Origin of the sequence: Rathayibacter sp. AY1D2 (assembly GCF_002932695.1) — a bacterium.
GTDB lineage: Bacteria > Actinomycetota > Actinomycetes > Actinomycetales > Microbacteriaceae > Rathayibacter.
Genome location: NZ_PSVX01000029.1, coordinates 1 through 47,555, shown reverse-complemented (window position 1 = coordinate 47,555; position 47,555 = coordinate 1). Strand labels below are relative to the sequence as shown.

The following is a 47,555-nucleotide window of genomic DNA, read 5'->3' as shown; positions in this document are numbered from 1 at the left end:
TGGGTGGTGTCCGTCGAGTTCTGCACGACGGCGGTGACGAGGCGCGGCCACGACTCCGTGTCCTGCGGGAGCACCAGGCTCACCGGGGAGGCCGGGATCGTCTGCGGCGGGTCGATCGTCCCGCCCTTGGCGACGACGTCGTAGTTCGTGGTGCGCTCGGTGAGCGCCTCGCCCTGGAAGCGCTCGGCCAGGATCCCGGCGTCCCGGGCGGCGTCGGCGCGCGACGCGACATCGGCGACCTCGGCGACGACGGCCTCCGCCTGCTGCGTGGTGACCACGGGGGTCGGCTCGGCCGAGACCGGCTCTGCCCCCGCGGTCGCCGTGGCGGACGCGGTCGGCGCCTCGCTCGCGCCCGCGGCGAGATCCGGCCAGTAGTCGGAGCTGCAGCCGGAGAGGAGGACCGTCGTCCCGAGGACGACGGGCAGCACCAGGGCCGCCCGGCGGCGCGAGGGCGCCGGCGACGCCGTGGAGGCCTGGATCCCGGCACGCGGCCGGGGACGGCGGGCACCGCGGGGGATACGGCCCTGCGGTCCCTTCCGGCGCGGGCCGTGCTGGCGGCGCAGGTGGACGAAGGCCCAGATGTAGAGGACGAGGCCGAGGAGGAGGAACACGGCTCCTCCGAGCAGCAGCGGGCCGGCGAGGGGCGTCGCGGTGTCCACGGGCCAGCTGACGCGCACGGAGTCGGCTGCCGGCGCGGTGCCGTCGCTCGCGATGAGGATGGAGACGTCCTCCGGCACGTCGAGCGCCAGGGTCACGCTGCCGCTCCCCTCGAACTCCTCGAGCCAGAGGTCGGAGCCGCGAGGATCGACGACCGCCGCGTCGGCGGTCTCGACGTCGGAGGAGAGCTGGACGCGCTCGCCCGTCTCCTCCGCGGAGGTGAGGGTGTCGTCGGCGCGCTCGTAGCCGATGGCGTCGTAGCTCGAGCCGCCCACCCAGCCCAGCACGTCGGAGGTCCGGGCGTAGGCGACGACGAGGTCGCCGCTGCCCTCGACCGTGATCGTCTGGCGTCCCGGGTTGGCGCCCAGGGTGCTGCCGTCGATCACCGCGTAGGGAGCGGAGGAGTCGAGCGCGGTCTCGGCGGTGAGGGACTCCGGAGGAGCCCAGACCGTCCGCTGACCGATGCCGAGCACGATCATCGCGGCAGCGATGACGGTGGCGATGATGGCGAAGACGAACCGCACGAAAGAACTCCTCCTGCGTTGCCGGATCGGGGTGACGGCCGGGGCCGGCTCGGGGTACGCAGCCGGACCGGGGCGCGACGGCAACAGACAAAGACAGTCCACGATAGCCGATGCCCTCGCTCCGATGCCCGGGAGAAGCCGAGAGTGCGGCCCGGGCGGCGCGCGGTGCGGGTGTCGCCCCGGCCGCGGCCTCCCTGCTGAATACACTTTCCCAGTGCCGCGAGCCCCACCGCGGTCCTGCTCTGAAGGAGACGACGTGGCGAACGACGAGGCCGAATTCACCCAGGTGTTCCGTGGCTACGACCGGGACGAGGTCGACAAGGCCGTCCAGGGCCTGCGCCGCGAGCTCATCCACTCGAACACCCAGGCGGCCGAGAGCGGCCGCGAGGTGAAGCGCCTGTCCTCCCGGATCGAGGGCCTCGAGAAGGAGCTGCAGCAGGTCGGCACTCCCACCTACGCCGGCCTGGGCGCCAAGCTCGAGCACACCCTGCGCGTGGCCGAGGAGCAGTCCGAGCGGATCATCGCCCAGGCCGAGAACGACGCCTCCGCCCTCCGCCGCTCCACCCGCGACGACGGCGACCGCATCCTCCAGGAGGCGCGCGACGAGGCCGAGCGCCTGGTGACCGAGGCGCGCCGCCGTGCGGACCGGACCCGCGACGAGTCCGAGGCGCAGGCCGCGGCGACGCTCGGCAAGGCCGCCGACGACCGCGACGTGATGACCCAAGACGCCGTCCGCGAGGCCGCCGCGATCCGCGGCACCGTGGCGACCGAGGCCGCCGAGACCCGCGCCACCGCGAAGCGCGAGGCCGCCGCGATCCGCTCCGAGGCCGAGCGCGAGGCTGCGGAGATGCGCGCCGTCGCCGCCCGCGAGATCGAGGTCGCCCGCGCCGAGGCCGCCCGTCTCGCCCAGGCCAACGAGCTCCTGCGGGCCGAGGTCGCCTCCGAGGTCGACCGGCTCCGGGCGGCCGTCGAGGCCGAGGTCGCCCAGGCTCGCGCGGCGGTCGAGGCCGAGGTGCTCTCGACCCGCGCCGCGCTCGACGCCGAGGTCGCCGCCGCCCGCGCCGAGGGCGCCCGCGAGATCGCCGACCAGCGCACCCGGCTCACCCAGGAGCGCGCCGAGGCCGTCGCCGTGCTCGACGCCGAGCTGGCGGGCCTGCGTGCCGCGTCCGCCGACGAGGCCGCTGCGCTCTCGCGCGAGGTCGAGCAGGCCCGGATCGACCTGGTGGTCGAGCTCGCCGCGCGCCGCGAGGAGGCCGACCGCGACGACCTGCTCCGCCACCAGGAGGCCGTCGCGCAGACCCAGCGCTACCTCGACGAGTCGAACCTGCAGCTCGCCGACGCCATCCGACGCGCGAACGACAAGCGCCTCGAGGCGGACGCCCTCCGCAGCGACGCCCTCGACGACACGACGCGACTGCGCCGGAAGGCCCAGGACGACTCCGACGCCCTCCTCGACGACGCGCGCGACCAGGCGCAGAAGCTCGTCGCGGACGCGGAGCGCCGCAGCCGCGAGCTGATGGACACCGCCGAGCGGCGCCTCGACGAGATCCGCACCGAGCGCGACGCGATCGCCGGCTACGTGTCCGGACTGCGCGGGCTCATCGGGCACATCGACGGACTCGCGGACGACGGCGACGACTCCGACTCCGACGGCAGCGGCTCCGACGGCGGCTCGTCCGGCCGCTAGGCGGCCGCTAGGCGGCCGCCGCGCGGGTCGGCTCAGCCGAGCTCGCCCGCCCACTCCGTCGGCAGCGGGGACGAGGCGGGCGCGACCACGCGCACGATCTCGTCGAGGACCCGCCGGGTCTGCGCCTCGCCGACCCAGAGGTGCTTCCCGCCGTCCACGGCGACGAGGTCCAGCTGCGGCACGCTCGCGAAGCGCTCGGCGGCCGCCTCCGGCCGCAGGTAGTCGTCGAACTCCGGGACGAGCGCCACGAGAGGGCGGCCGTCCTCGCCCCAGGCGGCGACCTCCTCCGCGCTCGTGCGGTGCAGCGGCGGCGAGAGCAGGATCGCTCCCTCGACGGGGTGCTCCCTCCCCCACTTCAGCGCGAGCTCGGTGCCGAAGGACCAGCCGACCAGCCAGGGGTGCGGCAGTCCGCGGTCCGCGACGAGGGCCAGGGCTGCGGCGACGTCGGCGCGCTCCTCGGTGCCGTGTCCGAACGCGCCCTCGCTCGTGCCGCGCGGCGACGCGGTGCCGCGGGTGTTGAAGCGGAGGACCGCCAGGTCGGCGAGCGCGGGCAGCCGGGCGGCGGCCTTCCGCAGGATGTGCGAGTCCATGAAGCCGCCGTGGGTGGGCAGCGGATGCAGGGTGACCAGGATCGCGACCGGCTCGTGCTCCAGGGGCAGCGCGAGCTCCCCCACCAGGGTCAGGCCGTCGGAGGTGTGCAGCTCGACGTCCTCGCGGCGGGCGGGGAGGACGACGCCTCCGCGGATCTCGTGGGTCATCGTGCTCCTCGGATTCTCCAGCAGTGCGTGTGCCAGTGGCGGCGGCCGGCCAGGTCGGCCGCGTCGCCGAGGGCGCCGTCGGCCCGCCAGGTGACCAGGTGCGGCTGGCCGATGTCGATGGTGAGCCCGCAGCCCGGGCAGAGGTAGTTCTTCACGGCCCGCGCTGCCGAGACGGGCTGAACGTTCCACTCCCGGCCGGCGTGCGACTCTGTGCGCCGGAAGCCTGCGAGCATCTGCGAGAGGTCGCGCTGCTCGTCGTCGTCGTCACGGCGGCCGCCCCGGGGTCTGTTGCTGCGCGGCATCTCCCCAGTCTAGGAGGCCGCCGCTGGGCCCCTCCCGTCAGTGGGAGCTGTCGTCCATCTCGAGCCGGGTCTCCTCGGCGTCGAGCATCAGCTGCGCCCGCCGCAGCGTCCGCGAGGAGTAGACCCCGCGCCCCCGGGCGTCCAGCAGCGCCTCCCGCTCGGCGAGCAGGACCGCTCGGCGCAGCCGCAGGTACTGCGCGTGCGGGCCGAGGGGCGCATCCTCCGCGCGGCCGACCTGTTCCCACGCCACCTGCGAGCGGGTCAGAGTTTCGCGGCGCACGCGCTCGAGGACGCGCTCGCCCGCCTCGCCGTCGGGCAGCTCCGCCACCGCCTCGGGGAGGGCCTGGATGCCCGTGGCCGCGACCTCGTCGAGCAGCGTCGCGAGCTCGCGGCGGTCGGCCTCTCCGTCGGTGCCCTGGATGCCGGTGAGCCGGATCAGCGCCGGGAGCGTCGCACCCTGCAGGAGCAGCGTCACGACGGCGACGGTGAAGGCGATCAGGATCAGCTGGGAGCGGTAGGGAGTCTCGTCCGGCAGCGACTGGGCCGCGGCGAGCGTGACCACGCCGCGCATCCCGGACCAGGACAGGACGACTCCTCCGCGCCAGCCGAACGCCTCGCTCGTGGTCGCGGCCAGATCGGTCTCGCGCCGGAGGTAGAGCCGCTCCGCTCTCACCTGCCGCCGCCGGAAGCGCTCGTCGCTGGTGGCGCTGTTGCGCAGTCGCATCAGGCCCACCGCCAGCCGCCGGTTGATCCGCTCCGCCCGCCGACCGGAGCTGCGCAGCCACAGGAGCAGCGGCCACACGAAGAGGGCCCGCAGCACGATCAGGATGACCACGGTGGCCAGACCCAGCAGCACCGCGGTGCCCACTCCGAACTCGCCCGGGTCCACGACCCCGGAGACGATCGCCTTGATCTCGGCGCCCATGAGCAGGAAGACGCCGTTCTCGAGCAGGAACTGCGCCGTCCGCCAGTTCACCCGCTCGCTGATCCGCGACTGCGGCGAGAGGAAGCGCGCGCTGTTGTGCCCCGTGTAGATCCCGGTGACCACGACGGCGAGCACCCCGGACGCGCCCAGCTCCTCGGCCGGGATGTAGGCCAGGAACGGCACGGCGAAGGACACGGCGGTGTCGAGCACCGGGTCCCGCAGCTTCGAGCGCACGAAGACGGTGAGCACGCCCATGACCAGTCCGAGGACGATCGCCATCAGGACGGAGTAGACGAAGAGGACCCCCACCTCGCCCACGTCGATCGCGTCGGTCGTGACGGAGGCGCCGACCACGGCCGCCGCAGCCGTCGCGGCGCGCAGCAGCACCAGCGCCGACGCGTCGTTCACGAGGCTCTCGCCCTCGAGCACCGTCACCAGGCGGGGCGGGAGTCCGAGCTTCTTGCCGATCGAGGTCGCGGCCACCGCGTCGGTCGGGCTCACGACGGCGCCCAGAGCGATCGCCGCGGGCAGGCTCAGATCGGGGAACACGAGGTAGAGGAAGCCGCCGACCACGAGGGCGGTCACTACGACCAGGAGGACCGAGAGCCCGAAGATCGAGCGCAGGTTCCGCCGGAAGTCGGTGAGGGGCACCTGGATCGCGGCCGAGTACAGCAGCGGCGGCAGCACGCCCGCGAGGATCAGCTCAGGCTCGACCTCGATGTCCGGGACCCCGGGGAGATAGGACGCGCCGATCCCGATGACGACCAGGAGCAGCGGTGCGGCGATCCCGAGGCGGCTCGAGAACCGCGCGACGGTGACGACCGTGATGATCCCGACGACCCCGAGCAGCGCGTAATCCACGGCACCAGGGTAGCGAGAGCCTCAGCCCGCCGGACGCTGTGCCGAGCGGAGGAGAACGATCAGTACCAGCCGACCGACTCGGAGTGGGCCCAGGCGCCGCAGGGCGAGCCGTAGCGGCCGGAGATGTAGCCGAGGCCCCAGGTGATCTGGGTGCTCGCGTTGGTCGCCCAGTCGGAGCCGGCCGTCGCCATCTTGCTGCCGGGGAGTGCCTGCGGGATGCCGTAGGCACCGCTGGACTTGTTCTCGGCGTAGACGTTCCAGCCGGACTCGCGGTTCCAGAGGAGGACGAGGCAGTCGTACTCGCTGTCGGCCCAGCCGCGCTGCACGATCATGTCGTACGCGATGGCCTTCGCGGATCCGGGATCCGGAGCGGCGGCGCGCTGGACGGGAGCGGCGGTCTCCGCCTCGGCGGAGCCCGACTCCTCCTCGTCGGCGGTCGCGGAAGCGGTCTGAGTCTCGGTCGGAGTGGGCGTCGGGGTCGGAGTGGGCGTCGGCTTCGCCTCGGCGCCGAACGAGTCGCGCTGGACGGTCCGCTCGACGGCGTCCGCGACGACGAGCCGCTGCGCGGAGTCGCCGTTGAAGCGCGCCGGGGCCTGGTAGTAGGGGGAGGCGACCGCGCCGCTGGACGGATCGACGACGTTCACCATGGCGAACGCGATCGAGGCCGTGAAGGCCAGCACCGTCACCGGGATCCGAGCCCAGGAGCGCCGCACCGGGGTCTGGTGCGGGACCGCCGGGCGACCGCTGGTGCGGTTCGCGGGCGTGTGGGCGACGGAGGTCTGAGGATGCTGAGCCACGATTACGAAAGCATAACGGACGATGACCTGATCGGCCAGCAGATCCGGCTCCGGTCAGCGGACCGCCAGCATCACGTCGACGACCGTGTCGAGCAGCAGGTCGACCTGGGCCTCGGCGTACCCGCCGCGCTGCGGGGCGAAGGAGACGGTCCGCACGTCGTCCACGGTCAGCACCGATCCGTCGCGGAAGTAGCCGGAGATCCTGTCGGCGAAGGCGTCGACCTGGCGGATGTTGTAGCCCGTCGTGAGAGCGCCGGCCCGGGTGAACCGCTCGCGCGGAGCGCGGGCCAGCCGGTTCACGATCTCCTGGGCGGTCGACCGCGCGTCCGCGAGCCACGCCTCCTCGCCCCGGGCCGCGATCGCGTACTGGCGCTCCCGCAGGGCGAAGGCGTCCTCGAGGCGCTCGAGCGCCGCATCGACGTGGGGCGCGGAGTAGCCGCCCTTGCGCAGGGTGAACGCGGTGTGGCGCAGGTCGGCGGCGCGGAGGTCCGCCGGTCCCCCGGAGAGCTGCGAGTAGGCCTCGCGCGCCGACGCGAGGAAGGAGTCGACCTCGGCCGTGTCGTAGCCGGGACGGGACTCGCGGGCTCGGGGGAAGGGAGCGGTCATCCCGACATCATGCCAAGCCGCGCGCCGGGAGCGGAATCGGCACGCCCCGGCGAGGCGTGCGCTCAGTGGGCGAAGAGGAAGTACAGCACGTAGGCCGCTGCGGCCGACGGCAGGATCGAGTCCAGCCGGTCGAGGACTCCCCCGTGGCCGGGCAGCCAGGAGCTCATGTCCTTGATGCCGATGTCGCGCTTGATCAGCGACTCGGCGAGGTCGCCGAGCGTCGCGGTGAGCAGCACCACGGCCCCGAACACCGCACCGACCCACCAGGACTGGCCGAGCATCAGCAGGGCGAGCAGGACGCCGACGACGATCCCCGCTACGGCCGCACCGGCGAACCCCTCCCAGGTCTTCTTCGGGCTGATACGCGGTGCCATCGGGTGCTTGCCCCAGGTGAGTCCGCTCACGTAGGCGCCGGTGTCGACGACGATCACGAGCACCAGGAACGCGAACGCCCAGAGCTGGCCGCCGGGCTCGGCGACGAGACGGATCGCGAAGGCGCCGAGGAAGGTCGTGTAGCCCTGGACGAACGCGCCGAGGCCGATGTCGAGGGCGAGGTCCCTCCGGCTGGAGGCGGTGCGCCGGAAGAGCTGCTCCCCCAGCCGCCAGAGGCCGACGAGGACGGATCCGCCGAGGACCGTGGCCCACGCGGCGCCGAGGCCGCCGTAGTAGGCGGCCGGCACGGCGACGACCGCCACGATCCCGGTCGGGATGCGCGGGATGTCGCGACCGGCGTGGCGCAGGGCGTTCGAGAGCTCCAGCGCCGCGAGCAGCACCACCACCCCCGCGAGCACCATGAAGAGCTCCTTGACCAGGAGGAGGCTGACGACCATCGCACCGCCGCCGAGGAGTCCGATCGCGGTCGCCGACACGAGGTTCCGGCCCGAGCGCGCGGTCAGGCGGTCGTTCGTCGCCTCGAGCTGGGCGCGGGTCGCCTCGAGCTGGCGCTCGACGTCGGCCCGGCCCTGCTGGGCGCGCGCACGCAGCGCGTCGCGGGTGACCATCCGGGATCCCCGGGCACCCGGGACGTGCGGAGACGGTCTCTTCTCGCCGCCCTCGGGTCCTTCGGGGATCTCGGGCACCGCTACACCTCGAGCAGTTCGGATTCCTTGCGCTTGAGCGCCTCGTCGATCGCGTCGACGTGCTGCTTCGTGAGCGCCTCGAGCTCCTTCTCGCCGCGGGCGAGCTCGTCGTCGCCGATGTCGCCCTTCAGCGCGTCGAGGTCGTCCTTGCCCTTGCGGCGGATGTTGCGCACCGCGATCTTGGCGTCCTCGGCCTTGGTGCGGACGATCTTGACGAACTCCTTGCGGCGCTCGGCGGTGAGCTCCGGCAGGGTCACGCGGATGATCGTGCCGTCGTTGGTCGGGTTCGCGCCGAGGTTCGGCATGTCCCGGATGGCCTGCTCGATGTCGCGCAGCGAGCCCTTGTCGTAGGGCGTCAGGACGAGCGTGCGGGCCTCCTGGTTCTGCATCGAGGCGAGCTGCGACAGCGGCGTCGGGGTGCCGTAGTAGCTCACCAGCACCTTCTGGAACATGCCGGGGTTCGCGCGTCCGGTGCGGACCGTGGAGAAGTCCTCCTTGGCGACCTCGACGGCCTTGCCCATCTTGGTCTTCGCGTCGGCCAGTACATCCGAGATCACAGGGAGCTCCTTAAGAGAGGGAAGTGGTCAGTCTAGTTCGAGACGAGCGTGCCGAGCTCGGCGCCGCGGATGGCCTTCGCGACGTTGCCCGAGGGCTCCATGCCGAAGACCTGCATCGGCATGCCGTTGTCCATGCAGAGGCTGAACGCGGTGGAGTCGACCACCTTGAGGCCCCGCTGGAGCGCCTCCTGGTAGGTCAGCGCATCGAGCTTCTTCGCGTCGGGGTTCGTCCGCGGGTCGGCGTCGTACACGCCGTCCACACCGTTCTTGGCGACGAGGACCACGTCGGCGTGCGTCTCGAGCGCGCGCTGCGCGGCGACCGTGTCGGTCGAGAAGTACGGGAGTCCGGCGCCGGCGCCGAAGATGACGACGCGGCCCTTCTCCATGTGCCGGATCGCCCGGCGGGGGATGTAGGGCTCCGCGACCTGCGTCATCGCGATCGCGGACTGCACGCGCGTCTCGGCGCCCGCCTGCTCGAGGAAGTCCTGGAGGGCGAGGGCGTTCATCACCGTGCCCAGCATGCCCATGTAGTCGGCCCGGCCGCGGTCCATGCCGCGCTGCGAGAGCTCGGCTCCGCGGAAGAAGTTGCCGCCGCCGACGACCACCGAGATCTCCACCTCGGTCGCGGCATCGGCGATCTCGCGCGCCAGGGCGCTGATCACGTCCGGGTTCACGCCGAGCGTGCCGGCTCCGAACGCCTCCCCCGACAGCTTCAGAAGCACCCTGCGGCGCTTGCCCGTCGTCATCGCATCCGTCTCCGTCATGGACGTTTCCTCCCGTAGACCCGTACAAACCTATCCCGCGCGGAGCGGACCCCGCGACCACGCCCGGGGCCGCCCCGGGCAGAGCGAAGGGAGCCCGGGTCGACTGAACGACCCGGACTCCCTCCTGCAGTGCTGTTAGGCGCCGACCTTGAAGCGGGCGAAGCCCGACACGGTCAGGCCCGCGTCGCTCAGGACCTTGCTGACGGACAGCTTGTTGTCCTTCGCGTAGTCCTGGTCGAGCAGCGCGACCTGCTTGAAGTACGCGTTCACGCGTCCCTCGATGATCTTCGGCAGGGCGGCCTCGGGCTTGCCCTCGCCGCGCGAGATCTCCTCGACGATGCGGCGCTCGTTGTCGACCTCGGACTGCGGCACGTCCTCGCGCGAGAGGTAGGACGGGTTCGCGAACGAGATGTGCTGGGCGACGGAGCGCGCGGTCTCGGCGTCCTCGCCCGCGTAGCCGACGACCACGCCGACCTGCGGGGGCAGGTCCTTGTTCGTCTTGTGGAGGTAGATCGCGAAGTGCTCGCCCGAGACGGAGGCCACGCGGCGCAGCTCCACCTTCTCGCCGAGGATCGCGGCCTCGTCGTTGATGAGGTCGGCGACGGTCTTGCCGTCGGCGGGGGCCGCGAGGGCCTCCTCGACCGTGGTGGAGCCGGCGGCGACGACCGCGGCGAGCACGGCGTCGGCGAGGGCGATGAACTTCGTGCCCTTGGCGACGAAGTCGGTCTCGCACGCGAGCTCGATCATCGTGGCGACGCCGTCCTTCTCGGCGGCGGCGACGAGGCCCTCGCTCGTGGAGCGGTCGGCGCGCTTCGCATTGCCCTTGGCGCCCTTGAGGCGGAGGATCTCGACCGCCTTGTCCAGGTCGCCGTCGGCCTCGACGAGCGCGTTCTTCGTGTCGACCATGCCGGTACCGAGCTGCTCGCGCAGCGTCTTGACGTCAGCGAGGCTGAAATTTGCCATGTTCTCGGAACTCCTCTTGGTTCGGAAACCCTGTGGCGCCGTCACTCGCGGCGGGCTCACGGGAGGAGCCCAGCACGCCGAGGTGACGGCGGTTCTTACTCGTGGTGAACGTGCACCGACCGAGCGGGGGCCGGACGACCGCGGGTGCGGCGTCCGACCCCCGTCACGGAACGGGGTGTCAGGCGGTGGCGGTCTCGTCGGTCGGGGTCGCGGCGGCGTCGGCCTCGGGGGCCTTCTCCGCGGCGGGGGTCTCGGCCTCGACGACGGCCTCGTCGGCGGTCTCGGCCTCGGCGTCGGCGACCTTCTCGGTCTCCGCGCCGGCCTGCTCGTTCGGCTCCTGCACGTCGGCGGCGGGCGCACCGGTGGAGAGCAGCTCCTGCTCCCACTCGGCCAGCGGCTCGACGGCGGAGACGTTGCCCTCGGCCTCGGGCTTCTGGTGGCGCTGGATGAGGCCCTCGGCCGCGGCGTCGGCGACGATGCGGGTGAGCAGGCTCACCGAGCGGATCGCGTCGTCGTTGCCCGGGATCGGGTACTGGACCTCGTCCGGGTCGCAGTTCGTGTCGAGGATGCCGATGACCGGGATGCCCAGCTTCTTGGCCTCGTCGATCGCGAGGTGCTCCTTCTTGGTGTCGACGACCCAGAGGGCCGACGGCGTCTTCGAGAGGTTGCGGATGCCGCCGAGCGACTTGTGCAGCTTGTCGAGCTCGCGCTTCTTGATGAGGAGCTCCTTCTTGGTGAAGCCGCTCTTCGACGTGTCGTCGAAGTCGAGCTCCTCCAGCTCCTTCATGCGGGCGAGGCGCTTCGAGACCGTCTGGAAGTTGGTCAGGAGGCCGCCGAGCCAGCGCTGGTTCACGTAGGGCTGGCCGACGCGGGTCGCCTGCTCCGAGATCGCGTTCTGCGCCTGCTTCTTGGTGCCGACGAAGAGGATGGTGCCGCCGTGGGCGACCGTCTCCTTGACGAAGTCGTAGGTCTTGTCGATGTAGGCCAGCGACTGCTGGAGGTCGATGATGTAGCTGCCCGAGCGCTCGGTCAGGATGAAGCGCTTCATCTTCGGGTTCCAGCGACGGGTCTGGTGCCCGAAGTGGACGCCGCTGTCGAGCAGCTGGCGCATGGTGACGACTGCCATGAGTCGTTCTCCTTGTCTCGGGGCCCGGGCGCACGACGGCGCCGAACTCCCGTTCGGTTGTCTGCGACGGCCGGTCGGCACGTCGCCCTGGCGCCCGGCGCACTCCCGCCCCGGCCGCATGAGCGGAGAGGGACCGTGGGGAGCGGAGGCCGAATGGGCGCGCGTAGTCACCCCGACGAGCGAGGTGCTCCGTGGAGTCTAGCACCAGGACGGCCGCCTCCCCCGCTGCTGCGGGAGGGCGGCCGTCGGGGCGCGGGAGGCCGGTGCTACTTGCGCGCCGACTTCATCACGGTGCGGATGTGCAGGGTGTCCATCTCCTCCAGAGAGCGGCCCTTGGTCTCGGGCACGAACATGAAGACGAAGACGAACGAGATCGCCGCGAAGGCGGCGTAGAGGCCGTAGGCCAGGGTGAGCGACACGTCCTGCGAGAGGATCGGGAAGGTCACCGTGATGGCGAAGTTCGCGATCCACTGGGCCGAGGCCGCCAGGCCGAGCGCGGCCGCTCGGATCCGGTTCGGGAAGATCTCGCCGAGGAGGACCCATACCAGCGGGCCCCAGGTCGCACCGAAGAAGACGACGAACGCGTTCGCCGAGACGAGGGCGATCGGCCCCCAGGCGCCGGGCAGCGAGACGTCCTCTCCGCTGATCGTCGACTGGCTGAAGGCGATGGCCATCAGTGCGAGCGAGACGGCCATGCCGGCCGATCCGACCAGCAGCAGCGGCTTCCGGCCGACCTTGTCGACCAGGAAGATCGCCACGAAGGTGACGACGACGTTCACGACCGAGGTGAAGACCGAGATCGCGAAGGAGTTGGACTCGTCGAATCCGACCGCGCTCCAGAGCGAGGTGGAGTAGTAGAAGATCACGTTGATGCCCACGAACTGCTGGAACACCGACAGCAGGATGCCGACCCAGACCACCGGGAGCAGGCCGAGGGCGGGGCCACGGAGGCTGGAGCGCTTCGCGTTCTCGGAGTCCTCGTCGATCTTCTTCTGGATGTCCGCGAGCGCCTCGTCGACCTCGTCGCGCGGCGTGACCGTCGCGAGCACCGCGCGGGCGTCCTCGGAGCGGCCGCGGGTCGCGAGGTAGCGGGGCGACTCCGGCAGGGTCAGGGCCAGGAGGCCGTAGATCACGGCCGGCACGGCGCAGGCGATGAACATCCAGCGCCAGGCGGCGACGCCGAACCAGAAGGGCTCGGAGGCGCCGTCCGCGCCGTTCGCGATGAGGGTGTCCGAGAGCAGGGCGGCGAAGATGCCGAGCGTGATCGCCAGCTGCTGCAGCGACGCGAGAGCTCCGCGGATGGCCTTGGGCGCGATCTCCGAGATGTAGGTCGGAGCGATCACGGAGGCGATGCCGATGCCGAGGCCTCCGACCACGCGCCAGAGCACGAGGTCCCAGACCGCGAACGCCGCGCCGGCGCCGATCGAGGAGATGAAGAAGAGCCCGGCGCCGAGCAGCATGACCTTGATGCGGCCCCAGCGGTCGGCGAGGCGGCCCGCGAGGTACGCGCCGAGTGCGCAGCCGAGCAGCGCGGAGGCGACGGCGAAGCCGATCAGCGCGGCCGAGAGCTGGAACTCGCCCTGCACCGCCTCCACGGCACCGTTCACCACCGACGAGTCGAAGCCGAAGAGGAAGCCGCCGACCGCCGCCGCGATCGCGAGGCCGATCACCTTCCTCTTCAGCTTCGCCGCCGAGGGGTTCGGGATGTCCGCTCTCCCGCTGGTCGTGTCAGATCGTCCGCTGGTCATGGTCGTCTCCGATTCTCGCCGCCGGTGGGGGCGGGGTGCCGCTCCCGAGCCGGATCACCGGCACGTTACTCCTCGCCGCGGCACCACCGGGACGGGTTGCGCTCTCCCCCGGCCGATGTCCTCCCTCCACAGCCGGGCCCGTCGCGCTCTCCTCCCCTGATCCGCTCGGCCGACCACCGGTCCCGGACCGGCTCCAGGAGGGTGGCCGCATGCTCCGATCCCGACTCCTGCGCCCGGGCGTGTTCGCCCTCGCCGCTCTGCTCGTCGGGGCGCCTCTCGGCGCCTCGCCCTCCGGCACCTCGTCCCCCGGCCGGTCCGACCCGCGGTGGAATTCACCCGTCCCGGGGTTCTCCGTCGTGGAGCCGTGGGGCGCGCCGGCCCACCGCTACGCCCCCGGGCACCGCGGGATCGACCTCGCGGCAGCGGCCGGGCAGCCCGTGGTCGCCGTCGCGGCGGGCACCGTGTCGTTCTCGGGCAGGGTGGTCGACCGGTCCGTGGTGAGCATCGTGCACGCGGACGGTCTGGTCTCGACGGTCGAGCCGGTCGACGGATCGGTGACGGCGGGGCACGTCCTCACCGCGGGCCAGCCCGTCGGAGCAGTGGGTGCGGGCGGCCACTGCGACGGGAGGTGCGTGCACCTCGGCGTCCGCGAGGGTGGCGACTACGTCTCGCCGATGCGGTTCTTCGGCGGGATCCCCCGGGCGGTGCTTCTGCCGATGGACGACGTGGCGCAGGGTGTTGAGCGAGTGGCGCGGAAGGGTGCGTCCGGTGACTCGCGCGTCCGGTCAGGCGCGGGGGTGGGCGAGGCGGTAGGCGTCGCGGATCCGCTCGGTCGAGACGTGGGTGTAGATCTGCGTGGTGCCCAGGCTCGCGTGGCCGAGCAGCTCCTGGACGGCGCGGAGGTCGGCTCCGCCGTCGAGCAGATGGGTCGCCGCGGTGTGGCGGAGGGTGTGCGGACCGGACGGTCCGGAGCCCTGCCCGACGTCGAGGAGCCTCGCCACCACGCCGTAGACCGTGCGCGGGGTGAGGCGCGCGCCCCGCCGTCCCAGCAGCAGGGCCCCGCTCCCGTCGCCGGTGGCGAGAGAGGGTCGGGCGCGCTCCAGGTAGTCGACGAGCGCCTCCTTCGCGGGCACGCCGAACGGGACGACCCGCTGCTTGGCGCCCTTGCCGGTGACGAGCACGGTGAGCCTGCCGAGATCGACGTCGCCCAGGTCGACGGCGACCAGCTCGGAGACGCGGATGCCGGAGGCGTAGAGCAGCTCGACGATCGCGAGGTCCCGCAGCGCCACCGGGTCCTCGGTCGCGCCTCGCGCCGCGACCGTGTCGAGCACCTGTTCCGCCTGCGGGAGCGTGAGGACCCGCGGCAGTGTCCGTCCCGACTTGGGCGTCTTGAGGCGTGCGGCGACGTCGACGGGGAGCCGCTCGGTCCGATGCGCCCAGGAGGAGAAGGAGCGGACGGCCGCGGTGCGCCGGGCGAGGGTCGCGCGGGCGATCCCCGACTCCGACTCTCGCCAGAGCCAGTCGCGCAGCAGCTCGAGGTCGAGCTCGGCGGTGAGGAGCCGCCCCTTCTCCTCCGTGTGGGCGATCAGGCGCGCCAGGTCGGAGCGGTAGCCCTTCGCGGTGGCGGGCGAGAGGGACCGCTCGTCGAGGACGTAACGGAGGAAGTGCTCGACCGAGTCGGCGAGCGTCTCGCCGGTCATGATCCGTCCGGCATCCGCGACCAGAGGTCGATGCGCCCCTGCTCGTCGAGCCCCTCGAGCCGCTCGATCAGGTCGGTGCCGAACCGCGTCGCGATCGGGGCCGGTGCCGTCGGCACGAACGAGGCGGCCACCGTCTCCGGGTGGACGTGGACGAGCGAGAGGCTCTGCGCTCCGTCGACGCCGGCGAGCTCCCGCTCGGGCGCTCCGAGGTCCATCGTGTAGCTGGTGGCGCCGGCGACGAGCACGGGCACGCCCGCGAAGGTCGCAGCCGTGGGGTAGTGCAGGTGGCCGCCGAGGATCGCGCGGACGTCGGTTCCGCGCACCACCTCCTCGAGGCGGTCGATCCCCCGCAGCTCGAGCACGGTCATCGCGCCGAGCGGCGTGGGCAGCGGAGGGTGGTGCAGGGCGAGGATCGTCCCGAGCGGGGCCGGTGCGGCGAGCTCGTCCTTCAGCCAGGCCAGCTGGGCGTCGGTGAGGTCGCCGTGGTGGAAGCCGGGCACCGCGCTGTCGAGCGCGATGAGCCGGAGCCCGCCGAGGTCGACGACCTGGTCCACGGGTCCCGCGCCCGCCGGGTCCTGCTCGAGGAGCACCCGCCGGAAGGCTCCGCGCTCGTCGTGGTTGCCCATCACCCAGACGATCGGGCAGCCGAACCGCTCGCCCACGGGGTCGAGCTGCTCGCGCACGCGCCGGTAGGCGTCCTCCTCGCCGCGGTCCGCGACGTCCCCGGTCACCACGATCGCGTCCAGGCGTCCGCCGCGCTCGGCCAGCCGGCCGACCGCCTGCGCGAGGCGGGCGACCGTGTCGACCTTCCCGTAGAGCGGAGCGCCGTCGGCCAGCAGGTGCGTGTCGCTCAGATGCGCGATGACCCTGTCGGCGGCGCGGAAGTGCCCGAGCTGCGGGCGCTCTCCGCCGTGTCCTGCTGCCGTGGCGTCCATGCCGCTCCCCTCGCCGATGCCCCTTCAGCGTAGGGCGGACCGCCGACAGCGCCGCGGCGGCGGGGCCGCTCACCCGGGTGCCCGCTCCCAGTCCCCGTCCTCGGAACGGTGGACGCGTCCGTCTGCGAGGAGCGCACCCAGCGCCGACAGTGCCGAATCGAGCGAATCCCCGGAGAGCCGGGCGACGGTTGCGGCGTCACAGCCTCCTTCGGATTCGACGACGGCCAGGACTCGCGCCTCAGCCGCGGTCAGCGCTCGGCACGATCCGTCGGCGTCGCCGACGGCGAGCAGTTCGAGCACATCCGCCGGCGAGGTGACGCAGGTCGCCGCGTACTCGCGGAGGAGCCGGTGGCAGCCGGCGGAGGAGGCACTGGTGACCGGGCCCGGGACCGCACCGAGGGGGCGGCCCAGGGCAGCCGCGTGGCCGGCGGTGTTGAGGGATCCGGAGCGGGCGCCGGCCTCGACGACGACGGTGCCCACGGTGGAGGCGGCGATGAGGCGGTTGCGCTGCAGGAATCGCCAGCGGGTGGGCGTGGTGCCCGGCGGGACCTCCGTCGCGACGGCGCAGCCGGGGGTGGCGATGATGCGGTGGAGGAGGTCGGCGTGAGCCGTCGGGTAGAGGCGGTCCGCTCCCCCGGCGAGGAAGGCGACCGTCCGGCCTCCGGAGCCGAGGGCGGCGCGGTGGGCGACCGCGTCGATCCCGAAGGCACCGCCCGAGACGACGGAGACGCCTCGCGCCGCGACGCCCGCGGCGAGCTCGGCGGCCACGTGCTCGCCGTAACCGGTCGCAGCGCGGGCGCCGACGAGGGCGAGGCGGTGCGGCGGATCGAAGGCGGCGGGATCACCGCGCAGCCAGAGCAGGAGTGGCGCGTGCGGCCCGAGGTCGTCGAGCGACTCGGGCCACACGGGAGCCCCGGGCAGGAGCAGTCGGGCGCCGAGTCGCTCGGCGATCTCGAGACGTCGGAACAGGAGCCTGCGGTCCAGGCGCGGTCGCCAGCGCGCCAGCCCCGACTGGAGCGCGGCGACCTCGGAGTCGAGGGGCGCGAGCGCCCCGCCTCCTTCGTCGGAGGGAGCGCGATGCGGGGGCGCGAGGATCTCCTCCGCGGACGACGAGGACACGACGTGGGCGAAGGCCTCGGCCGCGCCGACCCTCTCGATGAGGAGGGCGGCGACGGAGTCGCCGGGCTCGGTCAGAGAGTTCCAGCCGCACCGGGCAGCAGCGTCGACGAGTGCGCTCCGAGCGCAGCCGGACTCACCCGAAGGCTCGCCGTCGGCCGCCGAGTCCGGATCGGCTGCGCCGCTCGGCAGCAGTCGGCGAACAGCGTCGAGCTCCGCTCCGTCGAAGAGCGCGTCGGGCCGGATCACGCGGCACCTCCTCGAAGGGCGAGCGCGCGCGCGAGGTGGGCTGCTGACGGCCGGTCGGCTGCGTCGAGGTCCGCGAGCGTCCAGGCCAGGCGCAGGACCCGGTCGTAGCCGCGCATGGTCACCAGACCTCGCTCCAGAGCCCGGTCGAGCGTGCGGGACTCGGCACTGGTCGGGCGCACCGCGTCCGAGCGCAGCCAGGCGCCGGAGACCTCCGAGTTGAGCGTCCACGGAGTTGAGGCGAGGCGAGCCGCTGCCAGGGACCGCGCCGCGGCGACACGGGCGCGAGCCTGCGCCGTCGACATTCCGGACGTGTCTCGACGTGCAGCCAGCTGAGCCGCGCTGATGCGGCGGACCGTCAGGCGGATGTCGACGCGGTCGAGCAGCGGTCCGCTGAGCCGCGCGAGGTAGCGGCGGCGGACCGAGGGAGCGCAGGTGCAGGTCTCTCCGGGGATGCCGAAGCGGCCGCACGGGCACGGGTTCGCCGCGAGGACGAGCTGCACCCGCGCGGGGAACTCGGCGACGGCGTTCGCGCGGTGGATGCGGATCACGCCGGATTCGAGCGGCTGGCGCAAGGCGTCGAGGGCGACGGACGAGAACTCGGGGGCCTCGTCGAGGAACAGCACGCCCCTGGTGGCGCGGGCGACCGCGCCGGGACGGATGCGGCCGCTGCCCCCGCCGACGATCGCTGCGGAGGAGGCCGAGTGGTGCGGACTCTCGAACGGCGGCCTGCGCACCAGCGCGCCACCGGTCGGCGCTCCGACGAGCGAGCGCATGCAGGTGGCCTCGAGCGCTGCATCGTCGTCGAGGTCGGGGAGGATGCCCGGCAAGCGCGAGGCGAGCATCGTCTTCCCGGCGCCGGGAGGCCCCAGCAGGAACACGTGGTGCCCGCCCGCCGCCGCGACGACCATCGCCTCGGCCGCCTCCTCGTTCCCCACCACGTCGGAGAGGTCGAAACGGGCCTCCGGCTCGGACACCGTCTCAGACGGCGGCGCGGCCTCGGGGAGCACCGGCACTTCCCACTCGGCTCCGTGCCAGACGGCGGCCGCCGCCAGCGAGGAGACCGCGATCACCTCGACGCCGTCGACCAGCTCCGCCTCGAGCCGGTCCTCGACGGGGACCATCACGCGGCGCCTGCCCTCGCGGGCGGCCGCGAGCACCGCGGGCAGCACGCCCGGGACGGAGCGCAGCCGGCCGTCCAGGCCGAGCTCCCCGATGTGGACGACCGCGGCGACCGACTCCGCATCGACCTCACGGAGCGACGCGAGCGCGGCCAGCCCGATGGCGAGATCGAAGGCGGAGCCGTGCTTGGGCATCGCGGCCGGCGAGAGGTTCACGGTGATCTTGTACTCGGCGATGGTGCTGCCGGAGTTGATCGCCGCCGAGCGCACCCGCTCCTTCGCCTGCGCGAGCGCGGCGTCGGGCAGGCCGATGATCACCATTCCCGGGGTGCCGTCGGCCGAGTGCGCCTCCACCCCGACCACGGCTCCCGCGAAGCCGACGAGACCGACCGCCGTGGTCCTTCCCAGGCCCATCAGGCCACCGCCCGCAGGTGCCGGATCTGCGACGGGACTCCCCCGGGAGCGACGATGCCGACCGCGTCGATCCGCAGATGCCGGGAGCGCTCGTGGTGCTCGTCGGCCCAGGCGTAGGCGAGTCGGCGCAGGCGCTGCGCCTTGGCCCGCGTGATGGCCTCGACCGGCAGTCCGAAGCGCGTCGATGAGCGCGTCTTCACCTCCACCACGACCAGTGCCGACCCGTCGCGGGCCACGATGTCGAGCTCGCCCTCGCGGACCCGCCAGTTGCGGTCGAGGATCTCGAATCCGTTGTCTCTCAGGTGCGCCGCCGCGATCTCCTCGCCGCGCCGCCCCAGTTCGTCCTTGTCCATGCGTCCTCCTGCCGGAAGCGTGCAGGACCAGGGAGGAGCGCTGGACGGCCGAGAGGGGGATCCGGGGAGAAGACGGCCGAGGAGGTGCGTGGGGAGGGACCTCGGTCCGGGGTCTGGATACGGCGCCGGGACCGCTACGCGACCAGCAGGAGGAATGCGCGCCGCGTGAAGACGAGACCCTCGGAGCCGCGCATCCGAGAGAGCTCCGGAGCGGGGTGGGGCTCCTGGCACCGGGTCTCGATGCGCCGTCGGAGGCGGCTACGCGACCAGCAAGGGGTCCGGAGCCTGCCGCGACAGCGTCCTACTCGTCGAGCGCGAGCTCCTTGGGGAGCTCGAACTCCTTGCGGGAGAGCTCCTCGACGTTGACGTCCTTGAAGGTCAGCACGCGCACCGACTTCACGAAGCGGTCGGAGCGGTAGACGTCCCAGACCCACACGTCGCGCATGGTGAGCTCGAAGTAGAAGTCCTGCTCGGTGTCGCGGCGAACCAGGTCGACCTCGTTCGCCAGGTAGAACCGGCGCTCGGTCTCGACGACGTACGAGAACTGCGAGACGACGTCGCGGTACTCCCGGTACAGTGCCAGCTCGACCTCGCGGTCGTAGTCCTCGAATTCGTCCTCATCCATCGTTGGACAATCCTACGCCGAGCCGACGGGCACGAACGCCGGGAGCGGCTCCTCGACGCTCTCCCGCGACTTCGACAGCCAGGTCACCCGGTGCAGCGGGGACGGGCCGACCCGCTCGATCCCCGCCCAGTGCGCGGCGCTGCCGTAGCCCTTGTTGCTGTCCCAGGCGTAGTCGGCGAAGTCGTCGTGGTGGCGCACCATCTGACCGTCCCGGCCCACCTTCGCGAGCACGGAGGCGGCGGAGACGGCGGCGCAGTCGCGGTCGGCCTTCACGCGGGTGACGATCGTCAACTCGGCCGCCCACTCGCCCAGCGCGGGCGTCAGCCAGTCGTGAGCGCCGTCGAGGAGGACGACGGCGGTGGCGAGGTCGACGCCCTGGTCGGCGAGGCGCTCGATGCCCCTCGACGCGGCGCGGCCGAGGCCGGCGATGATCCCGGTCTCGTCGATCTCGTCCGCCGAGGACTCGCCGATCGCCCAGGCGGAGACCCACTTCGCCACCCCCGGCAGGAGCGCCTCGCGGCGGGCGGGAGCGAGCATCTTGGAGTCGCGGAGCCCCTCGGGGAAGCGCCCGCAGCGGCTGCCGATCGACACGACGCCGACCGACACCGGGCCGGCGATCGCGCCGCGGCCGACCTCGTCGCAGCCGATGACCGTCTCGTAGCCCTGCCGGAAGAAGCGCCGCTCCTGCGTCAGCGTCGGCTCGGCGACGACCACCTAGCCCTGCCCGCTCTGCGCGTCGTCCGAGCCCTCCTCGGAGGCCTCGGTGTCGACTCCGCGGAACACCGACGGGTAGTCGTCGAGCCACGCCCACTGCTGCACGGGCCAGGTGACGAGGATCGCGCGGCCCACGACGTTGTCGATCGGCACGAAGCCGCCGCCCGGCTTGTCGGTGTTGTAGCGGGAGTCGGCGGAGTTGTAGCGGTTGTCGCCCATCACCCAGAGCGAGCCCTCGGGCACGACGACGTCGAAGGGGGTGGCCGAGACGGCCTGCACCCCGTCCGGCAGCTTCACGTAGGGCTCGTCGATCGGGTTGCCGTTGATCTCGACCTGGCCGAGCGGTGTGCAGCAGGTCACGTGATCGCCGGGCAGGCCGATGACGCGCTTGATGAGGTGGTCGTTGCTGTCGGGAGCGGTGAGGCCGACGAGCGCGAGGGCGGAGTCGACCGCAGCCTGGAACGGCGGCACGTTGGGCTCGGAGCTCGGCGAGAGCCATCCGCCGGGATCGCGGAAGACGACGACGTCGCCGCGCGAGATCTTCACCACTCCGGGTACGAGCTCGTTCACGAGGATGCGATCGTTCTCGACGAGCGTCTGCTCCATGGAGGAGGAGGGGATGTAGAACGAGCGGATCAGGAAGGTCTTCACGAGGAAGGAGACGAGCACCGCGACCACGAAGATGATCAGCACGTCGCGGAGGAAGAGCAGGACACCCCGGCGCTTGCGCGGGCGCTTCTCGGACGGATCCGCCGAGTGGCGGGCGTGGTCCTCGCCTCCGGGGAGGCGGACCGGGGCCGTGCTGTCTGTCATCGCTCGCCGTCGCCCCTACTGTGCATCACCGGGTGGACTCCCCGGACGGATCGCCCCCGAGAAAGGGAGGAACCCCGGTCCATCATAGGTGGACCGGGGTTCCCGAGAAGTCGTGCGGAAGCCGCTCAGGCGTCGCGCTTCTCCTTGATCTTGGCCTTCTTGCCGCGCAGGTTGCGCAGGTAGTAGAGCTTCGCGCGACGGACGTCACCGCGGGTGACGACCTCGATGTGGTCGATGACCGGCGAGTGCACGGGGAACGTGCGCTCGACGCCGACCTGGAAGCTCACCTTGCGGACGGTGAAGGTCTCGCGGACGCCCTCGTTGGAGCGGCCGATGACGACGCCCTGGAAGACCTGGATGCGCGAGCGGGAGCCCTCGACGATGTTGACGTGGACCTTGACGGTGTCGCCGGCGCGGAAGTCCGGGACATCGCTGCGGAGGGACGCCGCATCGACGGAATCGAGGATGTGCATGCTGTATCGCTCTCCGTGCCCGCCACAGGTCGAACACCGTTTCGTTGATGGAAGTCGGTCGTGCCCACGTCGTCGCGGCTCCCCTGTGGCAGAGCCTGCGCGAGGCACAAGCGCTCATTCTGCCATGCCGCGTCGATCCGAGTCAAAGCAGGCTCGTCTGGAGGGCAGGGTCACCCGGAGGGCAGAGCCGCGCAGAGGGCGGGTCCGTCGAGAGGGCCGAGCTGTGGAGCAGGGCGGGGCCTCGCGGGAGACAGCGCCTCTCGGGACGCCCGACCCTCAGAGGACGATGGTCTGCCCGTCCTGCGGGCGCTCCGGGTCGAAGCCCTCGCCGGCGACGGGGCGGTGAGCGCCCTCGGCCTGCACGGACGCCGCCTCCGAGAAGGCGAGGAGAGTGGCCCTCGCGTCGGCGAGGAACCGCCACGCCGAGTGCCAGAAGGCCGCCACTCCGAGGACCACCGAGAGCAGGCCCAGCGCCCAGGCGCCGGGCGGGAAGAAGCCGAAGGCGATCAGGGAGAGGTGCCAGGCGCCGACCACGGCCACGTCGCCCCACGCGGGAGTGCGCGTGGGCCGAACGGTCACCCGGAATGCGACGATCGCGGCCACAGCCGCCAGCGCGACCGCCAGAATGGGGAGGGCGATCACCAGGCCGAGCACGGTCCAGCCGCTCGATCCCCCGAAGACCCCGTAGCCGAGGAGGATCCACAAGGGCAGCACGATCGCCGCCGGGAACTGCCAGGAACCGAATGCCCGTCGCGTGCGCATGCACCGACCGTACCCACCACCGCTGAGCGACGGCTCAGCGGACCCCGAGAGGATCAGGATGATCGAGCTACGCACCCCCGCCGAGATCGAGGAGATGCGTCCCGCCGGCCGCTTCGTCGGCGAGGTACTGAAGGCCACCTCCGCCGCTGCCGCGGTCGGCGTGAACCTGCTCGAGCTCGACCGGCTCGCCCACGACATGATCCGCACGGCCGGCGCCGAGTCCTGCTACATCGACTACCACCCCTCCTTCGGCGCGAGTCCCTTCGGCAAGGTCATCTGCACCTCCGTCAACGACGCGGTGCTGCACGGCCTGCCCTTCGACTACCGGCTGAGGGACGGCGACCTGCTCACCCTCGACTTCGCCGCCTCCGTGAACGGCTGGGTCGCCGACTCGGCCATCAGCGTCGTGGTCGGGACGCCGCGCGAGGAGGACCTCGCCCTCATCGACACCACCACCCGCGCGCTCGAGGCCGGCATCGCCGCCGCGCAGCCCGGGAAGAAGATCGGCGACATCTCCGCGGCCATCGCGGCCGTCGCACACGCCGAGGGCCTGTCGATCAACACCGACTTCGGCGGCCACGGCGTCGGCCGCACGATGCACGGCGATCCGCACATCCCCAACGACGGACGCGCCGGCCGCGGCTACCCGCTCCGCCCGGGCCTCGTCGTCGCGATCGAGCCGTGGTTCCTGCAGACGACCGACGAGATCTACACGGACAAGGACGGCTGGACCCTCCGCAGCCGTGACGGCTCTCGCGGCGCCCACATGGAGCACACGATCGCCATCACCGAGACGGGGAACATCGTCCTGTCCGCACGGGACTGACCAAGCGGTGGACAGTACTGCTATCCGATAGCAATACTGTCCACGTGCGAATCTCGGAGCTCAGCCGCAGCAGCGGCGTCAGCCTGCCCACGATCAAGTACTACATCCGGGAGGGGCTGCTGCCGCCGGGCGACGCCGCCGGCCCCCAGCGGGCGGAGTACGGGGACGCTCATGTCGCCCGCCTGACGCTGCTCCGGGCGCTCATCGAGAGCGGCGGCGTCGGCATCGCCGGCGCGAAGCGGATCACGGCCGCGCTCGACGCGGGCGTCGGTCCGACAGCAGCGTTCGAGGTGGCGCAGGACGTGGTCTCCGTGAGCGCCGACTCGACCGCGTCCGCCACCGAGGCGTCGACGCGGCGGATCGCCGAGGCCGCGGGCTCCGACCACTGCGGCCACCCTGCCGTCGCGACGGCGGCACGGGCGCTCGACGCGCTCGAGCTCTCCACCGGACCGATGAGCGCCGGCTGGCTCGAGACCTACGCCCGCGCCGCCGCCCTCGTCGCCTCCGCCGACCTCGACGAGCTGCAGGCCCGCGAGAGCGTGAGCGAGCAGGCTGCCGTCGCCGCCGTCGGCACCGCGCTCGGAGACGTGGTGCTGCAGTCGCTCCGGCGCGTCGCCCAGGCGCGCGAGACGCAGAGCCGCTTCGGCTCGACGGAGGTGCCCCGATGAGCGCCGCGACCGAGACGCCCGCGCGCACGGCCTCCGCTGCTCCGCACCGGCCGCTCCTGGTGCTCGCTGCCGCGATGGCGGTCGGTGCCCTCCTCAGCGCGATCGCGCTGGTCGTCGATCCCCGCGAGCTCGGCGGGCAGCCGCTCTGGGGCAAGCCGCTGAAGTTCTGCCTCTCGATCGCGCTGTACGCCGTGACGCTCGCCTGGCTGATCGGGCTCGTGCCCCGCCGGCGCCGCCTCGCCCGAGCGCTGGGCACGGTCGCGGCGGTCGGTCTGGCGGTCGAGATGGTCGTGATCGGAGGCGCCGCCCTGGTCGGCGAGCGCAGCCACTTCGACGTCTCCACTCCCCTGCACGCCGCGCTCTGGGCCTCGATGGCCGTCTCGATCGTGGTGGTCTGGCTGGCGACTCTGGTCCTCGCCGCCCTCCTGGCGCGGGTGCCGCTCGGCGACCCGGCGCTGACGCTCGCCGTGCGCACCGGACTCGTGATCGGGCTCGTCGGGATGGCCCTCGCGTTCCTGATGACGGGGCCCTCGCCCGGCCAGATCAGCGACTACCAGGGCGTCGTCGGTGCGCACGCCGTCGGAGTCGCGGACGGCGGACCCGGCCTCCCCCTCCTGGGCTGGAGCACCACGGGGGGCGATCTGCGCATCCCGCACTTCGTCGGGATGCACGCCCTGCAGGGGCTCCCGCTGCTCGCGCTGCTGCTCGGACGGCTGGCACCCCGGATCCCCGTGCTGCGCCCCGGATGCACCCGGCTGCGGCTCGTCGCACTGGCCTCGGCGGGCTGGGCGGCCGCGGTCGCCCTCACCTGCTGGCAGGCGCTGCGCGGACAGGCGCTGACCGCACCGGACGCGCTGACCCTCGCCGTCGCTACTGTGGCCGTGGTCGCCCTCGCCGGAGGGACGATCCTCACCCTCGCACGAACGGAGGCCCGCGCATGAGCCGGCTGCGCCGCGGCTGGACGCCGCTCGGGATCGTCTACCTCGTCCTCGCCCTCGCCGGGCTGATCGGGACCTGGACCTGGAACGTGAGGGCGATGCAGGAGGGCGCGGACCTGCTCGCCGGCCTCGCCGCAGGCGGGCCGTGGGTGTCGTCGTTCTCGACCGACCTGCTGGTCGTCGCGATCGCAGCCGTCGCCTTCATGGTGGTGGAGGGCCGCCGGATCGGGATGCGCCGCGTGTGGATCCTGGTGCTGCTCGCGCCGCTGGTCGCCCTCGCGTTCGCGTTCCCCCTCTTCCTCGCCCTCCGCGACCGGCACCTGGCCCTCGCGGCCCGGTGACCGTGCGGCTCGGGGCTAGGGAAGCAGTTCGGGGCGGACGCGGCGGGTGCGCTCGACGCTCTGCTCGTGGCGCCAGGCGGCGATCGCCCCGTGGTTGCCGCTGAGGAGCACCGGAGGGACGTCGAGGCCCCGCCAGGAGGCCGGCTTGGTGTAGCTCGGGTACTCGAGCAGCCCGTCGGAGTGGCTCTCCTCGACCAGGCTCGCCGGGTTGCCGACGACGCCCGGGACCAGGCGTCCGACGGCCTCGATCATCGCCATCACGGCGACCTCTCCTCCGTTGAGGACATAGTCGCCGAGGCTGATCAGCCGGACCCGCGCGCGCTCGGCGGTGTGGTCCACGACGCGCTGGTCGATGCCCTCGTAGCGGCCGCAGCCGAAGACGAGGGTGGACTCCTCCGCGAGCTCGCGGGCGGTCGCCTGGCTGAACAGCTCGCCCGCGGGCGACGGGAAGATCACGACCGGGTCGTCCGAACCGTCGAGGATAGTGTCGAGCGCCTCGCCCCACGGCTCCGGTCGCATCACCATGCCCGCGCCGCCGCCGTAGGGCGTGTCGTCGACGGTGCGGTGGCGGTCGTGGGTGAAGTCGCGCAGGTCGTGCACGCCGAGCTCGATCAGCCCGCTCTGCCGCGCACGGCCGAGCAGGCTGATGTCCAGCACGCCGAAGAACTCCGGGAAGATCGTGACGATGTCGATCCTCACGACCGGGGCTCCTCCTCGGAGGCGGCGTCGGAGGCGGCCGAGGTCTCGTCGTCGGCGGGCTCCTCGAGAGCGGCGTCCGCGTCAGCGGAGTCCGCGTCATCGGAGGCGTCCGGCTCGTCGGCGTCCGCAGGCGCGCTCAGCGCCGGGTCCGCGAGGTCGACGCCGCTGAGGTCGACCGCGGCGGGCTCCTCCTCGGGAGCCTCCTCGAACAGGCCGATCGGAGGCGTGACCGTGACGATCCCGGCCGCGGCGTCGACGGAGGGGACGATCGCGTTCACGAACGGCACCATCACCTCGCCGGAGGGGGTACCGACGATGAGCAGGTCCTGCGCGGGGAAGTGGTCGACGCGGCGGACGGTGCCGACCTCGACGCCGTCGCGGACGACCTTCATGCCGACCAGCTGGTAGTCGTACCAGGAGTCGTCCTCGCCCGGCTGGGTCTGCACCTCCTCGTCGATCCAGAGGATCGCCTTCAGGAGGGTCTCAGCGGCGTTGCGGTCGTCGACGCCTCGGAAGAACGCGACGGGGTGGCTGTTGTACCAGCGCAGCTCGACGAGCTCGAGCTTCCTGCCGTGCCACTCGGAGGTGCGCGGGACCTGCAGCGTGAACGTGGATCCGGGGGTGAAGCGCTTGTCGGGCTCGTCCGTGTAGAGCTCGAGCTTGATGGCGCCCTTGAGCCCGTGTGCCTTGGTGAGTCGGGCGACGCGGAGCTGCGTCGTGCCCGGTCCGGTGACCGACACCTCTACTTGTCGGTGTCGACGACGTCGACGCGCACGCGGCGCCCGTCGGCGAGCGCGGCGACGAGAGTGCGGACGGCCTTGGCGGTGCGACCGGAGCGTCCGATCACGCGGCCGAGGTCCTCGGGGTGCACGCGCACCTCGAGGACCTCTCCGCGCGGGGAGCTCGTGGCCACGACACTGACCTCATCGGGGTTCTCGACGATCCCCTTGACGAGGTGTTCGACGGCGGGAGCGAGCACTGACTACGCCTCGGTGGAGGTCTCGTCGGCGGTGTCCTCGACCGGGGCGGCCTTGGCCGGAGCCTCGGACTTCGGCTTGAGGACGGGCTTCTTCTTCGCGTCGACGACGAACGGAGCCTTGGGCTCCTTCAGCTGGACGGTGCTGACGGCGTCGGCGTCGCCCTTGAAGCGGCCCCAGTCGCCGGTCAGCTTGAGGATCGCGGCGACCTGCTCGGTCGGCTGCGCGCCGACTCCGAGCCAGTACTGCGCGCGCTCCGAGTCGACCTGGATGAACGAGGGCTGCTCGGTCGGGTGGTACTTGCCGATCTCCTCGATCACGCGGCCGTCGCGCTTGGTGCGCGAGTCGGCGACGACGATGCGGTAGTAGGGCGCCCGGATCTTGCCGAGGCGCTTCAGACGAATCTTGACAGCCACAATTCTCCTGTGTGGTCGTTGACCGGTGTCCGGTCGATGATGGATGAACTGAGCCGTGAGCGTGGGGGCACACCCGGCGGAAGCTCGAGGGGGTTTCGTCGGCGGTGAGTAGAGGGTCGACCGCCTCGGACCCGACGGATCATTCTGCCAGAAAAACCGCCCCGGTGCGGGCCCGGCACGCCGCCGCCCAGCGGCACCCTCGCGGGAGCGGGCCGAGCGGGACCGGGGAGGCCTCCGCCGGGGCTCGGCGTCCGCCCCGGCCGCAGGTGGCAGGATGGCGAGGCGCGTCCCGATCGGCGGACGCCCGGATCCGATGAGGACCACGCCATGGAGATCAGCTTCGCCGCATCAGACCGCTCCACGCTCGGGATCGAGTGGGAGGTCGCGATCGTCGACCGGCAGACGGGCGATCTCGCCAACGTCGCCGATGTGGTGCTGGAGGCGCTCCGGAGCGACGACGGCGCCCCGCACCCGCACATCACCGGCGAGCTCCTGCGCAACACGGTCGAGCTGGTCTCCGGCGTGCACACCTCCGTCCGCGACGCGGTCGCCGACCTGCAGGACCAGCTGCGGCAGGTGCGCGAGATCACCGACCCCATGGGACTCGACCTCGTGTGCTCGGGCACGCACCCGTTCGCGCAGTGGTTCGACCAGGCCATCACGGACAAGGAGCGGTACCACCGCCTCATCGACCGGACCCAGTGGTGGGGTCGGAACATGATGATCTGGGGCATCCACGTGCACGTCGGCATCGAGCACCGCGACAAGGTGCTGCCGATCCTCAACTCCCTGCTCGACTACTACCCGCACCTGCAGGCGCTCTCGGCGTCGAGCCCGTTCTGGGGCGGGGTCGACACGGGCTACGCCTCGAACCGCGCGCTGATGTTCCAGCAGCTGCCGACGGCGGGCCTGCCTCCGCAGTTCGGTGCCTGGGCGAACTACGAGGAGTACGTCGACGACATGATGCGCACCGGCGTCATCGACGACCACACGGAGGTCCGCTGGGACATCCGCCCCTCGCCGCAGTGGGGCACGCTCGAGATGCGCGCGTGCGACGGCCTCTCCTCCGCGGAGGAGATCGGAGCGGTCGCCGCGCTGATCCAGTGCCTCGTCGAGCACCTCTCGTCGCGGCTGGACGCGGGCGAGGACCTGCCGACGATGCAGCCCTGGTACGTGCGCGAGAACAAGTGGCGCGCGGCCCGCTACGGGCTCGACGCCGAGATCATCCTCGACGCCGCTGGAGCGGAGCGCCTGGTCACCGACGACATCCGCGACCTGCTCGTCACCCTCGCACCGGTCGCCGAGCGTCTCGACTGCGTGAAGGAGCTCGGCGACGTCGAGCTGATCCTGGTCGCGGGAGCGAGCTATCAGCGCCAGCTGCGGACGGCCGCGGCGAACGACGGCGACCTCAAGGCGGTGGTCCGGGCGCTCGCGGGCGAGCTGCGCGACGGGCTCCGGGATCCCCGCTCATGACGCGTCCCGTCCTCCTCGCCGCAGCCGCGATCGGCGCCCTGGCCCTCGGCCTCGCCGGCTGCTCGTCCTCGACGACGACCGGCCCGGCGACCGCGTCCCCCGCCGGCACCGCCACTCCCCTCCCGACCGTCACCGCCGATCCGCTGCCGCTCTCGATCGGCGGCTCTCTGCCCGCCGGCTCCCGAGTGACGATCGTCGGCGACAGCATCGTGCGCGGTCTGACGGTCGATCCGGAGCAGGCCTGGCCCGCACTCGTCGGCGACGACCTCGGCTGGGAGGTCACGAACCTGGGCTGCGACGGCGGCGGCTTCATCGAGCCGGGCGACTGCGGCGTCGCGATCGGCGACCGCGCGGAGGAGATCGCCGACACCCGGCCCGACGCGATCGTGCTGATCGCCAGCAGCAACGACCTGGGCTGGGATCCGGAGGACGTGGACGCCGCGATCGGGCCGGCGGTGGACGCGATCGTGGCCGCCTCGCCCTCGGCCCGGCTCATCGCGCTGGACTCGGTCTGGGGCCCCGACCCGCGCCCCTCCGATCTCGACGAGTACGACGCGGCGCTGGTCGAGGCCGTGACGGCCGCCGGCGGCGGTGCGCTGGAGTACCCGGACCCCCTCCGCGAGGACGGGCTGCTCGGCGAGGACGGCGTGCATCCCACCGTCGAGGGCCAGCGCGCCCTGGCCGACGCGTTCGAGGTGGCGGCCGAGAAGTCCGGCCTCGCCCGGGCGGTGCCGACCGGCCAGAAGGCGACGGACGCGCCGGCGGCCTGACTCCGACGCGGGGCGCCGCCCTGACGGCGCCCCGCCGGGTCAGCGCGCGGTGCTGTTCCGGCCGTCGCGCCAGCCGAGCAGGTCGCGCACGGGCGCGAGGTCGATGTCCGGACCGGTGATGCCGAGCGTGAACAGGCGGGCGCCCAGGTCGTACTGCTGGTCGAGCACGTCGAAGGAGGCGTCGCCGACACCGCCGCGCACGCTCGCGCCGGTCGAGATCTCGATCGCCGCCGGGTCGCGGTCGACGCGGCTGCACCACTCCGAGAGCACGCCGAGCTTGCGCTCGAGCGTCGGGACGTCCGAGAAGCTGTGCCAGATGTCGGCGTGCTCGGCGACGATCCGCAGCGTCTTCTTCTCGCCGCCGCCGCCGATCATCACCGGGATGTCGCGGGTGGGCGCCGGGTTGAGCATCGACCACCGGCTGCGGATGCGCGGCATCGCCTCGGAGAGCTCGTCGAGGCGGGAGCCGGGAGTGCCGAACTCGTAGCCGTACTCCTCGTAGTCGCGCTCGAACCAGCCCGAGCCGATGCCGAAGATCAGACGGCCCTCGGCGCCCTTGGCGCTGATGTGGTCGACCGTGCGCGCCATGTCGGCGAGGAGGTCGGGGTTCCGGTAGCTGTTGCAGGTGACCAGCGGGCCGAACTCGATGCGGCTGGTCTGCTCGGCCCAGGCCGCGAGCATGCTCCAGCCCTCGAAGTGCAGGCCGTTCGGCTCTCCCGAGAGCGGGAAGAAGTGGTCCCAGTTGAAGGCGATGTCGACGCCGAGGTCCTCGAGCTCGGCGAGCGTGTCGCGGATGACCTCGTAGGGGACGTGCTGCGGTGCGATCTGGACGCCGATGCGGACGGGGCGCGCGTGTGCGGTTGTCATGCCCTCACGCTAGCGAGCGGTGCGCCTCACGGGGATCCCCGCTGCGGCCCCCGGAGGGACGGCGCGCTACTCCCCCGCCGGGTCCGGCGACGCCGAGGGCGCCTCGTCGCTCGTGGAGCGGGCGAGCTTGACGACGGTGGCCCCCTCGTCGTCGAACAGGCGGAGCCGTCCGCCGTCGATCGAGGCCATCGCCGCCTCCGAGAAGATCATCGGCAGTGCGACGCCGTCGCAGGCGATCAGCGTGCTCGGCCCGGCCGAGACGGTGAGGGCGCCCTCCTGGTCGATCGACCACTCGCCCTGCGCGCCGTTGCAGCCGTCGGAGCCCGCCCAGGTCCCGTCCTCCGCGATCAGGAGGAACGGCACGTCGGGCGCGTCGTAGGAGACGCCCGTCACCCAGCGGCCGACCAGGTCCTCCGGGGAGGGCGCCGTCATCGCGTCGACCCCGGAGCCCTCGGCGCAGCCGGTGAGCCCGAGCACGGCCGCGAGGACGAGGACCCCGCCCGCGCGTCCGGCCGCGACCCGCCTCATCGCCCGAGGAGCTTCTGCAGCTGCTCGAGCTCCTCCGGCGTGGGCTGGGCGCCCTTGCCGGCGCCGCCGCCCAGGCCGAAGCCGGAGCCGCCCGCATCGCCCGGGCGGGGCCCGGAGGTGATCGCCGCGTTCTCGGCCGCGCGCTTGGCGGGGTTGCCGGACTTGCTGCTCTTCTTCTTCTGCGGCTTCGGGCGGCCCTGGTAGCCGGCGCCGGGCACCGGGCCCATCCCGGGGACCGAGGGCATGCCGCCCTTGGCGACCGTCTTCATCATCTTGGCGGCCTGCTCGAAGCGCTGGACGAGCTGGTTGACGTCCGTGACCGTCATGCCGGAGCCGCGGGCGATGCGCAGGCGCCGCGAGCCGTTGAGCAGCTTCGGGTTGACCCGCTCCGCCTTCGTCATCGACTGGATGATCGCCTCGGTGCGCACGATCTCGCGCTCGTCGAACTGGTCGAGCTGCTCGCGCATGCCCTTCGCGCCGGGCAGCATGCCGATCATCTTCTTGATCGAGCCCATGTTGCGCAGCTGCTGCATCTGGCCGAGGAAGTCGTCGAGGGTGAACGTGTCCCCCATGATCTTCTCGGCGATCTTGCGCGCCTCGTCCTCGTCGAACGCGGACTGGGCCTGCTCGATGAGCGTCAGCACGTCGCCGAGGTCGAGGATGCGGCTCGCCATGCGGTCGGGGTGGAACTGCTCGAAGTCGTCGAGCGACTCACCCGTGGAGGCGAAGAGGATCGGGCGGCCGGTGAGCGAGGCGACCGAGAGCGCCGCGCCTCCGCGGGCGTCGCCGTCGAGCTTGGAGAGAACGACGCCGGTGAAGTCGACGCCCTCCTGGAAGGCCTTGGCGGTCGCGACCGCGTCCTGGCCGATCATCGCGTCGATGACGAACAGGACCTCGTCGGGGTTCGTGACGCGGCGGATGTCGGCGGCCTGCTTCATCATGTCGGCGTCGACGCCGAGGCGTCCGGCCGTGTCGATGATGACCGTGTCGTACTGCTTGTCGGTCGCGAAGCGGATCGCGTTCTGGGCGACCTTGACCGGGTTGCCGACGCCGTTGCCCGGCTCCGGCGCGTAGACCGCGACTCCGGCCTGCTCGCCGACGACCTGCAGCTGCTGCACGGCGTTGGGGCGCTGGAGGTCGGCCGCGACGAGCAGCGGGGTGTGGCCGTCCTTGCCGAGGTACTTGCCGAGCTTGCCCGCGAGGGTCGTCTTACCCGCGCCCTGGAGGCCGGCGAGCATGATGACGGTCGGCGGGCGCTTGGCGAACTCGAGCCGGCGCGACTGTCCGCCGAGGATCGCGACGAGCTCCTCGTTGACGATCTGGACGACCTGCTGGGCCGGGTTGAGCGCCTTGTTGACCTCGTCGCCGAGGGCGCGCTCGCGCACCTTGCCGGTGAACTCCTTCACGACCTCCAGCGCCACGTCGGCGTCGAGGAGGGCCCGCCGGATCTCGCGGACGGTGCCGTCGACGTCCGACGCGGAGAGCTTGCCCTTCGTGCGGAGGTTCTTGAAGGTCTCGACGAGTCGATCGGAGAGGGTGCCGAAAGTAGCCATGATGCCCGGAATTCTACCGGAGGCCCGGAGGGTCGGCGGGCGGGGCCGCCGATCGGCTCGCGATCGGCGCGATCACCGCGGAGCGGATTAACTGGTCCGGGTCCAAGAACAGGGCTAGGGTGGCCCGGTGATCGAGACACTGGTGGCGGGCGACTCCGCGGAACCCCTGGACTACGCCGACGGCTGGGAGCTGCAGCGCCGCCTGCACGCCGAGGTGGTGGCGGGCTCGAGGCCGGACACCCTCGTGCTCTGCGAGCACTCCTCCGTCTACACCGCAGGCAAGCGCACCGAGGCGCACGAGCGCCCGGTCGACGGCTCGCCCGTGGTCGACGTCGACCGCGGAGGGCGGATCACCTGGCACGGCCCGGGGCAGCTCGTCGGCTACCCGATCGTGCGGCTCGGCGAGCCCGTCGACGTGGTCGCCTACGTCCGCTCGCTGGAGGGCGCGCTGATCGCCGCTCTCGACGACCTGGGCGTGCAGGGGCGGCGCGTCGACGGGCGCTCGGGAGTGTGGATCCCGAGGGACGGCGGCGCCGACAAGATCGCCGCGATCGGCATCCGCGTCGCCTCGGGCGTGACGATGCACGGATTCGCCCTCAACGTCTCGAACAGCCTCGAGCCCTACGCCCGCATCGTCGCCTGCGGCATCGCCGACGCCGGAGTGACCACGCTCGAGCGCGAGCGCGGCGAAGCTCCGCCCATGGAGGCGGTGCGGGCGCGGGTGGCGGCGCGCTTCTCGGAGGCGGCCCCCGCCTTCTCCGCCCGCATCGAGGAGGTCGCCGCGTGAGCGCCGAGGCCGGCGGCCGCAAGCTGCTGCGGCTGGAGATCCGCAACGCCGAGACGCCGATCGAGCGCAAGCCCGAGTGGATCCGAACGAAGGCCTCGATGGGCCCGGAGTACCGGCAGCTGCAGTCGCTGGTGAAGAGCGAGGAGCTGCACACCGTCTGCCAGGAGGCGGGCTGCCCCAACATCTTCGAGTGCTGGGAGGACCGAGAGGCGACCTTCCTCATCGGGGGCGCCCAGTGCACCCGCCGCTGCGACTTCTGCCAGATCGACACCGGGAAGCCCGCGGACTACGACGCGGACGAGCCCCGGCGTGTCGGCGAGTCCGTGGCGCGGATGAACCTCCGCTACGCGACCGTCACCGGAGTCGCCCGCGACGACCTGCCCGACGAGGGCTCCTGGCTCTACGCCGAGACCATCCGCCAGATCCACGCCCAGGCTCCGGGCACGGGGGTCGAGATCCTGGTCCCGGACTTCACCGGCCGCGCCGAGCACCTGCAGCGGGTGTTCGACGCGGAGCCGGAGGTGTTCGCCCACAACGTCGAGACGGTGCCGCGGATCTTCAAGCGCATCCGGCCGGCCTTCCGCTACGAGCGCTCGCTCGACGTGCTCACCCAGGGCCGGGAGGCGGGGCTGATCACGAAGTCGAACCTCATTCTCGGCATGGGCGAGGAGCGGGAGGAGATCTCGCAGGCGCTGCAGGACCTCTACGACGCCGGCACCGACATCGTGACCATCACGCAGTACCTCCGCCCGACGCCGCGGCATCTGCCGGTGGACCGCTGGGTGCACCCGGAGGAGTTCGTGGCGATCAAGGAGGAGGCCGAGGACATCGGCTTCCTCGGCGTCCTCGCCGGGCCCCTGGTCCGCTCCTCCTACCGGGCCGGCCGGCTCTGGGCGCGCTCGATGGAGTCGAAGGGGCTGCCGGTCCCGGAGCACCTGCGCCACCTCGCCGACGCGGCGCTGGGCTTCTCGCAGGCCGTGTAGCCCGCCACCGGGACGGCGCCGGCGCGTCGTCCCGGGCGGGGCCGCTCAGCTGACGAGCTGCTGGGCGAAGACGTGGGGGGTGAAGCCGGTGAGGTCGCCGATGCCCTCGCCCTGGCCGACGAGCTTGATCGGGATGCCGGTGCGCTCCTGGACCGCGAGGACGAAGCCGCCCTTCGCGGAGCCGTCGAGCTTGGTGATGACCAGGCCGGTGACGCCCGCGTGCTCGATGAACGCCTCGGCCTGGCTCAGCCCGTTCTGACCGGTCGTCGCGTCGAGCACGAGCAGGATCTCGGAGATCGGGGCCTGCTTCTCGATGACGCGCTTGATCTTCGTGAGCTCGTCCATCAGCCCGCCCTTGGTGTGCAGGCGGCCGGCCGTGTCGATGATGACCATCTCGACGCCGGTGTCCTTCGCGAACTGCACGGTCTGGAAGGCGACGGACGCCGGATCCTGGCGCTCCTGCTGAGGGCGGACGATCTGGGCGTCGGCGCGCTGCGCCCAGGTGGCGAGCTGGTCGACCGCCGCCGCGCGGAAGGTGTCGGCCGCGCCGACCACGACGCTCCGGCCGTAGTTGCGGAGGAACTTGGCGAACTTGCCGATGGTCGTGGTCTTGCCGACGCCGTTCACGCCGACCACGAGGATCACGGCGGGGCGCTCGCTGAGCTTGAGTGTGGTGTCGTACTTCGACAGGCGCTCCTCGAGGGACTCGCGGAGCATCCGCTGCAGGTCGCGCGGGTCGGTGGTGGAGTAGCGGGCGACCTTGGCGCGGAGGTCGTCGACGATCTCCTCGGTGATGTCGGGGCCGAAGTCGGCGGTGATCAGCGCCGTCTCGAGGTCGTCCCAGGTCTGGTCGTCGATCGTGCGCTTCTCGAACAGGCCGCGCAGTGCGCGGCCGAGCGACCAGGAGGTGCGTTCTGCCATGGGTCCAGGCTACCGGCGGGCGCGCCTCCGAGCGGTCGGGGAGGCGGGTTCAGGCCGGGGGCGCGGCGACGCGCTGGCCGACGACGGCCGAGACGCCGTCCTGCCGCATCGAGACGCCGTAGAGGGCGTCCGCGATCTCCATGGTCCGCTTCTGGTGGGTGATGACGATCAGCTGGCTCGAGGTGCGCAGGTCCTCGAAGATGCTGAGCAGTCGGCCGAGATTCGCGTCGTCGAGGGCGGCCTCCACCTCGTCCATGATGTAGAAGGGGCTCGGCCGCGACTTGAAGATGGCGACCATGAACGCCACGGCCGCGAGCGAGCGCTCCCCTCCGGAGAGGAGCGACAGCCGCTCGATCTTCTTGCCGGCCGGCCGCACCGCGACCTCGATGCCGGTGGTGAGCAGGTTCTCCGGGTCGGTCAGCCGGATGCTGCCGGTGCCGCCGGGGAAGAGGACGGGGAACACGTCCGCGAATGCCGCCTGCGTGTCGTCGAACGCGGAGGCGAACACGGTCTGCATCGTCTCGTCGAGCTCCTCGATGATGGTGAGCAGGTCGCGCCGGGTCCCGGTGAGGTCGGCCAGCTGCTCGGTCAGGAACGCGTGCCGCTGCTCCAGCGCGGCGAACTCCTCCAGCGCGAGCGGATTGACGCGGCCCAGCTGCCCGAGCTGCTTCTCGGCCTTCTCGAGGCGGCGGCGCTGCTCCTCGCGGACGTAGGGCCGCGGCTCCTGCTCCACGTCCGTCTCGTCGGGGACGCCGACTCCGGGACCGTACTCCTCCACCAGCACGTCCTCGGTGAGCCCGAGCTCGGACGCGGCGCGCTCGAGCAGACCGGTGAGCTGCAGCCTCTTCTCGTAGATCTGCAGCTCGAGGCCGTGCACGCTCTCGGTGACGGACTGGAGCCGGTCGCGCACGCTCCCCTCCTCGCGGCGGAGCCCCTGCAGCTCGGCGTTCTGCTGCGAGCGCGCCGACTCGGCCGCGACGAGCTCGGCCCGGGCCTGCTGGACGGAGCGGTCGACGGAGGCGAGGACGGCGGGGAGCGCGGCGGTCACCTCGGCCGCCGCGTCGCGCTGGCGACGGCGGATCACGGCGCGGCGCGCGGCCTCGTCGGCGGCGGCGCGGTCGGCGGCCAGCTGGCGGGCGAGCGCCTCCCCGCGGGACTGCTCCGCCCGCACCCGCTCCTTGGCGGTCTCGACGCCGAGCCGCGCCTCGATCTCGCGCTCGCGTGCGGTGTCGACGTCGCGCTGCAGACCGTCGCGGGCGCTCGCGTCGAGCACCGGCCGAGGCCGGGCGCGCGCGGCGTCGAGCGCCGACCTCGCCTCCTGGGCCGCGCGCTCGGCGTCGCCGACCCGGTCCGAGGCGACGGCCAGCGCCCTCGAGCCCCGGCCGTGCTCGGCGGTGGCCGCCTCGAGCTGGGCGCGCACGCCGCCGAGCCGCTCGGTGTGGGCGGCACGGGCGGCGTCGTGCTCGCGGAGGGCCGAGAGCGCGCTCGCGGCCTGCTCCTTCGCGCCGCGGAGCGCACCGGTCTGCTCGGCGAGCTCGAAGCGGAGCCGGTCGATCCCGCCCTCGACCTCCTCCAGCCGGGCGGCGGCCGAGTCGCGCTCGGAGACGAGCTCGATCCGGCTGCGCTGCCCGCCGGAGCCGGCGCTCTGCACGGCGTCGGAGACGGTCGCGCCGTCGCGGGTGACCAGGACGGTGCCCGGATCGATGCGCTCCCTCAGGCGCCGCGCCGCGGCGAGGTCCTCGACCACGAGCACGCGCTCGAGGAGCGAGAGGACCCCGGCCGGCGCCGTGACGAGGTCGCCCGCGCGTTCCGCCCCCTCGGGAACGGTGAGAGCGACGTGCGGCCGGGCGGCGTCGGCGACCAGCAGCTCGACGCGTCCGAGGTCGCGCTCCAGCGCGGCGTCCAGTGCCGCGTCGGCCCGGGCGGTCGACTCGACCAGCACGGCGTCGGCGACCGCGCCGAGGGCGGCGGCGATCGCGGCCTCGCAGCCCGGCCGCACCTGGATCCGCTCGGCGACCCGGCCGCGCACCCCCTCGATCCGGGCGGCGATCAGCTCGGCCGAGCCGTCCGAGACGTCGAGGGCCAGCGACAGGGCACCCGTGCGGGCGGCCAGCGCCTCGCGCTCGCGCTCTAGGGCGTGCAGCTCCTCGCGCAGCCGCTCGATCCCGCCCTCGGCGGCCGAGACCGCGGACTGGGCGAGCTCGTAGCCCTCGTCGAGGCCGCCGTCGGGGCCGCGGCCCGCGTCGTCCAGCTCGGCCTCCAGAGCGTCGAGCGCCCGCCGCGCCGCCTCCTTCCGCCGGTCGGCCGCGTCGAGGGTGTTCTGCGCGCGCAGGACCTCGCCCCGGACGGACGCGAGACGGGAGGCGGCGGTGTCGGCCTGCCCCGAGAGGGTGGAGAGCTCGAGGTCGTAGCGCGAGACGAGGGCCGCCTGCGCGGCGATCTCCGCGTCGACCGCGTCGAGGGCGGAGCGGGCGGCGACGGTCGTGCGCTGCGCCTGGACCCACGCCGACTCCGCGTCGAGGACGGCCTGCCGCAGGCGCTCGAGCTCGACCCGCGCCTCCTCCACCTGCCCCGGCGTCACGCGCGGCTGGATCTGCGGCTGCTCGGACTCGAGCTCGAGCATCGCGAGCCGCTGCCCGGCGAGGGCCGAGAGGTTGCGCAGCCGCTCCTGCACCGACTCCAGCTCGAACGAGGTGCGCCGGGCGTCGTCGACCGCGTCGCCGACCACCTCCGCCTCGATCCGCGCTCGCCGGAGCGTCGCCTGCTCGAGCCGCTGCTGCAGGACCACCCGCTCGCTGTGCCGCTCGCTCTCGGTGCGGGCGAAGCCGTCCAAAGCGGTCCGGAGCGCGACCACGTCGTCGGCGAGCAGGCGCGCCCGGGCGTCGCGCACCACGGCGGCGATCGTCTGCGCCTGCCGTGCGACCTCGGCCTGGCGCCCGAGGGGCTTGAGCTGGCGCCGGATCTCGCCCGCGAGGTCGGAGAGGCGGGTCAGGTTCGCCTGCATCGCCTCGAGCTTGCGGAGCGTCTTCTCCTTGCGGCGGCGGTGCTTGAGGATCCCGGCGGCCTCCTCGATGAACCCGCGCCGCTCCTCGGGGGTCGCGTGCAGCACGGCGTCGAGCTGTCCCTGCCCCACGATGACGTGCATCTCGCGCCCGAGACCGGAGTCGCTCAGCAGCTCCTGCACGTCGAGCAGCCGGCAGCCGCGTCCGTTGATCGCGTACTCGCTGCCGCCGTTGCGGAAGAGGGTCCGGGTGATCGTCACCTCGGTGTACTCGATCGGCAGGGCGCCGTCCGAGTTGTCGATGGTGAGCGCGACCTCGGCGCGGCCGAGGGGTCCGCGGGTGGAGGTGCCCGCGAAGATGACGTCCTCCATCTTGCCGCCGCGGAGCGTCTTCGCCCCCTGCTCCCCCATCACCCAGGCGAGCGCGTCGACGACGTTGCTCTTGCCCGAGCCGTTGGGGCCGACGACGCAGGTGACCCCCGGCTCGAAGGCGAACGTGGTCGGCTGAGCGAAGGACTTGAAGCCCTTGAGGGTCAGGCTCTTCAGGTACACCCGGCCGCCTCGCTCCCGTCCACAACGCCTCCACGGTAGCCGACGGCCGCGGCCGGGCCGGGAGGCGGAGCCCCGACCGGCCGACGGACCGCCGCGATCCCGCACCGGAACAGGCGCAGGAGGCCGCCGCGGGCGCCGAGACGTGCACACTGGGGTGGTGAACCGCACCTCCGACCCGGCGCTCCGGATCCGCGAGCTCGCGATCCCCGAGGCCGTGGGCGCCCACGGCTGGAGCGACTTCCTCGCCCTGACCGCGATCGGCGATGCGGTGGGGACCGCCCCGGACTGCCGGGCCGTCTACACCTGGAACGCCGAGGAGAACCGACCGATGCTCGCTGTGAACGAGGCCGTCTGCTTCACCCCCGTCGCCCACGAGGGCCAGTGGAGGAAGGAGCTCCCATGACCCCGCTCGTCGAGCCCGGACCGCCGCTGACCGCCGCCGAGCGCGAGCGGTTCGCCCGGCAGATCCGCCTGGCGCCCCTCGGGGAGCTCGGACAGCGGCGCCTCCGGAACGCGCGCGTGCTGATCCTCGGCGCGGGCGGCATCGGCTCGCCGGTGATCACGGCGCTCGCCGCGGCCGGGATCGGGCGGCTCGGCATTGTGGACGGCGATGTCGTCGAGCTCTCGAACCTGGCGCGGCAGACGGCGCACGACGACTCCTCGGTGGGCCGGTCGAAGGCGGAGTCGGCGGCGGCGACCGCGCGGCGGCTCTCCCCCGGCATCGACGCCCGGGCCTTCCCGGTGTCGCTGACCTCGGCCAACGTCGACGCCCTGGTGGCGGGCTGGGACGTCGTGGTCGACGGCTTCGACACCTTCGGCGCGCGCTACCTCGCCTCGGACGCGACGACGCGCGCCGGGATCCCGCACGTGTGGGGATCGGCACTCGGCTTCGACGGGCAGCTCTCGACCTTCTGGGCCGGCGCCCCGGGCGGAGGGGTGACCCTGCGCGCGCTGCACCCCGAGGCCGAGGACGCGGGCGACAGCTGCTCGACGGTGGGCGTGCTGGGCGCGCTCTGCGCGCTGATCGGCTCGGCCATGGCGGCCGAGGTCGTCAAGCTCGTGACCGGGGCGGGCGAGCCGCTGTTCGGTCGCGTGCTCGTGCACGACGCTCTCGACTCCTCCTGGGCCGAGCTCCCTCTCGAGCGGCGGGTGCCGCCGGTCCCGGAGCGGCGGGCCGCGGCGGGCTCGATCACGGCGGCCGAGCTGCGGGAGCGGCTGGCCGGGCCGACGCCCCCGACCGTCGTCGACCTCCGCGAGGACGACGAGGACCGGTCCGTCGCGGTGCCCGGTGCCGTGCGGATGCCGATGTCGCGCTTCGACCCCGCCGCTCTGCCGGCCGGTCCGCTCGTGCTGCACTGCGCCTCCGGGGTCCGGTCGCGTCTCGCGGCGGAGCGCGCGGCGGCGGCGGGCGTGGCGTCCGACTCGCTCGACGGCGGGATGGCGTCGTGGCGGGAGCGGTGACCCGCCCCGCGGCCGCGTGCGCCGTGGAACGGGAGGGGTGAGGCGCACCCAGCGCCCTGCCGATCGGCGACCCGGGATGTTCGGTGCTCGCAGCGGAGAGGATCCGTCCTTCTCCGCGGATCAGGGCGGAGCAGTGTCCGAAGCTGATCGGCGGTGGCGTGCTCGCGGCCACCGTTCCGAGGAGAGCACCCATGCCGACGCCTTCACCGCACTCCGCGCGGCAGGCGGCGCTGCTCGATCCTCCCGACCCGCTCGGCCCCGGCGCGGAGGCGTGATGCCCGAGGTCTGGAGTCCCGCCGAGAGGCGGCTGCGTCGGCTCGGCTGGATTCCGCGGCGCCCCCTGCCGCGAGGTGCCGTCTGCGACGCGATCGTCTCGCCGCGCCTCAGCCTCAGCCGCGCCTGGCTGCAGACCGGGGAGTTCGAGGTCCTCCCCCATCCCGGAAGGCTCCGCGTGCTCTTCAGCCTCGACGGGACCGGCCGCCTCTCCGCCCGGGGCCGCGACCACCGGCTCCCGGCCGGCAGCGCTCTCGTGACCCGCGCCTCGACGGTGCAGTACGCGGCGGCGCTCAGTCCGTGGGCGCGCTTCGAGTGGCAGCTGCGCCCCTCGGTGCTCCGCGCGAGCGAGTTCGCCTCGCTCACGGACCGGGTCCTCGCCCTCCCCGAGGCCTACTGGCGCGCACTCACCGGTGCGGCGAACACCGTCCTCAGTTTCGGCGTCGAGCCCTCGGACGCGGCCTTCGAGCACTTCGAGATCGCGAGCGAGCACCTCCTGGCCTCGGCCTTCTCGGCGCTGCTGCCCTCCTCCGACCGGGAGGACCGGTCCCCCGCCGCCGTGTATGCGAACGGCACGCGCCTGATCGAGCGGCACTACCGCGACCGCTCCTTCACGGTGGAGACGCTTGCGGAGAGCCTCGGCGTGTCGGTCAGCCACCTGCACCGGGCGTTCTCGGCCGCCGGCACCACCCCTCGTCAGCGGATCGAGCGCGCGCGGGCTTTCGAGGCGCAGCGCCTCCTCGACGAACTCGGCCCGCGGGCGGCGACGGACCTGGACCGCGTGGCGCGGTCGGCCGGCTTCAGCTCGCGGATCCACATGCAGCGGACCCTCCGCCGGATCGACGACGCGAGCTGACGTGGGCCGCCGCGCCCCCCGCGCCGGACGGGCTCCCGGCGAGGAGGCGGCCTGAGCGGCTCCCCCGGTCCGGCGGCGCGACGGAACGTCCACGGTCGGGCATGGAACCTCGTCGCGGCCCGTTCCGCGTCGACCGGAGGCCGGACGTTCGGCAGGATCGGCGCGTCCACCACCCCTCGCACGAAAGAAAGAAAAGGAACACCATGACGGACACCAACGCCCTGGACCCGACGGCAGCGCACTCGCGCTCCCTCCCACCGCGGATCGACTCGACCCGCGGGGGGCTCGCCCGGCGGACGATCATGTCGGGTGCGGCCTGGTCCGTCCCCGTCGTCGCCGCGGCGGTCGCGACCCCCGCGGCCGCCGCGTCCACCGGCCTCACCCTCGCCTTCGACGCCCCGGCGTACTCCTTCCCCGCCTGCACCACGAGAACGGTCTCCGTCCTCGCCACGACCAACGGCGCTCCCGCTGCCGGCGACACGGTCGCCATCACTCTCCCCGCCGGCCTGACCAGCGGCGGCGCGCAGACCGTCAGGGCGACGACCGGCGCGGACGGACGCGTGAGCATCCCGGTCACGGCCGGGAACGTGGCGCAGAACGGCATCACCCTCTCCGCCGTCTCCGGCGCCGCGGGCGCGACGGCGACCGCGAGCACCACCGCGACCACGGGGACCGCCGTCCGGTACGTCACCGACGGCGGACGGACGACGACGGAGTCGAACGGCAACGTGCCCTCGGGAGCCAAGACCGTCGGACCCCGGTACTACCTGACGGAGTCGGGCGAGCTCTATCACGGCGGGGGGCGGATCGCGCGCGGCGTCACCAGCGTCCAGGGCTTCCGCGACGAGCAGAACCGCGACGTCGCCGACTTCGTCGTCGACGGCGTCTTCTACCGCTTCGTCACCGGAGAGGCCGCGCCGAAGGCCATCGGGAGCGGCGTGCCGGCCGGATCGACGGTCCATGCGCCCGCCTTCTACGTCACACCGAACGGCGAGCTGCGGCGCGCCGGCGGAGCCCTCGTGACCACCGGAGTGACGAGCGCGGACTCCTTCCGCGACCAGAGCAACAACGACGTCATCGACGTGATCGTCGGCTCGGAGCTCGTCCGCTACATCTCCTCCACGAAGAACCAGGTCTACGCCAGGAACGTTCCGGCAGGATCGACCGCCTTGGCGCCCTCGTACCACCTGACGCCGGACGGGCGCCTCTTCAACAGCAGCATCCTGGTCGCTACCGGGGTGACCAGTGCCGACGCCTACCGCGATCGACAGAACCGTGACGTCGTGGACGTGATCCAGAACGGCGCTCTCGTCCGGTACGGCGCGTTCGCGGACAGGACGCAGCCGCAGATCCGCGTCGCCTCCGGTGTGCCCTCCGACGCCACCATCTTCGCGCCGGACGCCTACGTGACCCGGGACGGCCGGGCCTTCGTCAGCGGCGTGCTGGTCGCCACCGGAGTCTCCTCGGCGTTCGGATTCCTCGACGTGCAGAACCGCAACGTGCTCGACACGATGACCAACGTCCTGTGCCCGTGACGCACGGGATCGGCCGCTGATCCGGTCCTGCCCCGCCGCACGCGGGTCCGAGGGAGGCGTCCCGCGGGTCCCTGTGCGGCGGGACAGGACCAGTCCGTCCTCGGGATGCAGCGTCCTCCAGAAGCGCGGACGCACCTGCTGCGGACCGCGCGGAGCGGACGCACCGGTCCGGTCGAGGACGGCTCGTCACGGAGGGCTCTTCGGGGTCAGCCGCCGGCGAACGGCGGCAGGACGTCGACCGCGGCATCGGGACGCAGCGGCGTGGCCCTGTTCGCGGTCGACACGCCGTCGACCAGGTAGGTGCACCGTGCGAGCACGTCGGAGGCCGAGGGCGCGGAGGCGACGAGTCTCTCCTCGAGAGCGCCCAGGTCGGGCACCTCGTCGAGCTCGTCGGAACCACGGCCGAGGGCGGCCTTGGCCGCCGCGAAGTAGCGGACCCGCATGCTCATCCGCCGATCGCGCTCATCGTGCGCTCGGGCTGCACGAAGCCCGCCCGGTTCATCTCGTGTCCCGCGGGCTTGGCCCACATCGCCCCGCGCCAGAGCTGGGCGACCTCGTGGTCGTCCGCGCCCGCGCGCATCGGGCCGAGCAGGTCCGTCTCCTCGTTCGAGAAGAGGCAGCTGCGGACACCTCCCTCGGCGGTGAGCCGGGTGCGGCGGCAGTCGTCGCAGAAGTTCTCGGTGACGGACGCGATGATCCCCACCTGGCCGAGCACCTCGGACCCCCCGGCCTCGCGGACGTCGAAGAGCTCGGCGGGGGCGCCGTCGCGGGGGGCCGCGTGCGGGCTGAGCGAGAAGCGCTCCGAGAGCAGCGCCCGGATGTCCGCGGCGGTGATCATGGTCGCGCGGTCCCAGCCGTGGTCGGCGTCGAGCGCCATCTGCTCGATGAAGCGGAGCTGGTGGCCTCCCGCGAGGGCCCAGGCGAGCAGCTCCGGGGCCTCGTGGTCGTTGATCCCGGGCAGGAGCACTGCGTTGATCTTGGTCTGGTCCAGGCCGGCGGGACCGAGCGCGTCGATGCCCGCGAGCACGCGGTCGAGGAACGGGCGACGGGTGACCTTCGCGAAGGTCTCGGCGCAGATCGAGTCGAGCGAGACGTTGACGCGGTTCAGGCCGGCGTCGGCGAGCGCCGCCGCCCGACCCGACAGGCCGATCGCGTTCGTGGTGAGCGAGATCTCGGGGCGCGGGTCGAGGGAGGCGACGTCGCGGATGATGTCGACGAGGTCCTTGCGCAGGAGCGGCTCGCCGCCGGTGAAGCGGATCTGGCGGACGCCGAACTGCTCCACGGCGATGCGCGCGAGGCGGAGGATCTCCTCGCGGCTGAGCAGGGACGCGGGCGGCTGGAACGGCAGGCCCTCCGCCGGCATGCAATAGGTGCAGCGCAGATTGCACTTGTCCGTCAGCGAGATCCGCAGATCGTCCGCGACGCGCCCGTAGGTGTCCAGGAGGAGCGGGGTGGCGGGGCGGTCGGCCGGGAGGACCGCGCTGCGCTGTCGGGGCCGGAAGCCCGGGATCCCCAGTGCTGTGCTCATCCGCTCACACTACGCCGCGGAACCGGGCGCGACCCGGCAAGATGGACTCGGTCCCGCCGCCGGTCGGGCTCCGCCGCTCGCGAGAGGACACGATGACCTCGATCGACCTGCACGCCGCCCGGGTGCGGGCGCTGCTCGCGCCGCTGGCCACGCGGGGTGCCCGCGAGACCCTGAGCCTGGAGCCGGCCGCCGTCGCCGCCGATCCGGGCGCGTACGACCGGCGGGTCCTCGCCCGCTCCGTCGACTCCCCGCTCGACCTGCCGCGCTTCGACAACTCGCAGATGGACGGCTTCGCGGTGCGGGCGGCCGACCTCGACGCGGCGGCGCCGGAGCATCCCGTCGCCCTGCCCGTCTCGGCGCCGATCCCCGCGGGCGACCGGGCGCCGCGGCACGAGCCCGGCACGGCGACACCGATCATGACCGGCTCGCCGCTGCCGGAGGGGGCCGACGCCGTCGTCCCGGTCGAGCGCGTCGATCCTCCGCGCTTCCCCGCGGCGGGCAGCGTCGCCTTCGCGCACCCGGTGGTGCCGGCGACCTTCGTCCGAGCCCGGGGCAGCGACGCCCGCCGCGGCGAGCTCGCCCTCCCGGCCGGCACGGTCCTCCGCGCGGCCCACTACGGACTCCTCGCCTCCCTCGGGCTGACCGAGGCGGAGGTGCTGCCGCGACTCCGGGTGCTCGTCGTCCCCACCGGCAACGAGATCCGTCCCGCAGGCGCCGTCCTCGAGGAGGCGCAGATCCACGACGCGAACGGCGCCCTGCTGGCCGAGGCCGTCCGCGAGGCGGGCGCGCTGCCCGTCGTCGTCGCCTGCACGAGCGATCGGGCCGAGGACCTCCTGGCGCTGCTCGAGGAGCACGCGGGCGCGGCCGACCTGGTGATCACGGTCGGCGGTGTCAGCGCGGGCGCGTACGAGGTCGTCCGCGACGCGCTCGGCCCGGCGGGCTCGGAGTTCGGCCACGTCGAGATGCAGCCGGGCGGCCCGCAGGGCCTCGGTCTCGTGCGCGTGGCCGAGGGGCTGCACCTGCCGGTCGTCTCGCTTCCCGGGAACCCGGTGAGCGCCCTGGTCTCGTTCGAGGTGTTCCTCCGGCCCGTGCTGCGCTCGCTCGCGGGACGGACGCCCGCCGAGCGGCCGCGGCTCCGTGCGCGCCTCGGCACGGCGCTCGACTCGCCCGCGCACCTGCACCAGATCCGCCGCGGAGTCCTCGACGACGAGGGCCTCGTGCACCCGATGGGCGGGCCCGGCTCGCACCTACTGGCGTCCTACGCCCGCTCCACCGTGCTCATCCACGTCCCCGTCGGGACGGACCACGCAGCGACCGGCGACACGGTCGAGATCTGGAGGATCGATGACTGAGAGCGATCGGCTCACCCATGTGCGCGGCGACGGAGCCGTGCACATGGTCGATGTGAGCGCGAAGGAGGTCACGGCGCGCACCGCCGTCGCCGAGGGCTACGTCGAGACCTCGCCCGAGGTGGTGCGGCTCCTCGAGCAGGGCGAGCTGCCCAAGGGCGAAGCGCTCGGCGTGGCGCGGATCGCCGGGATCCTCGGCGCGAAGGCGACCTCGACCCTCATCCCGCTCTGCCACCCGCTGGCGCTGGACGGCGTCGACGTGGACCTCGAGCCGCAGGACGGCCGCGTCCGGATCGAGGCGCGCGTGCGCACGACCGGGCGCACCGGCGTCGAGATGGAGGCGCTGACCGCGGTCAGCGTGGCCGCCCTCACGGTCTACGACATGATCAAGGCGGTCGATCGCGGTGCCGCGATCACCGGTATCCGTGTGCTCGCGAAGGCGGGCGGGAGGAGCGGCTCGTGGACGAGCGGAGGAACCCCGTGACGCGGCGGGCGGTGGCGGTCGTCGCCTCCACCCGTGCCGCCTCCGGCGTGTACGAGGACCGGACGGGACCGGCGCTGGAGGCCTGGTTCACCACCCGCGGCTGGGAGTCCCGGGTGGTCGTCGTGGCCGACGGCGACGCGGTGGGCGAGGCGATCGCCGACGCGATCGGCAGCGGAGTCGACGTGGTCGTGACCACCGGCGGGACGGGCGTCGCCCCGAGCGACGTCACCCCGGAGCAGACCGCCCCCCTCCTGGAGAGGCCCCTGCCCGGCCTCGCCGAGGCGGTGCGCGCCAAGGGCGCCGCCCACGTCCCGACCGCCGTGCTCAGCCGCGGGCTCGCCGGCGTCAGCGGCCGCACCGTCGTAGTGAACCTCCCCGGCTCCCCCGGCGGCGTCCGCGACGGGATCGACGTGCTCGACCCGGTGATCGGGCACCTCCTCGATCAGCTCGGAGGCGGCGACCATGCCCGCTGAGCCGGTCGCCCTCGCCCGGCTCGCGGCCGAGGCCATCACCGTCGACGAGTGCGAGCAGGCGGTCGACTCCCCGACGCACGGCGCCGTGGTGACCTTCGCGGGCGTCGTCCGCGACCACGACGAGGGCCGCGGCGTGCTCCGGCTGTCCTACGAGGCGCACCCGGACGCCCCCGCCGCACTCCTCGCCTCCGCCCGCCGCATCGCCGAGCGCTGGCCCGACGTCCGCATCGCCGCCGTGCACCGGATCGGCGACCTCGTGGTCGGCGACCTCGCCCTCGCCTGCGCCGTGGCCTCGGCCCACCGCGCGGCGGCCTTCGAAGCCTGCGCGGCACTGGTCGACGACATCAAGGCGTCGGTGCCGATCTGGAAGGAGCAGTCCTTCGTCGACGGCAGCTCGGAGTGGGTCGCGAGCCTCGGCTGATCTTCCTTCGAGCCCGTCCCCGCCGGGCTCGGCGCGGTCGGCCGGAGAGGGTGGTCACGTTTCGCAGAGCGGGGAGCGATCGCCTAGATCGATCCGCTGGCACGCGGATCGATCGTCCGGCTCGGGGGGAGAGCGGAGGGGTGGCGGGTCGACGTCGTCCTGGGCCAGGGAAGTGGTCATGTTGCCGGTCACGAGCTCGGCGACCGGCACGGCGACGTCCGAGCCGTCGGCCCGCCAGACGAGGGCGGT

At 72.9% G+C, this 47,555-nt stretch carries 50 protein-coding genes and 2 pseudogenes; 18 read left to right on the top strand and 34 right to left on the bottom strand.

Annotated elements, in window-relative coordinates; genetic code table 11:
- Positions 1-1,181, bottom strand: a pseudogene (locus C5D04_RS09350) (hypothetical protein); the annotation flags it as partial.
- A 256-nt stretch (positions 1,182-1,437) separates the two neighbouring features.
- Between C5D04_RS09350 and C5D04_RS09345 the strand changes: the two are divergent.
- On the top strand, positions 1,438-2,868 hold the full coding sequence (locus C5D04_RS09345) for a DivIVA domain-containing protein (RefSeq protein WP_104347629.1): 1,431 nt from the start codon (positions 1,438-1,440) through the stop codon (positions 2,866-2,868).
- A 32-nt stretch (positions 2,869-2,900) separates the two neighbouring features.
- On the opposite strand, the gene C5D04_RS09340 is transcribed toward C5D04_RS09345, so the two are convergent.
- From C5D04_RS09340 to C5D04_RS09290, 11 genes are all read right to left on the bottom strand, one after another.
- Entirely contained in the window at positions 2,901-3,626 is a 726-nt protein-coding gene (locus C5D04_RS09340; protein ID WP_104347628.1) for an alpha/beta hydrolase, read from the bottom strand.
- Entirely contained in the window at positions 3,623-3,928 is a 306-nt protein-coding gene (locus tag C5D04_RS09335) for a hypothetical protein (protein WP_181027199.1), read from the bottom strand. Before C5D04_RS09335 ends, C5D04_RS09340 begins: the two co-directional genes overlap by 4 nt.
- Positions 3,929-3,965: 37 nt before the next feature.
- Positions 3,966-5,714, bottom strand: a complete 1,749-nt coding sequence (locus tag C5D04_RS09330; RefSeq protein ID WP_104347627.1) for a sodium:proton antiporter — start codon at positions 5,712-5,714, stop codon at positions 3,966-3,968.
- Positions 5,715-5,773: 59 nt separating this feature from the next.
- Positions 5,774-6,511, bottom strand: a complete 738-nt coding sequence (locus C5D04_RS09325; protein WP_258061290.1) for a lytic transglycosylase domain-containing protein — start codon at positions 6,509-6,511, stop codon at positions 5,774-5,776.
- Positions 6,512-6,565: 54 nt separating this feature from the next.
- Positions 6,566-7,117 (bottom strand): DivIVA domain-containing protein, encoded by a 552-nt coding sequence (locus tag C5D04_RS09320; protein ID WP_104226865.1) that lies wholly within the window; start codon positions 7,115-7,117, stop codon positions 6,566-6,568.
- Between the two features lie 62 nt (positions 7,118-7,179).
- On the bottom strand, positions 7,180-8,118 hold the full coding sequence (locus C5D04_RS09315) for a phosphatidate cytidylyltransferase (RefSeq protein ID WP_104347626.1): 939 nt from the start codon (positions 8,116-8,118) through the stop codon (positions 7,180-7,182).
- 80 nt (positions 8,119-8,198) lie between these two features.
- A complete protein-coding gene (gene frr, locus C5D04_RS09310; RefSeq protein WP_104232499.1) occupies positions 8,199-8,753 on the bottom strand; it encodes a ribosome recycling factor in 555 nt (184 codons plus the stop codon).
- A gap of 32 nt (positions 8,754-8,785) precedes the next feature.
- Positions 8,786-9,499, bottom strand: a complete 714-nt coding sequence (gene pyrH / locus C5D04_RS09305; protein ID WP_374952923.1) for a UMP kinase — start codon at positions 9,497-9,499, stop codon at positions 8,786-8,788.
- Positions 9,500-9,652: 153 nt separating this feature from the next.
- Positions 9,653-10,480, bottom strand: a complete 828-nt coding sequence (gene tsf / locus C5D04_RS09300; protein ID WP_104223895.1) for a translation elongation factor Ts — start codon at positions 10,478-10,480, stop codon at positions 9,653-9,655.
- A 178-nt stretch (positions 10,481-10,658) separates the two neighbouring features.
- Positions 10,659-11,606 (bottom strand): 30S ribosomal protein S2, encoded by a 948-nt coding sequence (rpsB, locus tag C5D04_RS09295; RefSeq protein ID WP_104347625.1) that lies wholly within the window; start codon positions 11,604-11,606, stop codon positions 10,659-10,661.
- Between the two features lie 266 nt (positions 11,607-11,872).
- Positions 11,873-13,354 (bottom strand): sugar porter family MFS transporter, encoded by a 1,482-nt coding sequence (locus C5D04_RS09290; RefSeq protein ID WP_104223897.1) that lies wholly within the window; start codon positions 13,352-13,354, stop codon positions 11,873-11,875.
- A gap of 209 nt (positions 13,355-13,563) precedes the next feature.
- On the opposite strand from C5D04_RS09290, the pseudogene C5D04_RS18875 reads away from it, so the two are divergent.
- Positions 13,564-14,016 (top strand): annotated as a pseudogene (locus C5D04_RS18875) (murein hydrolase activator EnvC family protein); the annotation flags it as partial.
- A 123-nt stretch (positions 14,017-14,139) separates the two neighbouring features.
- On the opposite strand, the gene C5D04_RS09280 reads toward C5D04_RS18875, so the two are convergent.
- From C5D04_RS09280 to C5D04_RS09235, 10 genes are all read right to left on the bottom strand, one after another.
- On the bottom strand, positions 14,140-15,054 hold the full coding sequence (locus C5D04_RS09280) for a tyrosine recombinase XerC (RefSeq protein ID WP_104295445.1): 915 nt from the start codon (positions 15,052-15,054) through the stop codon (positions 14,140-14,142).
- Positions 15,051-15,989, bottom strand: coding sequence for a phosphodiesterase (locus tag C5D04_RS09275; RefSeq protein WP_104223899.1), 939 nt, complete (start codon positions 15,987-15,989; stop codon positions 15,051-15,053). The genes C5D04_RS09280 and C5D04_RS09275 overlap by 4 nt, the downstream gene beginning before the upstream one ends.
- Before the next feature lie 69 nt (positions 15,990-16,058).
- Positions 16,059-17,354 (bottom strand): DNA-processing protein DprA, encoded by a 1,296-nt coding sequence (gene dprA / locus C5D04_RS09270; protein ID WP_258062879.1) that lies wholly within the window; start codon positions 17,352-17,354, stop codon positions 16,059-16,061.
- Positions 17,351-18,886 (bottom strand): YifB family Mg chelatase-like AAA ATPase, encoded by a 1,536-nt coding sequence (locus tag C5D04_RS09265; protein WP_104295444.1) that lies wholly within the window; start codon positions 18,884-18,886, stop codon positions 17,351-17,353. Before C5D04_RS09265 ends, dprA begins: the two co-directional genes overlap by 4 nt.
- A complete protein-coding gene (locus C5D04_RS09260) occupies positions 18,886-19,239 on the bottom strand; it encodes a YraN family protein (RefSeq protein ID WP_104223901.1) in 354 nt (117 codons plus the stop codon). The genes C5D04_RS09265 and C5D04_RS09260 overlap by 1 nt, the downstream gene beginning before the upstream one ends.
- Positions 19,240-19,540: 301 nt before the next feature.
- Complete coding sequence (locus C5D04_RS09255; RefSeq protein ID WP_104347624.1) at positions 19,541-19,864, bottom strand: DUF2469 family protein; 324 nt, start codon at positions 19,862-19,864, stop codon at positions 19,541-19,543.
- Positions 19,865-19,876: 12 nt separating this feature from the next.
- On the bottom strand, positions 19,877-20,578 hold the full coding sequence (locus C5D04_RS09250) for a ribonuclease HII (protein ID WP_104292189.1): 702 nt from the start codon (positions 20,576-20,578) through the stop codon (positions 19,877-19,879).
- A complete protein-coding gene (lepB, locus tag C5D04_RS09245) occupies positions 20,579-21,391 on the bottom strand; it encodes a signal peptidase I (protein WP_104223903.1) in 813 nt (270 codons plus the stop codon).
- Positions 21,392-21,516: 125 nt separating this feature from the next.
- Positions 21,517-21,864, bottom strand: coding sequence for a 50S ribosomal protein L19 (gene rplS / locus C5D04_RS09240; RefSeq protein WP_104223904.1), 348 nt, complete (start codon positions 21,862-21,864; stop codon positions 21,517-21,519).
- 276 nt (positions 21,865-22,140) lie between these two features.
- Positions 22,141-22,626: a hypothetical protein gene (locus C5D04_RS09235; RefSeq protein WP_104223905.1), complete on the bottom strand. Its 486-nt coding sequence runs from the start codon at positions 22,624-22,626 to the stop codon at positions 22,141-22,143.
- Positions 22,627-22,684: 58 nt separating this feature from the next.
- Here C5D04_RS09235 and map point away from each other — a divergent pair, with 58 nt between their 5' ends.
- Genes map through C5D04_RS09215 form a run of 4 tightly spaced genes read left to right on the top strand, consistent with a single transcriptional unit; the run spans position 22,685 to position 25,399 of the window.
- Positions 22,685-23,452 carry a type I methionyl aminopeptidase gene (gene map / locus C5D04_RS09230; RefSeq protein ID WP_104319244.1) on the top strand — a complete coding sequence of 256 codons (768 nt, stop codon included), beginning with the start codon at positions 22,685-22,687 and terminating at the stop codon, positions 23,450-23,452.
- 44 nt (positions 23,453-23,496) lie between these two features.
- Entirely contained in the window at positions 23,497-24,120 is a 624-nt protein-coding gene (locus C5D04_RS09225; RefSeq protein ID WP_104226873.1) for a MerR family transcriptional regulator, read from the top strand.
- A complete protein-coding gene (locus C5D04_RS09220) occupies positions 24,117-25,061 on the top strand; it encodes a hypothetical protein (RefSeq protein WP_104347622.1) in 945 nt (314 codons plus the stop codon). The genes C5D04_RS09225 and C5D04_RS09220 overlap by 4 nt, the downstream gene beginning before the upstream one ends.
- Positions 25,058-25,399 carry a DUF2834 domain-containing protein gene (locus C5D04_RS09215; RefSeq protein WP_104232491.1) on the top strand — a complete coding sequence of 114 codons (342 nt, stop codon included), beginning with the start codon at positions 25,058-25,060 and terminating at the stop codon, positions 25,397-25,399. Before C5D04_RS09220 ends, C5D04_RS09215 begins: the two co-directional genes overlap by 4 nt.
- Positions 25,400-25,414: 15 nt before the next feature.
- Here C5D04_RS09215 and trmD read toward each other — a convergent pair whose 3' ends face one another.
- The 4 genes from trmD to rpsP are packed head-to-tail and all read right to left on the bottom strand — an operon-like array spanning position 25,415 to position 27,491.
- Positions 25,415-26,098, bottom strand: coding sequence for a tRNA (guanosine(37)-N1)-methyltransferase TrmD (gene trmD, locus C5D04_RS09210; protein ID WP_104223910.1), 684 nt, complete (start codon positions 26,096-26,098; stop codon positions 25,415-25,417).
- On the bottom strand, positions 26,095-26,838 hold the full coding sequence (gene rimM / locus C5D04_RS09205; RefSeq protein ID WP_104347621.1) for a ribosome maturation factor RimM: 744 nt from the start codon (positions 26,836-26,838) through the stop codon (positions 26,095-26,097). Before rimM ends, trmD begins: the two co-directional genes overlap by 4 nt.
- 2 nt (positions 26,839-26,840) lie before the next feature.
- Complete coding sequence (locus C5D04_RS09200; protein WP_068210678.1) at positions 26,841-27,077, bottom strand: RNA-binding protein; 237 nt, start codon at positions 27,075-27,077, stop codon at positions 26,841-26,843.
- Positions 27,078-27,080: 3 nt separating this feature from the next.
- On the bottom strand, positions 27,081-27,491 hold the full coding sequence (gene rpsP, locus C5D04_RS09195) for a 30S ribosomal protein S16 (RefSeq protein ID WP_104347620.1): 411 nt from the start codon (positions 27,489-27,491) through the stop codon (positions 27,081-27,083).
- Between the two features lie 327 nt (positions 27,492-27,818).
- Here rpsP and C5D04_RS09190 point away from each other — a divergent pair, with 327 nt between their 5' ends.
- Together C5D04_RS09190 and C5D04_RS09185 are read left to right on the top strand one after the other, a co-directional pair.
- A complete protein-coding gene (locus C5D04_RS09190) occupies positions 27,819-28,964 on the top strand; it encodes a glutamate--cysteine ligase (RefSeq protein WP_104267278.1) in 1,146 nt (381 codons plus the stop codon).
- Positions 28,961-29,734 (top strand): SGNH/GDSL hydrolase family protein, encoded by a 774-nt coding sequence (locus C5D04_RS09185; RefSeq protein ID WP_104347619.1) that lies wholly within the window; start codon positions 28,961-28,963, stop codon positions 29,732-29,734. Before C5D04_RS09190 ends, C5D04_RS09185 begins: the two co-directional genes overlap by 4 nt.
- A 39-nt stretch (positions 29,735-29,773) precedes the next feature.
- Here the strand turns inward: C5D04_RS09185 and C5D04_RS09180 are convergent, their stop codons facing one another.
- From C5D04_RS09180 to ffh, 3 genes are all read right to left on the bottom strand, one after another.
- On the bottom strand, positions 29,774-30,601 hold the full coding sequence (locus C5D04_RS09180) for an LLM class F420-dependent oxidoreductase (protein WP_104232489.1): 828 nt from the start codon (positions 30,599-30,601) through the stop codon (positions 29,774-29,776).
- Positions 30,602-30,667: 66 nt separating this feature from the next.
- Positions 30,668-31,129, bottom strand: a complete 462-nt coding sequence (locus tag C5D04_RS09175) for an META domain-containing protein (RefSeq protein ID WP_104347618.1) — start codon at positions 31,127-31,129, stop codon at positions 30,668-30,670.
- Positions 31,126-32,682 carry a signal recognition particle protein gene (gene ffh / locus C5D04_RS09170; protein WP_104226882.1) on the bottom strand — a complete coding sequence of 519 codons (1,557 nt, stop codon included), beginning with the start codon at positions 32,680-32,682 and terminating at the stop codon, positions 31,126-31,128. The genes C5D04_RS09175 and ffh overlap by 4 nt, the downstream gene beginning before the upstream one ends.
- A gap of 127 nt (positions 32,683-32,809) precedes the next feature.
- Here ffh and lipB point away from each other — a divergent pair, with 127 nt between their 5' ends.
- Together lipB and lipA are read left to right on the top strand one after the other, a co-directional pair.
- Positions 32,810-33,469 (top strand): lipoyl(octanoyl) transferase LipB, encoded by a 660-nt coding sequence (lipB, locus tag C5D04_RS09165; RefSeq protein ID WP_104232487.1) that lies wholly within the window; start codon positions 32,810-32,812, stop codon positions 33,467-33,469.
- Positions 33,466-34,452: a lipoyl synthase gene (gene lipA / locus C5D04_RS09160; protein WP_104226884.1), complete on the top strand. Its 987-nt coding sequence runs from the start codon at positions 33,466-33,468 to the stop codon at positions 34,450-34,452. The genes lipB and lipA overlap by 4 nt, the downstream gene beginning before the upstream one ends.
- A 45-nt stretch (positions 34,453-34,497) precedes the next feature.
- Here the strand turns inward: lipA and ftsY are convergent, their stop codons facing one another.
- Both ftsY and smc read right to left on the bottom strand, forming a co-directional pair.
- Positions 34,498-35,373: a signal recognition particle-docking protein FtsY gene (gene ftsY / locus C5D04_RS09155; protein ID WP_104223920.1), complete on the bottom strand. Its 876-nt coding sequence runs from the start codon at positions 35,371-35,373 to the stop codon at positions 34,498-34,500.
- 49 nt (positions 35,374-35,422) lie between these two features.
- Positions 35,423-38,926 carry a chromosome segregation protein SMC gene (gene smc, locus C5D04_RS09150; protein WP_104347617.1) on the bottom strand — a complete coding sequence of 1,168 codons (3,504 nt, stop codon included), beginning with the start codon at positions 38,924-38,926 and terminating at the stop codon, positions 35,423-35,425.
- Positions 38,927-39,083: 157 nt separating this feature from the next.
- Here smc and C5D04_RS09145 point away from each other — a divergent pair, with 157 nt between their 5' ends.
- From C5D04_RS09145 to C5D04_RS09130, 4 genes are all read left to right on the top strand, one after another.
- Positions 39,084-39,329, top strand: coding sequence for a hypothetical protein (locus C5D04_RS09145; protein ID WP_146087851.1), 246 nt, complete (start codon positions 39,084-39,086; stop codon positions 39,327-39,329).
- Positions 39,326-40,387 carry a ThiF family adenylyltransferase gene (locus tag C5D04_RS09140; RefSeq protein ID WP_104232484.1) on the top strand — a complete coding sequence of 354 codons (1,062 nt, stop codon included), beginning with the start codon at positions 39,326-39,328 and terminating at the stop codon, positions 40,385-40,387. Before C5D04_RS09145 ends, C5D04_RS09140 begins: the two co-directional genes overlap by 4 nt.
- A gap of 274 nt (positions 40,388-40,661) precedes the next feature.
- On the top strand, positions 40,662-41,516 hold the full coding sequence (locus C5D04_RS09135; protein WP_104347615.1) for an AraC family transcriptional regulator: 855 nt from the start codon (positions 40,662-40,664) through the stop codon (positions 41,514-41,516).
- Positions 41,517-41,719: 203 nt separating this feature from the next.
- Positions 41,720-43,051 carry a hypothetical protein gene (locus C5D04_RS09130; RefSeq protein WP_104325925.1) on the top strand — a complete coding sequence of 444 codons (1,332 nt, stop codon included), beginning with the start codon at positions 41,720-41,722 and terminating at the stop codon, positions 43,049-43,051.
- 206 nt (positions 43,052-43,257) lie between these two features.
- On the opposite strand, the gene C5D04_RS09125 is transcribed toward C5D04_RS09130, so the two are convergent.
- Both C5D04_RS09125 and moaA read right to left on the bottom strand, forming a co-directional pair.
- The gene (locus tag C5D04_RS09125) at positions 43,258-43,500 is read right to left on the bottom strand and encodes a MoaD/ThiS family protein (RefSeq protein ID WP_104347614.1); all 243 of its coding nucleotides are present in this window, start codon (positions 43,498-43,500) and stop codon (positions 43,258-43,260) included.
- Positions 43,497-44,579 carry a GTP 3',8-cyclase MoaA gene (gene moaA, locus C5D04_RS09120; protein WP_104226889.1) on the bottom strand — a complete coding sequence of 361 codons (1,083 nt, stop codon included), beginning with the start codon at positions 44,577-44,579 and terminating at the stop codon, positions 43,497-43,499. Before moaA ends, C5D04_RS09125 begins: the two co-directional genes overlap by 4 nt.
- A gap of 92 nt (positions 44,580-44,671) precedes the next feature.
- Here moaA and glp point away from each other — a divergent pair, with 92 nt between their 5' ends.
- From glp to C5D04_RS09100, 4 genes are read left to right on the top strand one after another with little or no spacing between them, the layout of a single operon-like run.
- The gene (gene glp / locus C5D04_RS09115) at positions 44,672-45,931 is read left to right on the top strand and encodes a gephyrin-like molybdotransferase Glp (RefSeq protein WP_104347630.1); all 1,260 of its coding nucleotides are present in this window, start codon (positions 44,672-44,674) and stop codon (positions 45,929-45,931) included.
- Positions 45,924-46,412, top strand: a complete 489-nt coding sequence (gene moaC, locus C5D04_RS09110) for a cyclic pyranopterin monophosphate synthase MoaC (protein ID WP_104232482.1) — start codon at positions 45,924-45,926, stop codon at positions 46,410-46,412. Before glp ends, moaC begins: the two co-directional genes overlap by 8 nt.
- A complete protein-coding gene (locus C5D04_RS09105) occupies positions 46,388-46,885 on the top strand; it encodes a molybdenum cofactor biosynthesis protein B (RefSeq protein ID WP_244229433.1) in 498 nt (165 codons plus the stop codon). Before moaC ends, C5D04_RS09105 begins: the two co-directional genes overlap by 25 nt.
- Positions 46,875-47,306 (top strand): molybdenum cofactor biosynthesis protein MoaE, encoded by a 432-nt coding sequence (locus C5D04_RS09100; RefSeq protein ID WP_104232481.1) that lies wholly within the window; start codon positions 46,875-46,877, stop codon positions 47,304-47,306. The genes C5D04_RS09105 and C5D04_RS09100 overlap by 11 nt, the downstream gene beginning before the upstream one ends.
- A gap of 54 nt (positions 47,307-47,360) precedes the next feature.
- Here the strand turns inward: C5D04_RS09100 and C5D04_RS18525 are convergent.
- Positions 47,361-47,555, bottom strand: a 195-nt coding sequence (locus C5D04_RS18525; protein ID WP_219815019.1) for a hypothetical protein, incomplete at its 5' end; no start/stop codon positions are given.

What these genes read in the sequence shown, in the direction of transcription:
- ftsY (WP_104223920.1), bottom strand. Translation starts at nt 35,373, where the DNA reads ATGGCAGAACGCACCTCCTGGTCGCTCGGCCGCGCACTGCGCGGCCTG.
- rplS (WP_104223904.1), bottom strand. Translation starts at nt 21,864, where the DNA reads ATGCACATCCTCGATTCCGTCGATGCGGCGTCCCTCCGCAGCGATGTC.
- map (WP_104319244.1), top strand. Translation starts at nt 22,685, where the DNA reads ATGATCGAGCTACGCACCCCCGCCGAGATCGAGGAGATGCGTCCCGCC.
- C5D04_RS09100 (WP_104232481.1), top strand. Translation starts at nt 46,875, where the DNA reads ATGCCCGCTGAGCCGGTCGCCCTCGCCCGGCTCGCGGCCGAGGCCATC.
- C5D04_RS09235 (WP_104223905.1), bottom strand. Translation starts at nt 22,626, where the DNA reads ATGCGCACGCGACGGGCATTCGGTTCCTGGCAGTTCCCGGCGGCGATC.
- ffh (WP_104226882.1), bottom strand. Translation starts at nt 32,682, where the DNA reads ATGGCTACTTTCGGCACCCTCTCCGATCGACTCGTCGAGACCTTCAAG.
- C5D04_RS09180 (WP_104232489.1), bottom strand. Translation starts at nt 30,601, where the DNA reads ATGACAACCGCACACGCGCGCCCCGTCCGCATCGGCGTCCAGATCGCA.
- C5D04_RS09335 (WP_181027199.1), bottom strand. Translation starts at nt 3,928, where the DNA reads ATGCCGCGCAGCAACAGACCCCGGGGCGGCCGCCGTGACGACGACGAC.
- C5D04_RS09190 (WP_104267278.1), top strand. Translation starts at nt 27,819, where the DNA reads ATGGAGATCAGCTTCGCCGCATCAGACCGCTCCACGCTCGGGATCGAG.
- C5D04_RS09220 (WP_104347622.1), top strand. Translation starts at nt 24,117, where the DNA reads ATGAGCGCCGCGACCGAGACGCCCGCGCGCACGGCCTCCGCTGCTCCG.
- C5D04_RS09135 (WP_104347615.1), top strand. Translation starts at nt 40,662, where the DNA reads ATGCCCGAGGTCTGGAGTCCCGCCGAGAGGCGGCTGCGTCGGCTCGGC.
- C5D04_RS09340 (WP_104347628.1), bottom strand. Translation starts at nt 3,626, where the DNA reads ATGACCCACGAGATCCGCGGAGGCGTCGTCCTCCCCGCCCGCCGCGAG.
- C5D04_RS09315 (WP_104347626.1), bottom strand. Translation starts at nt 8,118, where the DNA reads ATGGTCACCCGCGACGCGCTGCGTGCGCGCGCCCAGCAGGGCCGGGCC.
- C5D04_RS09175 (WP_104347618.1), bottom strand. Translation starts at nt 31,129, where the DNA reads ATGAGGCGGGTCGCGGCCGGACGCGCGGGCGGGGTCCTCGTCCTCGCG.
- C5D04_RS09320 (WP_104226865.1), bottom strand. Translation starts at nt 7,117, where the DNA reads ATGACCGCTCCCTTCCCCCGAGCCCGCGAGTCCCGTCCCGGCTACGAC.
- C5D04_RS09260 (WP_104223901.1), bottom strand. Translation starts at nt 19,239, where the DNA reads ATGGACAAGGACGAACTGGGGCGGCGCGGCGAGGAGATCGCGGCGGCG.
- C5D04_RS09140 (WP_104232484.1), top strand. Translation starts at nt 39,326, where the DNA reads ATGACCCCGCTCGTCGAGCCCGGACCGCCGCTGACCGCCGCCGAGCGC.
- C5D04_RS09185 (WP_104347619.1), top strand. Translation starts at nt 28,961, where the DNA reads ATGACGCGTCCCGTCCTCCTCGCCGCAGCCGCGATCGGCGCCCTGGCC.
- moaA (WP_104226889.1), bottom strand. Translation starts at nt 44,579, where the DNA reads ATGAGCACAGCACTGGGGATCCCGGGCTTCCGGCCCCGACAGCGCAGC.
- pyrH (WP_374952923.1), bottom strand. Translation starts at nt 9,499, where the DNA reads ATGACGACGGGCAAGCGCCGCAGGGTGCTTCTGAAGCTGTCGGGGGAG.
- moaC (WP_104232482.1), top strand. Translation starts at nt 45,924, where the DNA reads ATGACTGAGAGCGATCGGCTCACCCATGTGCGCGGCGACGGAGCCGTG.
- C5D04_RS09130 (WP_104325925.1), top strand. Translation starts at nt 41,720, where the DNA reads ATGACGGACACCAACGCCCTGGACCCGACGGCAGCGCACTCGCGCTCC.
- lepB (WP_104223903.1), bottom strand. Translation starts at nt 21,391, where the DNA reads ATGACAGACAGCACGGCCCCGGTCCGCCTCCCCGGAGGCGAGGACCAC.
- C5D04_RS09125 (WP_104347614.1), bottom strand. Translation starts at nt 43,500, where the DNA reads ATGAGCATGCGGGTCCGCTACTTCGCGGCGGCCAAGGCCGCCCTCGGC.
- C5D04_RS09275 (WP_104223899.1), bottom strand. Translation starts at nt 15,989, where the DNA reads ATGGACGCCACGGCAGCAGGACACGGCGGAGAGCGCCCGCAGCTCGGG.
- C5D04_RS09280 (WP_104295445.1), bottom strand. Translation starts at nt 15,054, where the DNA reads ATGACCGGCGAGACGCTCGCCGACTCGGTCGAGCACTTCCTCCGTTAC.
- C5D04_RS09265 (WP_104295444.1), bottom strand. Translation starts at nt 18,886, where the DNA reads ATGGGCCTGGGAAGGACCACGGCGGTCGGTCTCGTCGGCTTCGCGGGA.
- C5D04_RS09255 (WP_104347624.1), bottom strand. Translation starts at nt 19,864, where the DNA reads ATGGATGAGGACGAATTCGAGGACTACGACCGCGAGGTCGAGCTGGCA.
- tsf (WP_104223895.1), bottom strand. Translation starts at nt 10,480, where the DNA reads ATGGCAAATTTCAGCCTCGCTGACGTCAAGACGCTGCGCGAGCAGCTC.
- rpsB (WP_104347625.1), bottom strand. Translation starts at nt 11,606, where the DNA reads ATGGCAGTCGTCACCATGCGCCAGCTGCTCGACAGCGGCGTCCACTTC.
- C5D04_RS09215 (WP_104232491.1), top strand. Translation starts at nt 25,058, where the DNA reads ATGAGCCGGCTGCGCCGCGGCTGGACGCCGCTCGGGATCGTCTACCTC.
- C5D04_RS09290 (WP_104223897.1), bottom strand. Translation starts at nt 13,354, where the DNA reads ATGACCAGCGGACGATCTGACACGACCAGCGGGAGAGCGGACATCCCG.
- glp (WP_104347630.1), top strand. Translation starts at nt 44,672, where the DNA reads ATGACCTCGATCGACCTGCACGCCGCCCGGGTGCGGGCGCTGCTCGCG.